The sequence below is a fragment of the Rathayibacter sp. YIM 133350 genome, from assembly GCF_037404875.1.
Classification (GTDB): Bacteria; Actinomycetota; Actinomycetes; order Actinomycetales; family Microbacteriaceae; genus Orlajensenia.
The window spans coordinates 112,917-170,587 of record NZ_JBBELO010000011.1 but is presented as its reverse complement, the minus strand read 5'-3'; the positions used below and the strand labels follow the sequence as shown (position 1 = coordinate 170,587).

Genomic DNA, 57,671 nt, shown 5'->3' with positions numbered 1-57,671 from the left:
CTCTTCCCCGCGCCGGAGGGGCCGACGAGTGCCGTGCGTCGGCCGCGTGGAACCTCGAACGAGACGCCGTTCAGCACAGCGGGGCGCTCGTGCGCGGCATCCGTCGTCGCCTCGGAGCGCGACTCGGCCTCGGAGAGGGCCTCGATCGACCAGTCGGTCTCGGTGAGCTCGTCGAGCTCGACGATCGGGTTCGCGCTCGCCGTTGGTGAATCGGACGGCTCCTCGACGACGGGCGCCGCGGGGTAGGAGAAGCGCACGTTGTCGAACGAGATCGCCGAAGCATCCGGCAACAGGCCGGAATTGGCCGGTCCGACCATGATGGCGTGGGGCGCGATGTCGCGATCGAAGGTGTCCTCATCGGGAAGGTCGAGCACCTCCTGAATGCGGCCGAGCGCGCCGAGTGCCTGGTTCACGGCCGTGAGCGCGCCGAAGGCCTGTCCGAGCGGCATGATCAGCATGAACAGGAACAGGATGAAGGCCACGAGGCTCGCAACGGTGATGGCGCCGCTCGCCACGCGGAACCCACCGACGCCGAGCACCACGAGGAACGAGACCTGCAGGGCGATGCCGGCCACCGGAACGATGAGCGCCGAGATCTTCGCGACCCGGATGCCCATCTGCCAGGCGCCCTCGGCCGCGCCGACCGTGCTCTCGATCTCGCGCTGGGTGGCGTTGGAGGCGCGGATGGCGCGCACGGAGCTGATGGCCCGCTCGACGGCGGATGCGAGCTCGCCCACCTTGTCCTGCGCAGCCCGGGACGCCTCCCGCACGCGGCGGGAGAGCAGGGTGACCGACACGATCGCGACGGCGATCACGAGCACCGTGAGGCCGAGCAGCACGGGGTCGATGACGAGCATCGCGATGAGCGCGCCGACGAAGGTCAACGCACCGCCGATCGCCTCGACGAGACCCTGCGTGAGCACGGCACGCAGCAGGGTCGTGTCACTGCCGACCCGCGAGACGAGGTCGCCGGTGCGACGGCGGTCGAACTCCGAGATCGGCAGGTTCAGGATGCGCGCGATCAGCCGCCGCCGGCTCGAGAGCACGACGCCCTCACCCGTGCGCTGCAGCAGGTAGTGCTGGTAGCCGCTGAGCAGGCCCGAGACCACCACGAGCGCCACGAGCGCCCAGACGAGGCCGCCGAGCGGGCTGCCCTTCTGTACGGCGGTGATCACCTGGCTGACGAGCAGCGGCTGGCCGAGGCTCGCGGCGGCGAGCAGCACGCTCAGCACGATGACGAAGGCGATGATGCCCTTCTGCTCGAACAGGTAGGGCAGCAGCTGCCCGAAGCTCGCACGCGGCCCCGATTCGGAGCTGCGGCGCAGGCCGCGCGTGGTGCGCGGCGAGTCGGTGGTGGTTGACATGCTTCTATCCTTCTCGACGGATGCCATGAGCTTGCTGAGTGCGCTGGGTGGCTCGGTTCGAGGTCAGCGTCGTCCGTGCTTCTTGTGCGCGGCCTGACGACTCACGCCGAGGGCGTCGGCGATCGCGTGCCACGAGTAACCGGCGACCCGCGCGCGCCGCACCGCGGCGGATTCGGCCCGCTCGAGGTCGCGGCGGGTCTGAGTGATGGTGCGCAGGGTCGCGATCGGCTCGGCGTCGCCGAACTCTCCACTCAGGGTGTGGGGCAACTGGGTGCTCATGGCGTCAACCGTAATTGACGCGCTTTCATCCGTCAATCTAGGTTGACGGATGTTCGCGCTGGGCTTAGGGGTCGCCGTTCTTCAGTTCGGCGAAGTTTCCGGGTCGCTTCCGGCGGAGTTCCGACGGGTGGGGGTCCCGCCCAAAGATGCCCACCGACCCCCGGACCCCCACCCGTCGGAACCCCGCCTCGGGTGCTGGTCGCCTTCGGCCCGTGCCGGCGAGTCGGCGCGCTCCCGCGCGTCAGCGGGTGGTGGCGCCCGGACTCGCGAGCACGGATGCCGCCACCGCATGGCCGCGCAGGCAGGCATCCGCCAGCGTGGTGCCGGCCAGGCGGGCCGCCAGGAAGCCGGCGGCGAAGGCGTCACCGGCGCCCGTCAGATCGCGGATGCTCTCCACCGGGTCGACCGCGACCTCGGCGAGCCGGGTTCCGTCGCGCCATACGGTCGTCGGCTGCGGCCCGTTCTTCACCACCAGCGTGGTGGCGGCCGGCACGCGCGATTGCACGAGAGCGGCCTCCGCGGCATTGGCGAGCAGCAGGTCGGGAGCGATGCGCTCGAGGAGGTGGGCGTACTCGTCGAGCCCGATGGTGTTCAGCAGGCCCGTCGAAGAGGCGTCGAGCGAGATCGAGCCACCCGCCGCGCGCACGGCCGCGAGCATCCGCAGGATCTCGGACCGCATCGGTTCCCGCTCCAGGCCGTAGCTCGGCGCGTGCAGGTGCGCCAGGTTCGCGAGCCAGCCCGGGTCGACGTGGTCCAGCAGCGCGGATGCGCCGCGGTCGGGGAACATCGTGCGTTCCCCCACCACGTCGATGAGCAGCACGACGGCTCCCGTGACGCCGTGGCGCTGCACCCGCACGTCGACGCCGTGGCCCGTGAGCTCCGTCTCGAGTGCGTCGCCTGCGGCATCCGTTCCCACGGAGCCGATGAATCGCGTCGGCACCAGGGAGCCCGCGAGCGCCGCGACGTTCGCGCCACTGCCTCCGCGCGAGCGGAAGACGCGCGAGGCGGTGTCGGTGGCGGGGCGGAGCGGTTCATCGAGCCAGACGACGATGTCTTCGACGCTGTCGCCGACGACGCCGAGCACCGCCTCCGTCACCGGCGCCTCACTCACCGCCTCAGTCACGGGCGGCGAGGGCGAGGGCGACTTGCGCGCCGAGTTCGACGTTGCCGCGGTAGACCTCGAGGTTCACGTCGAGGCTCTTGCCCTGGGTCTCGCGCTGCAGGTAGTCGAGCAGGAACGGCGTGATGTCGTGGCCGGTGATGCCCTGATCCGTCGTGGCGGCAAGTGCCGCGGCCAGCACCTTCTCGTGCAGGTCGGGATCCAACTGAAGATGGGCCGCGACCGGGTTCGCGATGAGGACGGCGGCCTGCAGGCCGAGCGCGTCTCGGGCGCGGATGACGTCGGCCGCCTCGGCGGCGCTCTCGATCCGATGCTCGATGCGGTGGCCGGAGTCGGCCACGTAGAAGCCGGGGTAGGCGTTCGTGCGGTAGCCGACGATGGGGATGTTGAGCGTCTCGATGCGCTCGAGCGTCGCCCCGATGTCGAGGATCGACTTGACGCCCGCGCTGACGAGCGCGATCGGCGTGCGGGCGAGGGTGCCGAGGTCGGCGGACTCGTCGAAGCTCTCGCTCGCCCCGCGGTGCACGCCACCTAGACCGCCCGTGGACATGGCGCGGATGCCGGCGGCATGCGCCAGGAAGGCGGTAGCGGCGACGGTGGTGCCCGCATCCAGGCCCCGCATCGCGAGGAACGGCAGGTCGCGCACGCTCGCCTTGACGCTGGGAACCGTGCACAGCCGCTCGAGCTCGTCGTCGCTGAGGCCCACCGTGGGTACGCCCGCTACGACGCCGATCGTGGCCGGCACCACTCCGGCCTGCCGGATGAGAGCCTCGGCCTGCCTGCCCACCTCGAGGTTGCGCGGCCGGGGGAGCCCGTGGGTGAGGATGGTGGTCTCGAGGGCGAGTACGGGCGCCCCGTCGGAGACGGCAGCCCGCACCTCCTCCGAGACGGCGACGGCACTGCGCTGCTGAACCATTCCGCCATGCTACGGCGGCGCGGATGCTGCGTCAGCCCCGCGCTCGGGCGACGCTTCTGAGCGCCGAGAACGCAAAAACCGAGGGTGCGGGTGCCTGACACCCTTCTCTCCTGCGGGTTCGGTGTGGCTGCACCCTCGGTTTCTGCGGGTTCGGGGTGCTGCGATCGCGAAGCGGCGTCGCCGGGGTCGGCTAGCGTGGGAGCGTGTCTGATGCCGTCGTCGTCGCCGAGAACCTCGTCAAGGTCTATAAGGACTTCACCGCCGTCGACGGAATCTCGTTCGAGGTCGCGCCAGGGGAGTCCTTCGGACTCCTCGGTCCCAATGGCGCGGGGAAGTCGACCACCATGAGAATGGTCGGCGCCGTCTCCACCCGAACGTCGGGCGAGTTGCGCATCCTCGGCCTCGACCCCGACCGCTTCGGGCCCGAGATCCGCTCGCTGCTCGGCGTCGTGCCGCAGGCCGACAACCTCGACACCGAGTTGCGGGTTCGCGAGAACCTGCTCGTCTACGGCCGCTACTTCGGCCTGCCGGCGCGGAAGGTCGCTGCCCGCGCCGACGAACTGCTCTCCTTCGCCCAGCTCGAAGACAAGGCCAAGGCGAAGGTCGACGACCTGTCGGGCGGCATGAAACGCCGACTGACCATCGCGCGCGCCCTCATCAACGACCCGCGCATCCTGCTGCTCGACGAGCCGACGACGGGCCTGGACCCGCAGGCCCGCCACATCCTCTGGGACCGCCTGTTCCGGCTGAAGGAGCAGGGCACGACGCTGCTGCTCACGACCCACTACATGGACGAGGCCGAGCAGCTCTGCGACCGGCTCGTGGTGGTCGACAAAGGCCGCATCATGGCCGAGGGCTCGCCCGCGCAGCTCATTCGCACGTACTCCACCCGCGAAGTTCTCGAGCTGCGCTTCGGCAGCGACCGCAACGCCGAGGTCGCGGCCCGGCTCGCCGACGTGGGCGAGAGGGTGGAAGTGCTTCCCGATCGCATCCTCATCTACAGCGACGACGGCGAGGCGGAACTCGTGCGGGTGACCGAGGCCGGGCTGCGCCCGCTGACGAGCCTCGTGCGCCGCTCGAGCCTCGAAGACGTCTTCCTCAGGCTCACCGGCCGGAGCCTCATCGAATGAGCATCGCGCAGCCTTCGACGACGGATGCGGCCCGCGCCATCGCGGCCGCCGCCCGCCCCCGCCGATTCGGCGCCTGGTACGTCGCCCTGCACCGGCTTCGCGTCATGCGCAGCTACGGCGGAACCATCCTCGCCAGCAGCATCGGCTCGCCCATCATCTACCTCTACGTTCTGGGAGTCGGACTGGCCGGCCTCATCGACGCCAACCTGGGCGACGAGTCGATCGACGGGGTGGGCTACCTCGTCTTCGTCGCGCCCGCGCTGCTGGCGAGCGCCGCCATCACCGCGGCGGCCGAGGAGTTCACCTACCCCGTCATGGTCGGCTACAAGTGGAACCCCACCTTCTCGGGCATCGCCTCCTCGCCCATCCGACCGCCCCAGATCGTCGGTGGCCTGGTCATCTCGGTGGCCCTGCGCATGGCGCTCACCTGCGTTCTCTACTTTCTGCTCATGCTCGCCTTCGGCGCGGTGCCGTCGCCCACCGGCGTGCTCATGCTGCCGGCGGTGGTGTTGACGGGGATGGCGTTCGGCGCGGTGCTGATGGCCTACAGCTCGACGATCGAGGAGGACACCGGCCAGCTCTCGATCGTCATGCGCGTCGTGGTGCTGCCGATGACGCTGTTCTCGGGCACCTTCTTCCCGCTCGCACAGCTTCCCCTCGCCGTGCAGTGGATCGGCTGGATCTCGCCGCTCTGGCATGGAGCGCAGCTGGCCCGCATCGCATCGTTCGGCTACTCGGAGCCGCTCTGGCTCACCCTCGTGCACGTTCTCTACCTGCTCGGGATGCTGGCCGCCGGCTGGATCATCTCCCGGCGCATCGCCGCACGGAGGCTGAACTCATGACGCAGGTGCGCGAGACGGCGCTCGTGCCGAGCAGCCTGGACCAGCGGCCGCTGCGCGCGTTGTACGGGCGCAATGCGCGGGCCGTGGTGTTCCGCGGCTGGCGTGCCACGCGCAGCACCAACTGGGTCGTGATGCTGAGCGGCGTCTTCGAGCCCATCTTCTACCTGCTCTCCCTCGGCGTGGGGCTCGGCGGGCTCGTAGGAAAGATCACGACCGACAGCGGCGCCTCCATTCCCTATCCTGCATATATCGCTCCGGCGCTGCTGGCGGTGGCGGCGATGAACGGCGCGATCTACGACTCGACGTGGAACGTGTTCTTCAAGATGCAGTACGCGAAGCTCTACGAGGGGATGCTGTCGACCTCCCTTGGGCCGCTGGATGTCGCGCTCGGCGAGATTGTGCTCGCGCTCTTGCGCGGCGCCCTCTACGCGGTCGGCTTCATGCTGGTGATGCAGGCCCTCGGCCTGAACCTGTCGTGGTGGGCGCTGCTCGCCCTGCCCGCCGTGCTCATGATCGCGTTCGGCTTCGCGAGTTTCGGCATGGGCGTCACGAGCTACATGAAGACGTTCCAGCAGATGGACATCATCAACTTCGTGATGCTGCCGATGTTCCTCATCTCCGGAACCTTCTATCCACTGAGCGTCTACCCGCCGGTTCTGCAGTGGATCGTTCAGGCGCTTCCCCTGTGGCACGGTGTGGCCTTGGTGCGCGGGCTGACCACCGGCGACGTGAGCTGGGGGCTGCTCTGGCATGTGCTCTACTACGCCGTGATGATCCTCGTCGGTCTTGTCTTCACGACGCGGCGGCTGCGGACGCTCTTCCTCGACTGAGATCGGAGTGGCTGCCGACCCACCTATGCGAAAGGGGCGGATACTGCGCGAAACGCGGCATCCGCCCCTTTTCATCACTCCGCTCAGCGGTCGATGTCGATGTCCTTGGTCTCGCGGCTGACGAGCAGTGCGATGAGCGTGAGCACGGCCATCACCGACAGGTAGACCCCGACCCAGAACGGGCTGCCATCGCCGGCGGCCCAGAGCGCCACGGCGATGAACGGCGCGACGGCGGCTCCCAGGATCGACGCGACGTTGTACGAGATGCCGGAGCCCGTGTAGCGCACGTTCGTGGGGAACAGCTCGGGCAGCAGGGCTCCCATCGGCCCGAACGTCATTCCCATGAGGCTGAACCCGATGATGAGCCAGAGCATGACGCCGACGAATCCGGCGCCGAGCAGCGGTACCCAGACTAGACCGAACACGATGATGCCCAGGGTGACCCAGATCAGGGTGCGGCGACGGCCCCAGCGATCGGCCCACGGCCCCGAGAGCAGCGTGAACAGGCCGAAGAAGACGACACCGGCGATGAGCATCAGCACGAACGTGTTGTACGAGTAGCCGAGGCCGGGCTGGGCGCCCTCGGCGGCTTCGATGGGCGCGCGGCCGTAGCTCAGCGAGAAGGTGGTCATGAGGTAGAACAACACGTAGGTGGCGAGCATGAAGAAGGTGCCGAGGATGAGCTCACGCCAGTTGTTGCGGAAGACGGCGGCGAGGGGCACCTTGCGGATGGCGCCCTTCTCGCGCACCGCCGTGAAGGCGGTGCTCTCCACCAGTCGCAGCCGCACCCAGAGGCCGACGGCGACCATGACCACCGAGAACAGGAACGGGATGCGCCAGCCCCAGTCCAGGAACGCGGCCGACGGCGTCGACGGGTCATCGCTCGGCAGAACCGCGGCGATGATGAGGAAGAGCCCGTTGGCGATGATGAAGCCGATGGGCGCACCGAGCTGCGGGAACGTGCCGTACCAGGCGCGCTTGCCCTTCGGCGCGTTCTCGGTTGCGACCAGCGCCGCGCCGCTCCATTCGCCGCCGAGGGCGAAGCCCTGTGCCAACCGCAGGATGACGAGCAGCAGGGGAGCGAACCAGCCCACCGCCGTGTAGGTGGGGAGCAGGCCGATGGCGAAGGTCGCGACGCCCATGGTCAGCAGCGCGCCGACGAGGGTGACCTTTCGGCCGCGCTTGTCGCCGAGGTGGCCGAAGAACACGGCCCCGAGGGGGCGCGCGACCATCGCGGCGCCGAACACGGCGAAGGATGCGAGCAGTGCGGTCGTCGCGTCGCCGGTGGGGAAGAAGAGATGCGGGAAGACCAGGACGGCCGCCGTCGCGTAGACGTAGAAGTCGTAGAACTCGATCGTGGTCCCGATGAGGCTCGCCAGCACCACGCGCGAGCGCGGGTTGGCGGGCAGGGCTGCGGACGCGAGCTCAGCTGCTGAGATCGACATGAGGTGCTGTACTCCAAGGGAAGGCGGGATGACGCATCCGCACCGGGTCGGGTTCACCGGTCTGGCGGTGCGTCACGTGAAGAGCCGTCGCTTGTGGCAACCCGACCACGTTACGCCCGCGTACCCCTGCATTGCCAATCGGGGGACACCACCGAGCCTCAGGCGCGCAGCGCTCGCAGCACCCGCGCCGTCGCGATGGCGGCCTCGGCGGCCTCGGCCCCCTTGTCCTCCTTCGAGCCCGGCAGGCCGGCGCGATCGATGCCCTGCTGTTCGTCGTCGAGGGTCAGCACCCCGAACCCGACGGGCTTGCCGGCATCGATGGCCACGCGGGTGAGCCCGTCGGTCGCGGCGGCCGAGACGTACTCGAAGTGCGGCGTGCCTCCCCGGATGATGACGCCGAGCGCCACCACCGCGTCGGCGCCGGCGTCGAGGGCCGCTTTGGCGGCGACGGGCAGCTCAAAGCTGCCCGGAACGCGCACGAGGCGGTAGGAGGCACCCGACGCCTCGAGCGCGCGGGTCGCGCCGGCGATGAGGCCGTCGCTGATCTGCGTGTGCCACAGGCCGGCGACGATCACCACGTTCAGGCCGGTGCCGTCCGTGTCGAGGGTGGGGGAGCCTGCTCCGCTCATGATGCGTGTCCTTCCAGAAGGGTTTCGTTACTCAGTTCGGCGGCCGCGTCCAGAAGCTGGTCGGCCGCGATGGTGTGGCCCATGCGCTCGCGCTTGGTCTCGAGGTAGCCCTCGTTGAAGGCGCCCACGCCGACCACGAGCGGAACGCGTTCGAGCACGCGCACGCCGCGCTCCTCGAGCTGGCGCACCTTCTCGGGGTTGTTGGTGAGCAGCCGAACGGAACGGATGCCCATGTCCTCGAGGATGGCCGTCGCCGCGCCGTAGTCACGGGCATCCGCGGGCAGGCCGAGCGCGAGGTTGGCGTCGAGCGTGTCGAGGCCGTCCTCCTGCAGCCGGTAGGCGCGCAGCTTGTTGATCAGGCCGATGCCGCGGCCCTCGTGGCCGCGCAGGTAGATGACGACGCCTCCGTCGCGCTGGATGGTGTCGAGCGCGGTGTCGAGCTGCGGGCCGCACTCGCACTTGAGCGATCCGAACGCCTCGCCGGTCAGGCACTCCGAGTGCACGCGGATGAGGGCGCCCTCCGGCGCAGGATCACCGGCGACGATGGCGACATGGTCTGCACCGGTCTGGCGGTCGCGGTACGCGCGCACCTTGAAGGGGCCGTGGGAGGTGGGAACCGTCGTCTCCACCTCGAAATCCACGCGCGAGGACTCGGGGATCGGCACGACGATCGGCACGTCGGTGTCGCAGTGCCACTGCTGCAGCCAGTCCACGATCGCGGCAACGGTCGTCACGGGAAGGTTCTCGCGCTCGCCGAGCTCGATGAGCCCGGGCAGGCGCATCATCTCGCCGTCATCGGCCACGATCTCGCCGATGACGCCGACCGGGGAGAGGCCCGCGAGCTTCATGAGGTCGACCGCGGCCTCGGTGTGCCCGCCGCGCTGGCGCACGCCGCCGTCGACCGCGCGCAGCGGGAGCACGTGCCCGGGGCGGATGAGGCTCTCCGGCGAGGATGCCGGATCGGCCAGCACACGCAGGGTGTGAGCGCGGTCGGCGGCGCTGATGCCCGTGGAGAGCCGGTCGGTCGCATCGACGGTGATCGTGTACGCGGTACCGTGGGAGTCCTGGTTCTGCTGCGTCATGAGGGGCAGCTCGAGCCGGTCGGCGAACTCGTTGGGCATCGGGGCGCACAGGAAGCCCGAGGTGTGGCGCACCATCCAGGCGATCCACTCCTGGCTGGCGAGCTCGGCCGCCATGATGGCGTCGCCCTCGTTCTCCCGTGCCTCATCGTCGGCCACGATGACGGGCTTGCCTGAGCGCAGTGCGTCGAGGACTTCTGGGATGGTCGCGAGACTCATCGTGTGCTCCCTTCGATGGCCGGCTCGGTCGAGAAGACCGAGGACGGCAGGGTGTGTTGGTCGCCCTCAGGGGCGCCGAGTGACAGCATCCGCTGCACGTGGCGGGCCAGGATGTCGGTCTCGATGTTGACGAGATCGCCCACCACGCGCTCGCCGAGCGTGGTCGCTGAGAGCGTCTCGGGGATGAGCGAGACCTCGAACCAGCCGTCGGAGAGCCCGCCGCCGACGGCGCTGACGGTGAGCGAGGTGCCGTCGACCGCGATCGAGCCCTTGTCGACGACGAGGGGCGCGTGCTGTTCGTCGAGGCTGAACCGAACGACGCGCCAGGCGCTGCCCTCGGTGATGGACAGCACGCGGGCGGTGCCGTCGATGTGGCCCTGCACGATGTGGCCGCCGAGCCTGTCGCCGACCGCTGCCGCGCGCTCGAGGTTGACCGCCGATCCCGGGTGGACCGCCCCGAGCGCCGAGACGGCCAGGGTCTGGGCCATGACGTCGGCCGTGAAGGTCTCCTCGGTGAAGTCCACCACCGTGAGGCACACCCCGCTGACGGAGATGGAGTCTCCGTGATGCACGTCGCTCAGCACCAGCGGGCCGCGCACGGTGACGCGGGCCGAGTCGCCGGAGCGCTCGACGGCCTCGATACGCCCGATCTGCTCGATGATTCCGGTGAACATGGTGGTCCTCTCAGTTCTTGGGTCGGGCGAGGAGCACGATGTCCTCGCCGAGTCGGTCGACGCCGGTCAACTCCAGGCGCATGGCGTCGCCGATCGTGTCGACGCCGATGTCACCGATGGCCGTCTTCGGCCCGCCGATGAGTGCGGGCGCGAGATAGACGAGCACCTGGTCCACGAGCCGCTCGGCGAGGAGGGAACTCACCAGCCGAGGGCCGCCCTCCACGAACAGCGACCGGATGCCGCGGGAGTGCAACTGCGCCAGGTCGGCCGCGAGGTCTGCGCCTGTGAGGAAGACCGGCTCGTTCGGTCCCTGCCGCAGTGCGGCATCCGCCGGCGTGGCGCTGCGGCCGAACACGACCGGGATGGGCTGCGAATCCATCAGGCTGCCATCGGGGTGGCGGGCCGACAGCGCGGGGTCATCGGCGATTACCGTGCCGGTTCCCACGGCGATCGCGTCGCTCTCGGCGCGGCGGCGGTGAACGTCGGCACGCGCCTCGGGCCCGGTGATCCACTGGCTGGTGCCGTCCGCGGCCGCAGCGCGACCGTCGAGGCTGGACGCCCACTTCACGGTGACGACCGGCCGCCGCAGCCGCGCCGCGGCGAGCCAGCTGCCGAGGAAGGACTCCACCTCGTCCGCCAGAACGCCGCCGAGCACGTCGACTCCCGCCTGGGCAAGACGCTGCGCCCCGCCGGCGGCGTGAGCGGTGGGATCGGCGACGGCGTAGACGACTCGGGCGACTCCGGCGGCGATCAGCGCCTCACTGCACGGCCCCGTACGCCCGGTGTGATTGCACGGTTCGAGAGTCACGACGGCGGTGGTGCCCCGAGCCCCACCCGGTCCGAGCTTGGAGAGGGCGTCGACCTCCGCGTGCGCGGTGCCCGCGCCGCGGTGCCAGCCCTCGGCGAGCACGGCACCGTCTTCGCCGAGGATGACGCATCCGACTTGCGGGTTCACGCCGCGCGCGGGCCCGCGGGCGGCGAGTTCGATGGCACGGCGCATCGCGGGCACGAAAGTCGTGCCGACGTCGTCGATGCTGGTGGTGCTCATCCCGGATCTCGTTCCTCTCGAGTTCCGGGGCCGGGCAACGCCCGTTCCGTCACCCGGCAACGCCGAGCGACGCGTGCATCCTCCCATCCGGACTTTAACCGTCGGTACCGGAATTCCACCGGATCAACCGCCTGAGGCGGCTCGCGGACTATCACCGCCGGTTCGGACTCTCACCGACCCCGGAGCACGTTACTTGCTTCGATGATAGGTCAACGCACGGGGCGCGCAGCTATTCCCTCGAAACGGGCCGTCACCCGCGAGCCTGCAGCGCCTCCACGAGCTCATCGAGGGTCGAGATCTCGACGACGCCGAGCGCGCGCGCCTCGTCGGCTTCAGCGGGTGGCGGCGTGAGCCCGCGGCGGTTGAGCCAGACACCCGTCAGCCCGGCGGATGCGGCACCGATCGCGTCGGTACGCAGGCGATCGCCGACATACGCGGCGTCGCCGACCGGTACGCCGAGCACGTCGCAGGCGTGCCGGAAGATGCGGGGATCGGGCTTGGCGAAACCGAGTGTGCCCGAGGCGAGAACGGCGTCCAGCCGCGTCGTGAGGTCGACGGCCCTCACCTTGCGTTGCTGGAACTCCTCGTCGCCGTTGGTGATCAGTCCGATGCGCAGGTCGGGCCGCAACTCGCGCAGCCGCGTGAGGCAGCGCAGGGCGTCGTCGTGCAGTGCCCACGCGGCTCGATAGTGCTCGACGTAGGCGCGGAACCAGGCGGCGGCATCCGCGTCACCGAGTTCGATGCCGTGCTGCGCCGCGAAGTCCCGGGCGCGATCGCGGCGCTGGGCCTCGTAGTCGACCTCTCCCAGCAGGTAGCGGTGGTAGTGGCGTTCCTCGAGATCGCGCCAGAGCGCGACCGCAGCGAGTTCGGCTGCTGTGTCCGACGGCGCGATGCCGACGGCGTGCATGTGGGCGCGGATGCCCCGGTCCACCGCCGCCCGGTGGGCGAACAGGGTGTCGTCGAGGTCGAACAGCACGGCGGCCGGCAGTGCGCTCATGCCCGCGTCTCCGGCGGCCAGCTCGCCCGGGCGAGCGCTGCATCCGTCTGCGGCGTGATCTCGCCCTGCCAGCACGTGCGGCGTTCGCCGTCCCGGCCGATCACCAGGCCCGTTCCCGTGCCCATGTAGGCGAACCCGGCGCGGCGGGCGGTTCCAGCCGAGGCGAGGTTGCCGACGTAGCATTCCCACAGCACTCGGGGCAGGGAACGCGCCTCGAACGCCCAGTGCACGATGGCTTCGAGCGCCTCGCTGGTGTAACCGGTGCCGCGATGCGGAGCTCCCATCCAGAAGCCCACGTCGGCATGCTCACTGCGCAGGCTCATCATGCCCAGCAGCGGGCCTCCGCCCTCCGCGCGTACCGCCCAGGTGAATTCCCGCTCCGCTCGCCAGCCTGCGGGAACGACCTGGGTCACGAAACCCTCCGCGTTGGAACGGTCGTATGGCCACGGCGTCGTCAGATAGCGCTCGAACAGGGGATCCTGGCAGAAGGCGGTGATCGCGTCGATGTCGCCCGCTGTCGGTTGGTCCAGCAGCAGCCGAGTCGTGTGCAGGTCGACGGGCGACATCAGCGGCGGCGGATGAAGCCGATGCGGTCGTACACCTCTGCCAGCGTGCGCTCGGCCACCTCGCTCGCCTTGTCGGCGCCGACGGCGAGAAGGCGGTCGAGTTCGGCCGGATCGGCGAGCAGCTCCACGGTGCGCGTGCGGATGGGATCGAGAGTCTCGACCACGAGGTCGGCGAGGTCCTTCTTGAGGTCGCCGTAGCCGCGCCCCGCGTACTGCTGTTCGAGCGACTCGATGGACTGCGACGAGAGCGCGGCGTAGATGGCGAGCAGGTTCGAGATGCCGGGCTTGGCGGCGGCGTCGAACCGGATCTCGCGCTCCGTGTCGGTGACGGCACTGCGGATCTTCTTCGCCGTGACCTTCGGATCCTCCATGATCTTGATGAGGCCGGCCTCGCTCGCCGCCGACTTGCTCATCTTCGATTCGGGGGCTTGCAGGTCGTAGATGCGGGCCGATTGCTTGGGGATGTAGGCCTCGGGAACCACGAACGTGTCGCCGTAGCGGGTGTTGAATCGCCCGGCGAGATCGCGCGTGAGCTCGAGGTGCTGGCGCTGGTCTTCCCCGACCGGCACCCGCTGCGTTCCGTAGAGCAGGATGTCGGCGGCCATGAGCACCGGATAGGTGAACAGCCCGACGGTGGTCGCATCCGTGCCGTAGCGGCTGGACTTGTCCTTGAACTGCGTCATGCGGCTGGCCTCGCCGAAGCCGGTGATGCTGCCCAATACCCAGGCCAACTCGGCGTGGGCGGGCACCTGGGACTGGATGAAGAGCGTGCAGGCGGCGGGATCGATGCCGGCGGCGATGTACTGGGCCGCCGTCTGCCGCGTATTGGCGTGCAGCTGGGCCGGGTCTTGGGCCACGGTGATGGAGTGCAGGTCGACGACGCAGTAATAGGCGTCGAACTCCGACTGCAGCGCGACCCAGTTCAGCAGGGCGCCGATGTAGTTGCCCAGGTGCAGGGAGTCGCTCGAGGGCTGCATGCCGGAGAAGAGAACGGAACGCTCGTTCATGAGTGCCTTTCAGGCGAAGAGGGTCTGCAGGTCTGCTGTCGTCAGAGGGAGTAGTCGATGACGACGGGGGAGTGGTCCGACCAGCGCTCGTCGTACGCCGCGGCGCGATCGACGCTGTAGTCCTTGGCCAGTGCCGCGAGAGCGGGAGTCGCCAGGTGGTAGTCCAAGCGCCAACCCGTGTCGGTGTCGAAGGCCTTGCCGCGTTGGGACCACCACGTGTACGGGCCGTCGACCTCGCCGGCGAAGCGACGACCGAGATCGACCCAGCCGAGCCCCGCGCCGGAGTTGTAGTCGGCATCGCCCTCGGCCCCGATGAACCGGTCGAAGTAGGCGCGCTCCTCGGGCAGGAATCCCGCGTGCTTGAGGTTGCCCTTCCAGTTGCGGATGTCGAGGGTGCGGTGGGCCACGTTGAGGTCGCCGAGCACGACGGCGAGTTCGCCATGCGTGGCCAGCTCGGGCAGGCGTGCCTCCATCGCATCGAGGAAGCGGTACTTCTCGACCTGCTTGGGAGTGTCGGTCTCGCCCGAGTGCACGTAGGCGCTGACGACCGTCACGACGTTGCCGTCCACCTCGTAATCGGCCTCGAGCCAGCGGCCCGCGCTGTCGAAGTCGGCCGCTCCCAGTTCGACGCGGTGGATGCTCGCGCGGTTGCGGCTCGCGAGAGCGACACCGGCGCGACCCTTGGCTGTCGCCGCGTCATGCAGAACGTCCCACTCTTCACCGAGCAGGCCGACGACATCCTCGGTCGAGGCTCGCACCTCTTGGATCGCGAGGATGTCGACGTCGCGCCCCTCGAGCCATTCGCCCATGCCCTTGCGGTACGCGGCGCGGATTCCGTTGGCGTTGATGGTGGCGATGCGCAAGCGGGGCATTCCTCGATCCTAATCGGCGCCTCCGACGCCACTGCCCTCACGATTCGTCGGGGAAGGGCAGGTCGGCGGCGTGCAGTGCATCGACGGCGCGCTCGGCGGCTCGGAGGCGTCGTCTCGCCGCGGGCTTCGCCCACCACGCGGCACCCGCCAGTTGGGCGCGCGCCGCGCGCACCTCGACGTTCGCGGCGATCCGCAGCGCCTGCTGCTCGGCTGCCAGCCGTTCCGCCTCCAACTGTGCGGGCGTGACGCGACGCAGTGATTCCTTGCGATCGCTCGCGGCGATGTAGATGAACGCGGCCGCGACGAGCGTGACGAGGGCACTCAACCGGAACCACAGCAGCAGTCCCACGAAGACCGCGAACGTCGCCAGCAGCGGGTTGCTCGTCGCACCGCCGACGAGGTAGCTCCCGCCCACCTGCAAGACGACGAGTGCGGCCGCGCCGAGCAGGGATCCGCCCCACAGCCGACGCCAGCGGATGCTCGCGCCGGAGAGGAAGCGGAACATCGTCACGAGCACGAAGGCGTCGATGAGGAAGACGATCGCGAAGCCCGTCGCGCCCACCGTGAGTGTCGTCCACCAGGAATGGGAGTCGATCCCGAACAGGCCGAAGACCCAGTTGAGCGCGTTGGTGCTGATGACCGAGAGCACGGCGCCGACCAGCAGAACGGCGCCGAAGACCACGGAGGCAAGGAAGTCCCGCGCCTTCAGCAGCACGTAAGCCCGGTCATCCTTCGGCAGGCCGAAGATGCTGCGCACGGCGGTGCGCGAGTACGTCATCCAGCCGATGGCGGTCCAGATGAAACCGGCGAGGGCCACAGCGCCGGTCCAGCCGAACAGGCTCGTCGACGAGTCGGCCGCGGCGATGAGGTCGGACTCGCTGACGATGCCGTTCGCACCGATGAGCCCGGGAACGTAGTAGTCGATCAATCGGATGAGCGCCTCGAGCGTGCCCTGGTCGCCAGCCAGCCAGAGACCGGCAACCGCGAAGAGCACGTACACGGCGGCGAAGATGGCGAACAGGGCCTGGTAGCTGATGCCGGCCGACAGCAGGAATCCGTTGGCGGCGAGGAAGCGGCGCCAGACGCGAACCGGGAACAGTGCCATGGTGCGGTGCGTGAGGTCGGTCACCGCCCGTACGGGCTCGTCGAAGCGCTCACTGAGGTCGTCGACGCGCTCGCGCATCTCCGCCCGCACGCGGCCGACGGTCGATGCGAGCCTCGGATCACCGGCGCCGGTCTGGCTCGGCGGCTCGTGCCCTTCGCGCGTGCTCACGCAGCCAGCGTAGCGGCGCCCCGTGGATGCCCGCCGTCGGTGCCCGGGGTGAGCGTTCACCGTGCCGTTACCAAATCGTGACCTGAGACATCCCCATGTTTTCGGTGAATATTCAGCTTGCCCCTCTTTGTAGGGCCACCACGTGCCTAGGTCGGGGGTAGCGGCCACTGTAAGGATGAGCAGATCCCCGACACCCGACGGGGAGAAGCCAGGCGCGAAGGAGCGCCCAACCCCGAAGGCTTGGAAACTATGCGCACCCGACGCCCCGCCCTACACCCGACGATCAGCGCGGAAGCGCGCGCCCACCGGCCCTGGCACCGCTCCCGGTGGGTGAGTGCCTCCGCCTCGCTCGCCGTGGCGGCCCTCGTGGTCATCGGCATCCCGACCACGGCCTTCGCCGACGACGCGGTGCCCCCGACGCCGACCTCCTCGACCGAACCGACGACGCCGCCGACGGACGCCCCGAGCACGAGCGACCCGACGCCCGCGCCCGACGCGGCAACATCGACGGAGGCTCCCGCGCCTGCTGAGGAGAGCACGGACACGACCACCGACCCGGCGGACTCGGATGACGCGGACGCGACGACCGACGGAAGCGATGCGAGCGCGACTGCGCCCGAGGCGGCGCGGCAGCAGCCCGAGGCGGCCGTTCTGGCCGACCCCCTCACGAGCATCCGTGTCACCAAGGGCGGTCTGCGGCAGGCGGACGGCTCCGTTTCGGGGCTCGCCGGTGTGCGCTTCGTCGCCATCGACCGGGACTACGGCGAATCGCCTGACGGGGTCGCCCCGACGGCGGAGTGCACAACCATCGCCGACGGCAGCTGTCTCATGCAGGTGCCGGAGCGCAACGCGGGGCCGAACGACGGTTACTGGATTCTCGAGGAGCCGAGCGCATCCGCTCCGCTCGGGGCAGGCTGGGACGCCCTGGATTCGGTGGCGACGGGCGGGTACACCGTTACGAAGACCGTCACGCCCTATCGCTACCACACCGGTCCTGTCGCGGGTGCGGCCACCATCACCGACGTGCCCGGAGGGGCTGGGGTGCGTGCGCCGAGCGGCGCCTCCACCGCTTCCCACGGCACGACGTGGGCGAACGAGCTGGACAACCCGCCGTTCCCGACGGTCTGCGGGCTGCAGATCGCCATCGTGATCGACCGCTCGAACTCCATCAGCGCGTCGGAGATGTCCAAGTTCCGCGCCGCCGTGCAGGCCTTCGTCGGCCCGACGGGCCTGGGGGACACGCCGTCGACCGCCGATGTCTACACGTTCAACACCACGGCGACGAAGGTCACGTCCGCTCCGCAGCCGATGGGCTCGCCCGAACTGACGGCGGCCGTGACGGCCGCCACCGCGGGCCAGGGCGAGGGCTTCACGAACTGGGATGCGGCTCTGCGACTCGTCGCCGCCAGCCCCGCCCACTACGACACGGTCCTCATGCTCACCGACGGCGACCCCACCACGTTCGGCTCCGGCGCTGAGACGAGCGGCACCGTCAACGTGCGCGACATCGAAGAGGCGGTCTTCTCCGCCAACGCCGTGAAGGCGGAGGCCGGGGCGCACGCCGACGGCACGAAGATCGTCGGGGTCGGCGTCGGACTGACGACGAACTCCGAACTGAGCCTGCAGGCCATTACCGGTCCTCAGGAGAACGAGGACTACTTCCTCACCGACGACTGGGACGGGCTCGGCGGGGAGCTGCGCACCATCGCAACACGTGCCTGCGGTGGAACGCTCACGGTCCAGAAGCAGCTGGTAGATGCGGCGGGAACCGTGACGGACCCGGATGCCGCCGGCTGGACCTTCACGGCGCAGGGCGCGCTGCAGGACGACGACGGCGACCCGGTCACGACGCTCAGTGAAACAACGCCCGACGACGGCATGGTGAACTACGCGGTCGACTTCAGCAGCACGGGCGACAAGACCATCACCGTGACGGAGACGACGCAGACGGGCTACACGCTGCATCCGCAGGGCGGCTCGAATGCGCTCTGCACGGTCGACGGCTCGGGCCGCCCGGTCGTCAACACCGCTGATGGGTTCTCAGTGACGGTGAAGCTGAACGAGATCGTCAGCTGCGTCGTGCAGAACGAGAACGTCGCCGCAACGGTTCAGGTCGACAAGCACTGGCTGATCAACGGCGTCGGCTATGACGGCGCCAACCCGCTCGGCGGCTTCTCCGCCGGGCTGACCCTGGCGCCGGCTCCGGCGAATGCGCCTGCCGTCTTCGGCACGGTGCACACCGGGTATGTGGGGGGAACCGACGGCAGCGTCGTGACGGTGGGGGAGAACGTCGCGACGCTGCCCGAGGGCTGCCTGCTGACCGACACCCTGTTCGCGGTCGCCTCCGGGTCGACCGGCGCGGGAATCAACGCCGCGACCGGCGTGACCGACGCGCTGAAGATCGGCGCCAACCACTACCTCGTCACCAACACGGTCACGTGCCCGGCTCCGTTGCTGGCACTGGTCAAGAAGGTGACATCGACGACGCAGAACGCCGACGGCACCTGGACGATCGTCTACGGCATCACCGTCACGAACCCGTCGACACTCTCGGCGACGTACAACCTCGGTGACCAGCCTGTCTTCGGCGCCGGCATCCAGGTGCTCAGCGCCACGGCCGTCGGTCCGAACGGCGCGGCGAACGCCTGGCCGGGTACCGGTCCGCTCGCCACCGCACGCTCGTTGGCTGGTGGCGCGAGCGACGTCTACGTCATCACGGTGAACGCGAGTGTAGGCGCCGGCGTGATCGGCACGGATGCCGGCGACTGCGTCATCCACATCACCGAACGGGGAACGGGCTTCCTCAACGCCGCAGTGCTCATCTCAGGCGGCCGCACCATCCTGGCGACGGCCTGTGACGTTCCCGCTGCTCCCACGCTGACCAAGGCGTTCCTGTCCAAGACGCAGAACCCGGACGGCACGTGGAACGTCGCCTACACGGTGAACGTGGCGAACGCGTCGACCAAGGCACTGGTGTACTCCCTCTCGGATGCGCCGCTGTTCCCGGTCGGTGTGAGCTACAACAGCTACACCGTCACGGCGGCACCGGGTACGCCGGCGCCTCTCTCGGCGAGCGGATCGGCGCCCATCGCGTTCCCGATTCCGATCGCGGCGGCGGCGTCCATTCCGTCGATCACGACGCACAGCTACATCGTGACGCTCAACGTGACCGTTGACCCGGGAACCTTGAATGTGGATGAGGCGCACTGCACCACGGATGAGACGCCGGGGGTCGGGTTCCTCAACCAGGCCGTCTTGACCTCCGGCAACGACATCCACCGCGCAGAGGACTGCAGCGACATCCCGCTCGTCGACGTCGGCATCGAGAAGGCCTACGTGCTTCCCGACGGCGGCACCGCGATCGAAGGTGGCAGCACGTTCGACTACACGCTGACCGTGACGAACAACGGGCCCGACAGTGCGAGCGGGGTCGTCGTGACCGACACGCTCGACCCGGAGCTCGAGTTCGTGGGAACCGCGGCCGACATCACGGTCAGCCCGAACGTGCTGACCGCATCCGTCTCGGGCCCGGGCAACCGCCAGATCACGCTGACAGGCGCAGGACCCTTCCCGGCAGGAGTCATCGCGACGATCACTGTTCCGGTGCGGATGATCGCCACTCCGCCCGTCGGGGCGCCGCCGGTCGTCGGGCCGAACGACCCGGTTCCGACGCTCCCCACGGCGAACACGAGCGATGTGCCGAACGAGGCCTGCGTGAGCATCGCCGAGAACGACACGGATTCCTCGAACGACTGCGACACCGTGACCGTTCCGACCAAGCGCATCAACACCAACGCCTATGTGCGCTGCGTGAACGACGTGCCCTGGCTCTACTACAACATCGCCCTGACGCCCTCCGTTCCCTCCGGCCCGGTGACGGTCACGTGGACCTCCGCAGACGGCACGCAGACCGAGACGCGCACCATCGATCCCGGTCAGCTGAGCGGGCGGATGCTGTGGCCGGGTGCCCTCGTCGACGCGAACGGCGTGGGCATCGGGTACCCGGGATGGCGGCCGTTCACCCCGGCCGATCTCGGCGGCCCCCTGCAGCGGTTCGAGGACCTCGTGCTCGACCCGAGCCTGCCGAGCTACGCCTGGCGTGACCAGGTGAACCCGGCGAGCATCACCTTCCAGATCAACCCGACGCAGACCGTTCTCGCGGTGTACCCGCAGGCCCTTCCCGCCTGTGCGGTCGAGCGCGACCACGGCGTCGCCATCGAGAAGACGGCGAGCGTGGACCGGGTCGACGTGGGCGATGACTTCGACTACACCCTGGCCGTCTCGAACGTCGGCGACGGCGTGGCCTGGCCGGTGCGCGTGAACGACACGATCCCGGCGGACCTGCGGGTCGACGGCATCGCCTACGGTGCGGCACCGGTCATCGACAACCCGCTGTTCGATCCGGACCAGCCGGCCGGCCCGGGCAACGAGCCGACCATCCCGTCACCCTCGACGTGGAACAACAGCTGCGCGGTGACCGGCGCCGATGGCGATGGCTACGGCGGCACGCTGAACTGCCAGCTCCAGGGAGTGCTCGGCCCGCGCATCCCGCAGGCGCCCGACATCATCCTGCATGTGCACGTGAAGCCGACGACCACGGCGACCTCCCTCGTGAACACGGCCGAGGTCTGCTGGGGAAGCACGCCTCCCACACTCGGTGAGGTACAGGAGGGCGCGAATCCTGCCGACGGCGTTCCGACGCCCGACTGCAGCAACTCCACCGTCACGGTGCTGGTGAAGCAGGTCGTGCTCGTGGGCCAGGCGGTCTGCGTACGGGACACGCCGCTCTTCAGCTACTCGGTGACGCCGGTGAACCTGACGACGGCTCCCCAGGTGCTGCTGATCTGGTGGACCCCCAGCGCGTTCGCCACGCATGACCCGTCGCTTCACGACCCCGCGGCCATCCTCGCCGACGGCGCGAGCCAGGTGAACGTGATCGCACCCGAAGGCGGTTACACGCCGGGTCAGACGTTGACCGGCCAGCAGCTGTGGCCGGGAGCGGCCGTGGATGCCGCGGGAAACCCGATCGCGTGGCCGGGCTGGAAGCACCTGCCCACGGGACAGTGGGTACTCGACCCGAGTGCTCCGTTCTACAACCTGCGGTCCTCGGCTGTCGTCGAGATCCGGGTGAACCCGACGGTCGACGCGATCACGGCCTACCCGCCGGCAACGCCCAACTGCAACGCGGCGCCCCCGCGCGGCTCGAGCCTGGCTTCGACGGGCTTCCAGAACGGCTGGGTCCTCTGGCCGGCGATCGGACTGATCGCCCTGGGCCTCGCGATCACCGTCGCCTTCTGGTTCCGCCGCCGCCGCGAGCAGGGCTGACCCCCCGAAAAACACAGCCGACTTGCCACTTTCTGCGGGTCCACGTGACGTGGAACCCACAGAAAGTGGCAAGTCGGCAGCTGTGTGTTACGGGCGGCCGCGCATGATCGCCTGCTTGACCTCGGCGATGGCCTGCGTGACCTGGATGCCGCGCGGGCAGGCATCCGTGCAGTTGAAGGTCGTGCGGCAGCGCCAGACGCCCTCTTTGTCGTTGAGGATGTCGAGGCGCACCGAGGCCGAGTCATCACGGGAGTCGAAGATGAAGCGGTGCGCGTTCACGATGGCGGCCGGGCCGAAGTACTGGCCGTCGGTCCAGAACACGGGGCAGCTCGACGTGCACGCGGCGCAGAGGATGCACTTGGTCGTGTCGTCGAAGCGGGCGCGGTCGGCGACCGACTGGATGCGCTCCTTGCCGGGCACGGGAGCGCTCGAAGCCTGAAGGAACGGCTGAACCTCGCGGTAGCTCGCGAAGAACGGCTCCATGTCGACCACGAGGTCCTTCTCGAGCGGCAGGCCCTTGATCGCCTCGACGTAGATGGGCTTGGTGATGTCGAGGTCTTTGATGAGGGTCTTGCACGCCAGCCGGTTGCGGCCGTTGATGCGCATAGCATCCGAACCGCAGATGCCGTGGGCGCACGAGCGCCGGAAGGTGAGCGAGCCGTCCTGCTCCCACTTGATCTTGTGCAGGGCGTCGAGCACGCGGTCGGTGGAGAACATCTCGACGTCGAAGTCCTGCCAGCGCGGCTCGGTGTCGGAGTCGGGGTCGAACCGGCGGATGATGAAGGTGACCGTGAACGGCCGCAGGGCCGGGTCATCCGACACGGGAGCCTGCGCGGGCGTGCTGGTGCTGGTCGCTTCGAGAGTTGCCGTCGACATGCCTAGTACTTCCTCTCCATCGGCTGGTAGCGCGTCATGACGACGGGCTTCCAGTCGAGTGTGATGTGGTCGGCCGCATCCGAGGAGTGCGGGTCGCCGGTCAGATAGGCCATGGTGTGCTTCATGTAGTTCTCGTCATCGCGCTTGGGGAAGTCGTCGCGCATGTGTCCGCCGCGACTCTCCTTGCGGTTGCGGGCGGAGAAGACGACGACCTCGGCGAGATCGAGCAGGAAGCCCAGCTCCACGGCCTCGAGCAGGTCGGTGTTGAAGCGCTTGCCCTTGTCCTGGATGGCGACGTTGCGGTAGCGCTCGCGCAGTCGGTGGATGGTTCCGGTCACGCGTTCCAGCGACTCGTCGGTGCGGAAGACCTGCGCGTTCTTGTCCATCTCGTCCTGCAGCTCCTTGCGGAGCACCGCGATGCGCTCCGTGCCGGTCGAGGTGCGGATGGAGTCGAGCATCGCCCGCACGCCGGCCGCCGGGTCCTCGGGAAGGGGAGTGAAGTCCACGGTCTTGGCATAGGCGACCGCGTTGTTGCCGGCGCGCTTGCCGAAGACGTTGATGTCGAGCAGCGAGTTGGTGCCGAGGCGGTTGGAGCCGTGCACCGACACGCAGGCGCACTCGCCCGCGGCGTAGAGGCCCGGAACGACAGTGGTGTTATCGCGCAGCACCTCGGCGGCGACGTTCGTCGGGATGCCGCCCATGGCGTAGTGGGCCGTCGGCATCACAGGAACGGGCTCGACGACCGGGTCAACACCCAGGTACGTGCGCGCGAATTCGGTGATGTCGGGCAGCTTGGTCTCGAGCACCTCGGCGCCGAGGTGGGTGCAGTCCAGCAGCACGTAGTCCTTGTGCGGGCCGGCGCCGCGGCCCTCGGCGACTTCTTGCACCATGCACCGCGACACGATGTCGCGCGGCGCGAGGTCTTTGATGGTCGGGGCGTAGCGCTCCATGAAGCGCTCGCCCGAGGCATTGCGCAGGATGGCGCCCTCACCGCGGGCACCCTCGGTGAGCAGGATGCCGAGGCCGGCCAGGCCGGTGGGGTGGAACTGGAAGAACTCCATGTCCTCGAGCGGCAGCTTCTTGCGCCAGATGATGCCGACGCCGTCACCGGTGAGGGTGTGCGCGTTCGAGGTGGTCTTGTAGACCTTGCCGAAGCCGCCGGTGGCGAAGATGATCGCCTTCGCCTGGAAGACGTGCAGCTCACCGGAGGCCAGGTCGATCGCCACGACGCCGCTCGGCTGGGGAACGCCGTCGACATCCGTCATCACGAGGTCGAGCACGTAGTACTCGTTGAAGAAGTTGATGCCGAGACGCACGCAGTTCTGGAACAGCGTCTGCAGGATCATGTGGCCCGTGCGGTCGGCGGCGTAGCAGGCCCGGCGAACGGGCGCCTTGCCGTGGTCGCGGGTGTGGCCGCCGAAGCGGCGCTGGTCGATCTTGCCCTCGGGCGTGCGGTTGAAGGGCAGGCCCATGTTCTCGAGGTCGATGACGGCGTCGATGGCCTCCTTCGCGAGGATCTCGGCAGCATCCTGGTCGACGAGGTAGTCGCCGCCCTTGATGGTGTCGAAGGTGTGCCACTCCCAGCTGTCTTCCTCGACGTTGGCCAGCGCTGCCGCCATGCCGCCCTGGGCCGCGCCGGTGTGCGAGCGCGTGGGGTAGAGCTTGGAGATGACCGCCGTCTTGGCGTGCGGTCCGGCCTCGATGGCCGCGCGCATTCCGGCGCCGCCGGCGCCCACGATCACGACGTCGAACTGGTGGTAGTGCACGCCGTCGGTGACGGTGGACTCGGACGGGTTGAGGGTGTCTGTGCTCATAGTCTTTCGGTTACTGTGCCGGGCAGAACGAGGGCAGCAGGTCGGCGGGCGAGCCGGCCGGGCACGGGTCGAATGTGAAGACGACGAGTGTGCCGAGCACGATCAGGATGGCCACGGCGCCGAAGATCGCGATCTTCAGCAGCCGTCGAGTGGTGCGGTGGTTGGCGTAGTCGTTCACCAGCGTTCGCATGCCGTTGCCGCCGTGGATGAGCGCCAGCCAGAGCATGAGCACGTCCCACCACTGCCAGAACGGGCTGGCCAGCTTGCCGCCGACGAAGCCGAAGTCGATCTGGTCGACGCCGTCGTTGGTGAGCAGGTTGACGAACAGGTGCCCGAAGATGAGCACGAGCAGCAGCACGCCCGAGACGCGCATGTAGATCCAGCCCCACTTCTCCCAGTTCACGCCCTTGCGTTGCGGGCGGGTGGGGGAGCGGGGAGGCTCGATGGCGGGGGCGTTGTCGAGTGCGGTCACGGCGATCCCTTATCTAGTGGCCGAAGACGTTCATCAGGTGACGGGGAGCGAACCCCAGCATCGTGATGACCCAGAGAACGATGACGGTCCAGAACATGACCTTCTGGTACTTCACGCCCTTCGACCAGAAGTCGATGAGGATGATGCGGATGCCGTTGAACGCGTGGTACACGATGGCCGCGACGAGCGCGGTCTCGCCCAGTCCCATGATGGGCGTCTGGTACGTGCCGATGACGGCGTTGTACGCCTCGGGGCTCACGCGGATCAGGGCGGTGTCGAGCACGTGCACGAGCAAGAAGAAGAAGATGGCCACACCGGTGATCCGATGCAGCACCCACGACCACATGCCTTCACGCCCTCTGTAGAGGGTTCCTCCCGGACGGGTGGAGCGCTTCGGTTGTGCTGTCAGGGTTCCTGCCGATTGCTGAGGCATGAACAACCCTCCCTGGCTGTGTTGATCGGCCTCGCCGCGAGGAGACCCGGGGCGCCCGATCGACGCCGCGCCAAGTCTATTCCTCCTCACGCCGCGGCTCCGATTAGGGCCGCCTAACTATCTCGACATCGAGACAGGTTGCGCCCGGCTCGGGCCAGCCCCCGATTCGGGTGACAAATCCTCAGAATGCAGCTATACAGGAATCACACAGGTGGCAGGTGGGAGGCGCCGGTGAGACTCTCGATGAGGCGAGCGGTGGCGGGGTTCGTCGTCTGCCTGTTCGCGGTGACGGCAGCGGTCGTGGGAATGGTGCCCGCCGCATCCGCGTCGACGATCAGTGCGCCTTCCGGTCCGCTCACGAGCGTGACCGTGTCACCCGACCTTAACTGCGATGTGACGCACGTGGGCGACGCAGCCCACGAGTGGTACGGCAACACGGCCTGCGGAACCTTCGCGGCGCTCAACGGCTCGCTCTTCACGCCCGGCTATGTCCCCGCGGGGAACGGGGCGACCTCCTTCGGCTCTCCGTGGATTCCCGTGAGCCAGACGGCGGTCAGCGGCGCCGGGGTCGCGGGCGATCCCTACACGATGACGACGGTGGTACGCAGCTCCACGGGTGTGCTGTTCACCCAGACGGACACCTACGTCGTCGGCAACGAGTTCTATGAGACCTCTCTTGTCATTCTGAACAGCACCGCGGTGCAACAACTGGGAACGCTCTACACCGCAGGTGACTGCTATCTCGGCAGCAACGACGCCGGCTACGGCAAGGTCTTCGGAACCTCGCCGGCCTGCTCCACGTCGACCGCCCCCGGGGCAAGAGTCGAGCAGCTCATCCCGCGCACCAGCGGCAACAACTACCAACAGGCCGGCTACTCGACCATCTGGGCGACGATCGGTTCGAAGCAGCCCTTTCCCAACACCTGCGCGTGCAACAACTACATCGACAACGGCATCGGCATCTCGTGGCCGCTGAACATCGCGCCCGGCAACTCCGCCGCCTACGCCTGGACGACGGCCTTCTCACCGACCGGCCAGGTGCCGCTGGTGATCTCGGCGACCCCGGACATCCCCGTCGTGCTCCCCGCCGCGGCGGATGGCTACACGATCCAGGTGAGCAACCCGAACTCGACGGCATCGACGGTCACCGAGGTCACCGTGACGTTACCGCCGGGAACCACGTACACGCCGGGCACCACCACCGGTGTCACAACCGCGGATCCGTCCATCAGCGGCAACACCCTCACGTTCAGCGGCTCATTCCCGGTGGTAGCGGGCGGTGTGATCTCCCTGCACTTCGGCGTGACCGTGCCGACGGTCCCGGGCACGTACACGATCTCCGCGGGGGCGACCGCGCCCGGGGCGGATGTCACGCCCATCACCGGGGCGGCGCCGATCAGGGTGCTCAGTGTCGCGGATATCGCCATCACGAAGGTCGTTTCGGGCAGCTCGGTCGCGCTGGCCGGTGGCCCGCCGATCGTCTTCACGCTCACCGCGAGGAACAACGGCCCCGGTACGGCCCAGAACGTGCGCGTCGCCGATATCGTGCCTGCCGGGATGACGTTCAACGCGCCAGCGAGTTCGCCCCAGTGCTTCTTCCGCAATCCTGACGTGCTGTGCGCTTCGCCTTCCGACCTGGCGCCGGGGGGAACCGCCGTCTTCACGATCGCCATGAACGCCGGGCCGACGGCGAGTGGCTCCCGATCGAACACGGGCGCCGTCGACGCCGACGTGAACGACACCGACCTGACGAACAACCAGGCCACGACCCCCTTCACGATCCAACGCAATGTCGACGTCTCGGTAACCAAGAGCGCATCGCCGACGAGCGTGGCGGCCGGCCAGTCCGCGACGTTCACCCTCCGGGTAGCGAACGCCGGCCCGGCGAGCGCCGACTACACCCTGGTCGACGTGCTTCCGGTCGGAATGACGGCGACCAGCATCGCGGGCGCCGGATGCAGCATCGCCTCCGGGGCCACCTGCACGTCGTCGCTTCCGCCTGGCGGCAGCGCCACCATCACACTCGTCGCGACCGTCGGAGCCGGAGCCGCAGCCGGCACGGTGCAGAACTCTGTCGCGGTGACGACTCCGCAGACGGACACCAATCCGGCGAACAACTCGGCCGCGGCCGCTGTCACGGTGTCAAGGTCGGCCGATCTCGGCGTATCGAAGAGCCCGGTGCTGGCGCCGGTCGCAGGATTGCCGGTGATCTACGACGTCGTCGTGAACAACCTGGGGCCCTCGGTCGCGCACGACGTGGTGATGACGGATGTCGTTCCCGCCGGGGCCGAATTCGATGCGCCTCTCTCCTCCGATGTCTGCGGGGTGGCCGGTGCGAACGTCGTGTGCACGATCCCGGCGCTGGGCCCTGCGGCGCAGGTCAGGTACCAGGTCGCCTTCCGGCTCCCGGCGTCGCTTGCCGATGGGGCGATCGTGACGAACACCGCCTCGGTGGCCTCGAGTGATCCCGATCCGGTTGCGACCAACAATTCCGTGACGCGGAACGACCCCGTCGGCCGATCGGTCGACCTGAGGATCAGGAAGAGCATCGACGTCGACCCTGCAGTGGCGGGCGCTCCGATCGGCTATCAGCTCACGATCACGAATGCCGGGCCGTCGGACGCCTCGAACGTCGTCGTCTCCGACCCTGCCATCCCGAATGTCACGGCGAGCTCCGCGGCGGTGTCGATGGGCACGGGCACCTGCGCGCTGCCCGATGGCTCGGTGTCGTGCACCCTGCCGACACTGGCTGCCGGAGCCACGGCGGTGGTCGATGTCGACGGCACGCTGGATGCCTCGACGCCCGAGGGAACGCCCATCGTGAACACGGCGACCGTCTCTTCCACCGAGCCGGAACTCGTCCCGGCCGACAACTCGGCGACGGCCAGCGTCAACACCGAGCGAGTAACCGGCCTCGATCTCAACAAGAGCGATGGGTCGGCAGAGCAGATCGCCGGCACCGCGGTCACCTACACCTTCACGGCGATCAATCGCGGGGCGTCGGACGCCACCGGTGTGACGCTGAATGATCCGGGTCTCGGCCGTATCGGGAACCCGGTCGTCTCGGCCCCCGTCGGTACGACGTGCACCATGACCGCGGGGGTGCTCGACTGCGACCTGGGTCCACTCCCGGCTGATCCCACCGGCGCCTCGCCGGTGGTCATCACGGTCACGGGCACCCTCGACCCGTCGATTCCCAACGGAACCGTCATCTCGAACACGGCGACGCTCGCGGATGATGAGGGAGGAAACGCGACCGCGGTCGAGAACTCGACCGTTCGCCGCCAGTCGACCCTGCAGATAGAGAAGACCCCGGCAGCGGCGACGGTCGCAGCCGGTGGCGACATGACGTGGACGGTCACCGTCACGAACTCAGGTCCGTCGACGGTCGACGCACCGGTCGTCATCGAGACGCCTCCGGCCAATTTCACGCTCACCTCGATCACGGGCGCAGGTGCGACCTGCGACCTGCCGACCAGATACTGCACCCTGGCCTCACTCCTGCCCGGAGCAACGAGCACACTGACCGTGACAGGCACCTTCTCGCCGTCCTATCAGGGCGGACCGGCGATCAACAAAGCGACAGTGCTGAACCCTCAGGGCCCGGTCGCCGTCGACACGGCCCAGGTGACCGTCGAGCGCGTCAGCGACCTCACCGTCGCGAAGACCTCGCCTCTCTCGACCGTCGTCGCGGGCGGAGCGATCAGCTACGTCCTCACGGTGACGAACAGCGGCCCATCTCTCGCCGAAGCCGCGACCGCGACTGACACGCTCCCCGCAGGGTTCTCCTTCAGCCCTGTCGGCAGTTCGGCCGGATGCGCGGCCGTCGGCCAGGTCGTGACGTGCCCGGTCGGTGCGATCCAGCCGGGAGCGCCGCCTCTGAGCGTCGTCGTGCGAGCGCTGGTGGCGAGCGACGTCGAATCAGGCACCTACACGGATCTCGCAACCGCCCAGAGCCTGTCGACCGATCCGACCCCGGCGAGCGACGAACTGGACACGGAGGTCGTGGACGAGGCGGATCTCTCGCTCACCAAGTCGGTTCCGGGTGGAACAGCGGGGGCGGTGATCACCTGGACCATCACGGTCTCGAACGCAGGTCCCTCCGACGGGACGGCACCGGTGGTGACCGACACGCTCGACCCTCGCCTCACCTTCGTCTCGGGGACGGCCGATGACGGCACGACCTGCACGAACGCGGGCCAGGTCGTGACGTGCGCGCTCGCCGACATTCCCGGTCCCGGTTCGACCGTGATCTCCCTCAACGTGTCGAGTCCGCCCGACCTGGTGCCACCGGCCGCTCCGTTCGTGACCGTACCCAATACGGCGACGGTCACGGCGACCTCGAGCGACCCGAACCTGCAGGACAACACGGGCTCGGCGTCGGTCGGGCTGGTCGCGGCCGCGAGCCTCACGACGTCGAAGACCGGACCTGCCGAGGCCCTTGCCGGCGCTGAGATCAGCTACCAGCTCGGCGTCTCGAACGCCGGTCCGTCGACCGCGACGACGGTGCAGGTGCGCGACGTCCTCGGTCCGCGCCTCAGCTTCGACCCGGCGGCATCCGACCCGCGCTGCGTCTTGGAGGATGCGGGAATCAACGCCGTCGTCTGCACGGTCGATCGGCTCGACCCCGGAGCGCCGACGGCATCGTTCACACTCGTTGCCCGCATCGACCCAACCGTCTCTGCCGGGTCCACCGTCGTGAACGTCGCTTCCGCTTCGGCGCCCCAACGCGAAACCGACCCCAAGCCCCCGGTGGCGTGGACGACCGACGTCGACACGCGAGCCGACCTGGCGGTGACGAAGAGCGTCCCGGCGGATGTGGTGGCCGGGTCCGCGACCGAATACACGATCGTCGTCACGAACAACGGGCCGTCGACGGCCTATGGAGTCGACGTCGTCGATACACCCCTTGCGGATGCGCCGGCCGGCCAATGGGTCACAGGCGGACTCACCAAGGGTCTCAAGGGCCTGCCGGACTGCCCGATCGACGGGGTGGCCTTCCAGTGCAGCATCGCCTCCCTGAACCCCGGAGACTCGCTCACACTGACGGTTCCGATCACCACCGACCCCGCCGCACCCGAGGGGACGATCGTGCGCAATACGGTGACCGTGGCCTCCGAGGTTCAGGACGACGGACCGGCGCCGAACGCGGCGACGGCGGCGATGACGCTGCATCGTCAGGGAGGGCTCCGTCTGGCCAAGACCGCCTCGGCTGCGAGCGTCGTGCCCGGCTCGGCCGTGGACTGGACTCTTGCGGTCGCCAACGACGGTCCGTCCTTGCTCACCGATGTCACCGTGCGCGACGCGCTGCCACCGACCGTCACGGCGGCCACCCTTCCCCCGGGGTGCACCATCGACGCCTCCAGCGTGGTCACCTGCGTCGTGCCGTCGGTCCCGCCGGCGGGCAGTGCGTCGGTCGTCATTCCCACGGTGACGAACGGCATCGTCGGCGACAGCATCGAGAACACGGCCACGGCCTCGGCGGTCGGCGCATCCCTCGTGTCCGCGACGGCATCCGTCGCCCTCGTCGAGTCGACGTCGGGCTCGGGCTCGGGATCGGGATCGGGATCCGACACGTCCGCAGGTCTTTCCTCGACGGGGTGGGATGCCCTCGCCTGGTTCGTACCGGCCGCCCTGCTCGTGGCCGTCGGGGGAGTGCTGATGCCGGTCTCGAGAAAACGTCCGCGCCGTCACCGCGCCACGCCGTGAGGATCGGGGCGGGGCGGCGGACGTTACTCTTGCAGCATGCAAGCGATCGACCGTTTCTATAGCGTCATTCCCGCCGGCGGCGTCGGCTCAAGGCTGTGGCCCCTCTCCCGGGCGGATGCGCCCAAGTTCCTGCACGACCTCACCGGGTCTGGACAGACGCTGCTGCGTGACACCTGGAACCGGCTCGCGCCGCTGTCCGGAAACGGCCGCATCATGGTGGTCACCGGGCGTGCTCACCGCGCCGCCGTCGAGGAGCAGCTGCCCGAGCTGGCCGACCACAACATCGTGCTCGAGAGCGAGCCCCGCGACTCCTCCGCCGCCATCGGCCTGGCCGCCGCCATCCTCGAGCGCCGCGAGCCCGGCGTCATCATCGGCTCCTTCGCCGCAGACCACGTGATCTCGGGCGACGAGCTGTTCCGTTCGACCGTGGCGGAGGCGATCACCGTCGCGGATGCCGGTTACATCGTCACCATCGGCATCACCCCCACCGAGCCGGCCGTCGGATTCGGCTACATCAACAGCGCCGATGCCCTCACGCTCGAGGGCGCCCCCAACGCCCGCTCCGTGCGCGCCTTCGTCGAGAAGCCCGACCTCGAGACGGCCCGGCGCTATGTCGAGAGCGGAGAGTACTTCTGGAACGCGGGCATGTTCATCGCCCGCGCCGACCGCCTGCTCGAGGAGCTCGCCCGCACGCAGCCTGAGCTGCACGCCGGGCTGCTCGAACTGGCCGAGGCCTGGGACGACCCCGCGACGCGCGGGCCCGCCGTCGACCGCATCTGGCCGACGCTGACGAAGATCGCGATCGACTACTCAGTGGCGGAGCCTGCCGCGGCCGCCGGCCGCCTGGCTGTCGTTCCCGGACGCTTCGCCTGGGACGACGTGGGCGACTTCGCCTCGCTCGCCAAGCTGAACTCAGCCGGGCGCGGAAGCGACCTGGCGATCCTGGGCAAGAACGCGCGCGTGCTCGCGGATGCCTCCAGCGGCATCGTCGTCAGCCGGTCCAACCGCGTGATCAGCCTCATCGGGGTCAAGGACATCGTTGTCGTCGACACCCCCGACGCTCTGCTCGTGACCACGAGCGAGCATGCGCAGCGCGTGAAATCCGTCGTCGACGCCCTGCGTCTCGGCGGCTCGAACGACGTGCTCTGAGCCGTAAAGACAGACCGACTCCACAGGAGGAATCGTGACGCTCCGCCGCAATGCACCCGCCGCGCTCGCCGTTCTCGTGCTGGGCGCCCTGGCCCTCTCCGGCTGCGCCGCCGCCCCGGATGCGGCCTCGACCTCCGCGGCCGGCTCGGACTACTGCGCCCGCATGGTGACGAACTCGGGAGGCCTCAATGACCGCTCGTTCAACGAGTCGAGCTGGGCGGGGCTGAAGGCCGCCGGCAAGAGCTCCGGCATCGACGTGCAGGCACTCGTGTCGACCGGCGAGACCGACCTCGGCCCCAACGTGACCCAGGCGGTCGGCTCGGGATGCGACTTCGTGCTCACGGTCGGCTACGAGCTCGCCGATGCGACCGCATCCGCTGCGAAGAAGAACCCCGATGTGCACTTCTCGATCGTCGACGAGGTGGTGGAGGCTCCCAACGTGAAGCCCATCATCTTCGACACGGCACAAGCGTCCTTCCTGGCAGGCTACCTGGCGGCCGGAGTGAGCAAGAGCGGCGTGGTCGCGACGTTCGGCGGGGGCAACCAGCCGCCCGTCACCCTGTTCATGGACGGCTTCGTCGACGGCGTCGCCAAGTACAACGAGGTGCACGGCACCGCTGTGCGCGCCCTCGGCTGGGATAAGGCCAAGCAGGACGGCACGTTCACCGGCGACTTCGAAGACGTCTCGAAAGGCAAGACGGTCACAGAGAGCTTCATCGACCAGGGCGCCGACGTCATTCTTCCCGTCGCGGGCCAGGTGGGGGAGGGAACCGCAGCGGCGGCGCTCGAGCACCCCGGCGTCTCGGTGGTCTGGGTCGACAACGACGGCTACGACTCGCTGCCGGCCAAGTTCCATCCCGTTCTGCTCACGAGCGTGCTGAAGAACACGACGGATGCCGTGGAGCAGATCGTGGGTGACGACGTGAAGGGAACCTTCTCGTCCGACGCCTTCGTCGGCACCCTCGCGAACAAGGGCGTCGACCTCGCGCCGTTCCACGACCTCGCCTCTCTGGTGCCCGACGCGCTGAGCAGCGAGATCGACGGACTGCGTGCCGACATCATCGCCGGCAGCCTCGTCGTCACCTCGCCGAGCACCCCGAAATAAGCCGGAAACACGCGGTTCGTCGCAGATTGATAACCATTCGGCCGTAGGGGCAGTTTGCTCTTAAGAGCAGCGAAATATTCGGTAACGTGTTTGCGTCCCCGGCCCATCCCATCCCTGTGGGCCTGCATCTTGGAGGTCACTTTGACGATCACTATCCGCAAGGCCGCCGTCGGCGGACTTGCCGCGCTCAGCGTCGCGGCACTGCTATCCGCGTGTGCCTCGGCCCCTGAGGAAGCCAGCACCTCGGGTGCAGCGAAGTCCGACTACATCCCCTGCATGGTCTCCGACGCCGGCGGGTTCAACGACAAGTCGTTCAACCAGCTCGGATACGAGGGCCTGCAGAAGGCGGCCAAGGAACTGGGCGTCAAGGCCAAGACCGTCGAGTCCAGCTCCGACTCCGACTACGCCCCCAACCTGAAGAACCTGGTCGACCAGGGCTGCAACACCATCGTCACCGTCGGCTTCAACCTGTCGGCCGCGACGGTCGAGTCAGCCAAGGCGAACCCCGACATCGACTACGTCATCATCGACGACGCGGCCGACAACGACTTCGACGGCAAGGTCGACGCCCCGAACATCAAGCCCATCCTCTCCGACACCGCCCAGGCCGCGTTCCTCGCCGGCTACGCGGCTGCCGACTTCTCCAAGACGGCCGTCGTGGGCACCTTCGGTGGACTGCCGATCCCGCCGGTCACCATCTTCATGGACGGCTTCAAGCAGGGCGTGGACTACCACAACACCGAGAAGGGCACCTCCGTGAAGGTGCTCGGCGCCGAGGGCGAGCAGGCAGCGCAGGGCGTCTTCACCGGCGGCTTCGAGGCCGGAAGCGACGCCCAGAAGGCGGCCCAGGGCCTCATCGACCAGAACGTCGACGTGCTCCTGCCCGTCGGTGGACCCATCTACCAGAGCGCCGCAGCGCAGATCCGTGCCGCCGGCCGCGACATCGCCCTCATCGGCGTGGACGCCGACGTGTTCGAGACCGACCCGAGCGTCGGCGACCTGCTGCTCACCTCGATCCGCAAGTCGATCGATGTGGGCGTCTACGACGCCATCACCGCCGCGGGCAAGGGTGACTTCGACCCGAGCACCTTCGTCGGAACCCTCGAGAACGATGGAGTCGGCCTTGCTCCGTTCCACGACTTCAAGGACAAGGTGAGCCCCGACCTGCAGGGCGAGCTCGACAAGATCAAGGCCGGCATCATCGACGGCTCGATCAAGGTCACGTCTTACCTCAACCAGTAGGACGAGCGTCGAAGGGGGAGGTCGGCAGATGCCGGCCTCCCCCTTCGCCTGAGATCATCCCCTTCGCCAGAGGGGCGCAATAACTAGGATCGGGAGAATGAGACTCGAACTCCGCGGAATCACGAAGAGATTCGGTTCGCTCGTCGCCAACGACCACATCGACCTGACCGTCGAGCCGGGTGAGATCCACTGCCTGCTCGGCGAGAACGGTGCCGGCAAGTCGACCCTCATGAACGTTCTGTACGGTCTCTACCAGGCCGACGAGGGCGAGATCCTGCTGAACGACGAGGTGCAGCGGTTCGAGGGCCCTGGCGACGCGATGGCGGCAGGCATCGGCATGGTGCACCAGCACTTCATGCTCATCCCCGTCTTCACCGTCGCCGAGAACGTGATGCTCGGTCACGAGTCCACGAAGATCGGCGGACTGCTCAACCTCGCCGAGGCGCGTGCCCAGGTCAAGACCATCAGCGATCGCTTCGGCTTCGACGTCGACCCGGATGCGGTGGTCGGCGACCTGCCCGTCGGCGTGCAGCAGCGCGTCGAGATCATCAAGGCCCTCTCCCGCGAGGCGCGCGTGCTCGTCTTCGACGAGCCGACGGCGGTGCTGACGCCCCAGGAGACCGACGAGCTCATGGAGATCATGCGGCAGCTCAAGGCCAACGGCCGGGCCATCGTCTTCATCACTCACAAGCTGCGCGAGGTGCGCGAGGTGGCCGACCGCATCACCGTCATGCGTCTCGGCAAGGTCGTCGGCGAGGCCGCGCCCACCGCCACGAACGCCGAACTCGCCTCGCTCATGGTCGGTCGCGCGGTCGAACTGACCGTGCACAAGGAGGCTCCCCGCCTGGGCGATGAGGCCCTCGTGGTGCGCAACCTGAGCGTCGTCGATCCCATCGGCCAGCTCGTGGTGAACGACGTCAGCTTCTCGGTGCGCCGGGGCGAGATCCTCGCGGTCGCGGGCGTGCAGGGGAACGGGCAGACAGAACTCACCGAGGCGATCCTCGGGCTGCAGCCGCGCGTGCGCGGATCGATCACCCTCGACGGCCAGGAGCTGAGCGGCGAGAGCGTGCGCACCATCCTCGAGTCGGGCGTGGGATTCGTGCCCGAGGACCGGCAGGAGGACGGCCTCGTGGCCGAGTTCACCATCGCCGAGAACCTCATGCTCGACCGCTCCAGCGGCGCCCCGTTCGTGAAGGGCGCGAACCTGCAGCTCGGGTACCTCTCCCGGTTCGCCCAGGAGAAGGTCGACGAGTTCGACGTGCGCACGCCGAGCATCGAGACCAAGGTCGGGCGGCTCTCGGGCGGAAACCAGCAGAAGGTCGTTCTCGCCCGCGAGCTCAGCCGCGACCTGCGACTGTTCGTGGCCGCCCAACCGACCCGCGGCGTCGACGTGGGATCGATCGAGTTCATCCACAAGCGCATCGTCGAGACCCGGGATGCCGGCGTGCCCGTCGTGGTCGTCTCGACCGAGCTCGATGAGGTCGCCGCGCTCGCGGATCGCATCATGGTGATGTACCGCGGCCGTGTCGTCGGAATCGTGCCCGGTGACACCTCGCGCGACGTGCTCGGACTCATGATGGCCGGCGAGGCCGTGAACGTCGAAGGAGCCGCCGCATGAGCGACGAGCAGCCCACCGCCCGCCCCGCGTCCGCAGGTGCGGCCGATGTCGCGCTCGAGGGCCCGGATGCGGTGAGCGGCGACCCTGCCCCCGCGGCGCCGACCGCGGGCGGCCCCGTCGTGCCGGCTGCCCCCGAGGAGCCCTCGCGCTGGCAGCGTGCCCTGCGCGAGATCGCGACCGGCAACGTCGTCATCTCCGTTCTCGCCGTTCTGCTGGCCCTCGTGGTGGGCGCCATCATGATCGCGGTCACCGACGAGAACGTGCAGAAGGCCTCCGGCTACTTCTTCGCTCGGCCCGTCGACACCCTCCGTGCGATCTGGGATTCCGTCGCCGGCGCCTACTCTGCACTGTTCCAGGGATCGATCTACAACTTCCGCCGCCCCGGCTTCAGCAACGGCATCCGTCCCTTCCTCGACACGCTGACCTTCGCAACCCCGCTGATCGCGGCCGGCCTTGGCGTCGGCCTGGCGTTCCGCGTGGGAATGTTCAACATCGGTGGTCGCGGCCAGATGCTCATCGCCGCATCCGCCGCAGGCTGGGTCGGCTTCGGCTGGGACCTGCCGTGGGGCATCCACATGCTCGTCGCGGTGGTCGCCGGCATGCTCGGCGGCGCCCTCTGGGCGGGCATCGCGGGAGTGCTGAAGGCGCGAACGGGAGCGCACGAGGTGATCGTGACGATCATGCTCAACTACGTCGCCTACTACCTCGTGTCGTTCATGCTGCGCACGCCCGGCCTGCTGCAGGCACCCGGTTCGAACAACCCCAAGACCCCCGCCATGAAGCCCACGGCCGTCTTCCCGTTGCTGTTCGGGCCTCAGTACAGCCTGCACTTCGGCTTCATCCTCGCCGTCCTGGCGACGCTCGTGGTCTGGTGGATCCTCAGCCGTTCGAACCTCGGATTCCGCTTCCGCGCCGTGGGTGAGAACCCCAACGCCGCCCGGGTGGCTGGCATCAACGTGCCACGCATGTACGTCTACGCCATGCTCATCTCCGGTGCGCTCGTCGGCCTGGCGGGCGTCGCCCAGGTGCTCGGTACGGTGACCACCGGGTTCAGTGCCGGCATCGATGCGGGCATCGGCTTCGACGCCATCACCGTCGCCCTGCTCGGGCGTTCCACGCCGTGGGGCATCTTCATCGCCGGCCTGCTGTTCGGCGCCTTCAAGGCCGGCGGATTCTCGATGCAGGCCGCCGAGGGCGTGCCGATCGACATCATCCTCGTCGTGCAGTCGCTCATCGTGCTGTTCATCGCCGCGCCGCCCCTCGTGCGGGCGATCTTCCGGCTTCCCGCTCCCGGCGCTCCGCGCAGGAAGGCCCGACCCATCGTCACCAAGGAGGTGGAGGCCAAGTGAGCACCGCCACGCACCCGCATTCGCTGGATGAGCCGGTCGTCCTCGAGAAGACCGTCGTCGTCAGCTGGAAGGCACCGATCGCCTACGCGATCTTCACGGTTCTGCTGCTCGTGCTCGTCGCCGCGGCCCCTCAGGACGGCAACACGACCTTCCGGCTCTCCACGGCCGCGGATGCCATCCAGATTCCCGAGATCGCCGTACCGGCGCTGCCGGCCACCTGGATCGCGGTCATCCTGCTCGCCCTCGCCACGGCCTTCGCGGCGAGCCGCGTCGCCACGAAGCGGCGCGTTCCGCTCTGGCTGACCGTCGTGTTCGCGGTGCTGTTCATGTTCGGCTTCCTCACCTGGGCCGCGGCCGGGTCGGCCATCCCCGTCGTCGGGCTGCTCTTCGGCGCGGTGAGCCTCGCGGTTCCGCTCGTCTACGGCGCCCTGGCCGGCGTGATCGGCGAACGCGTCGGCGTCGTCAACATCGCCATCGAGGGACAACTGCTCGCCGGTGCGTTCTCGGCCGCCGTCGTCGCATCCATCACCCGGCAGCTCTGGCTCGGCGTGCTCGCCGCGATGATCGCCGGCGTGCTCGTGGCCTTCGTGCTCGCGGCGTTCTCGATCACCTACTTCGTCGACCAGGTGATCGTCGGTGTCGTGCTGAACGTTCTCGTGGTCGGCCTCACGAGCTTCTTCTTCACGCAGGTGCTCGTCCCCAACGCCGCAGCGCTGAACAATCCACCGCGCTTCGACCGCTGGCCGATTCCGCTGCTCGGCGACATCCCGCTCATCGGCCCGGTGTTCTTCCGCCAGACGGTCATCGTCTACCTCGTCTACATCCTCGTCGCGGCGGTGTACGTGGGCCTCTTCCACACCAAGTGGGGCCTGCGGCTGCGCGCCGTCGGCGAGCATCCGCAGGCCGCGGACACCGTGGGCATCAAGGTGAACAGCACGCGATTCTGGAATGTCGCCCTCGCCGGCGCCATCGCGGGACTCGGCGGAACGGTGTTCACCATCGGCTCCGGCGTCGCCTTCAACAAGGAGATGACGGCGGGCGCCGGTTACATCGCCCTCGCCGCCGTCATCTTCGGTCAGTGGGATCCCATCAAGGCGACCCTCGCAGCGTTGCTGTTCGGCTTCGCGTCGAACCTCCAGAACACCCTCAGCGTGATCGGCTCGCCGGTTCCGAGCGAGTTCATGCTCATGCTGCCCTACGTCGTCACGATCCTGGCGGTCGCCGGCATCGTCGGAAAGGTGCGCGGGCCAGCCGCAGCCGGAAAGCCGTACGTGAAATCATGAGCCACATGAACGAGGGCGCACTGTCGTCGGGAGAGATCGACTGGGGCACGCTGCGGAAAGCGGCGTCCGAGGCGATGGCGAACGCGTACGCTCCCTACTCGCACTTCCCGGTCGGATGCGCGGCCCTGGTCACCGACGGCCGCGTGATCGCGGGCTGCAACGTCGAGAACGCCTCGTACGGCGTGACCCTCTGCGCGGAATGCGGACTCGTCTCCGCACTGCACATGTCGGGCGGTGGCCAGCTCGTCGCCTTCACCTGCGTCGACGGCCACGGCAACATCCTCATGCCGTGCGGGCGTTGCCGGCAGCTGCTGTTCGAACATGCCGTTCCCGGCATGCTGCTCGAGACCGTCTCGGGCATCCGGACCATCGACGAGGTGTTGCCCGACGCCTTCGGCCCGCGACAGCTGGCCGAGTACAGCGGCTGAGGCTCACCGTCGACTCCGGGAGAGGGCGCGCTGTGCGGGACGCGTCGCGGCATCCTGCCAAGCACCAACCTCGCGCACACCGGAAGGAAACCCCGTGCCCGTTGAAGCATTCGATGTCGTCGACCTGATCCGCACCAAGCGCGATTCCGGCACGCTGAGCACCGCCGAGATCGACTGGCTCATCGACGCCTATACCCGCGGCTATGTGGCCGACGAGCAGATGTCGGCCATGACCATGGCCATCTTCCTGAACGGCATGGACCGTCGTGAGATCCGCGACATGACGCTGGCCATGATCGCGAGCGGGGAGCGGATGAGCTTCGCAGGCCTCGGCAAGCCGACCGCCGACAAGCATTCCACCGGCGGGGTCGGCGACAAGATCACCCTGCCTCTCATGCCGCTCGTGGCATCCTTCGGCGTCGCCGTGCCCCAGCTCTCGGGCCGAGGTCTCGGGCACACCGGCGGAACGCTCGACAAGCTCGAGTCGATCCCCGGATGGCGCGCCTCGCTCAGCAACGAGGAGATGTTCGCCCAGCTGCGCGATGTCGGCGGCGTGATCTGCGCGGCCGGCAGCGGCCTGGCGCCGGCCGACGGAAAGCTCTACGCATTGCGTGACATCACCGGAACCGTCGAGGCGATCCCGTTGATCGCCTCCTCGATCATGTCGAAGAAGATCGCCGAGGGCACCGAGGCCCTCGTGCTCGATGTGAAGTTCGGGTCGGGCGCGTTCCTGAAAGACATCGAGCGCTCCCGCGAACTCGCGCGCACCATGGTCGAGCTCGGAACGGATGCCGGCGTCGCGACCTCCGCGCTGCTGACGAACATGAACGTTCCGCTCGGTCGCGCCATCGGCAACGCGAACGAGGTCGCCGAATCGGTCGAGGTGCTCGCCGGCGGCGGACCCGACGATGTCGTGGCCCTCACCGTGGCGCTCGCCCGCGAGATGCTCACGCTCGCCGGCCGGCCGGACGCCGACGTGGAGGCCGCGCTGAAGGACGGCCGCGCCATGGACGCCTGGCGAGCGACCATCCGGGCGCAGGGCGGCGATCCTGATGCGGCGCTCCCAGTGGCGCGCGAGCACCACGTGGTCGTGGCCGAACGCGACGGCGTTCTCGTCGACCAGCAGGCGCTGCCGTTCGGAATCGCTGCTTGGCGTCTGGGAGCAGGCCGAGCGCGCAAGCAGGATCCCGTGCAGCACGCCGCCGGAATCGAGCTGCACGCCAAGCCGGGCGACTCCGTGCGTGCGGGCCAGCCCCTGTTCACGCTGGCGGCGGACGAGCCCGAGCGGTTCGACCGCGCCCTGCAGGCGCTCGAGGGCGCCTATCGCATCGGCGACGCGGGCGACCCGGTGCTCGACGGCGGCCCCCTCATCGCGGAGCGCATCGCCTCCTGACCGAAAAGCGAGGACATTCCGAAAAGCGAGGCGATTTCGACCGACACGCCGTCTGGGCCCGCTGCGGAACGGCGTGGCGCCGAAGATCGCCTCGCTTTTCGGCCAGGGCTGGGCCGGGATCGCCTCGCTTTTCGGTCGGGAGGACGGGTGCGCGCGCGGCCTGCGCCGATACGCTGGAACAGTGAACACGATTCCGACGGAGTACCTGCTTCCCGGCGGTGGCGCCAGCATCAACGCGCTGCCCAAGGTCTCGCTGCACGATCACCTCGATGGCGGCCTGCGCCCGCAGACCATCATCGAGCTGGCCGACGCGATCGACCTCGACGTGCCCGAGACGGATGCCACGGCTCTGGCCTCGTGGTTCGCCGACCAGTCGGACTCCGGCTCGCTCGTGGAGTACCTGAAGACCTTCGACATCACGACGGCGGTCATGCAGACCACCGAGGGGCTCGAGCGGGTCGCGCGTGAGTTCGTGCAGGACCTGGCCGCCGACGGCGTGATCTACGGCGAGATCCGGTGGGCACCCGAACAGCACCTCAGTCGAGGCCTCACCCTCGACCAGACCGTCGAGGCGGTTCAGGCGGGTATCGAGGCTGGGATCGACGACGTGGCATCCGCTGGCGGGTCGATCCGCATCGGGCAGCTCGTCACGGCCATGCGGCACGCCGGCCATGGCCTCGAGATCGCCGAGCTCGCCGTGCGCCACCGCGAGCGCGGGGTCGTCGGCTTCGACATCGCCGGTGCTGAGCTCGGCTTCCCGGCTCGCAATCACCTCAACGCCTTCGACTACCTCGCCAAGGAGTACCTGCCCGTCACCGTGCACGCCGGCGAGGCCGACGGCATCGACAGCATCCGCGGGGCCCTGTTCGATGGACGCGCCCTGCGACTCGGCCACGGCGTGCGCCTCGCCGAAGACATCACCATCGAGCGCGAAGACGACTCGAACACCTACGTCACGCTCGGTCCGGTGGCCCAGTGGGTGCGCGATCGGGAGATCGCCCTGGAACTCGCACCGTCGTCCAACCTGCAGACCGGCGCCATCGCACAGTGGGGGAGCGAACTGGTCGACCACCCGTTCGACCTGCTGTACCAGCTGGACTTCCGGGTGACCGTCAACACCGACAACCGTCTCATGAGCCGCACGACGATCAGCCGCGAACTCGCGCTGCTCGCGGATGCGTTCGCCTACGACGTGGATGACTTCGAGGTCTTTCAGCTCAACGCGGCCTCAGCGGCGTTCCTCTCGCTCGAGGAGCGCGATGAGCTCATCGACGCGATCAACCGTGGCTTCGACCAGGCCTGAGTCCGTCGTTCCCACCCCACTGGAGAGGTACCGCCTTCGTGCTCCCTGCCCTGCCCGATCGGGCCATCCGTGTCGCCGCGCCCGCCGTGGACTGGCGTGCGGCCGTGGCCGCCGCGGGTGACGCTCTCGCGGATTCCGGCGCGACCACGGAGCACTACACCGAACGCATGATCGGGGTCATCGAGGAGTTCGGCGCCTATGTCGTCATCGCTCCAGGGCTCGCGCTCGCCCATGCTCGGCCGGGATCCGACGTTCGCCGTGACGGCCTCAGCGTCATCACGCTCGCGGAACCGGTGCGATTCGGGCATCCGCACAACGATCCCGTCAGTGTCGTGATCGGCCTCGCGGTCACGAGTTCCGACGATCATGTCGGCGTCGTCGCCGAGCTCGCGAACGTCTTCAACGATCACTCCGTCATCCCGGCCCTCGCCGCCGCGAGTGACGCCGATGCTGTTCGAGCACTGTTGGGAGTATCGGAATGAAGATCATCGTTCTGTGCGGGGTCGGCGTCGGCACCTCGGCCATCCTCAAGCTCAATGCCGAACGCGCGCTCGAACGGCTCGACGTGGAGGCCGACGTCTCGGCGACGGATGCCGCGGGCGTCGCCGTCGCCGCGGCCGACGCCCAGGTCATCCTCACCTCGCCCGAACTGGTCGCCCACATCGGCCAGACCAATGCCGACGTGGTCGTGATCGAGAACTACTTCGACCTCGACGAGGTCACGGCCAAGCTCGAGCGCGCCGTCGGCTGAGTGCCCACGGGTAGCCGTTCCCTGAGCCTTTCGAAGGGAACTCGGGCTCGTTCCCTGAGCCTGTCGAAGGGAACTCGGGTCGTTCCCTGAGCCTGTCGAAGGGAACCCGCCATCCTGCGGTGGTCGCGCCCCTTCGACAGGCTCAGGGAGCGCTGCTTCTCGAAGGACGGCGCCTTCGCGCGGTGGGTCGCGCCTCTTGGCTGGTAGCCGTTCCCTGAGCCTGTCGAAGGGAACCCGGCCATCCGCGGTGGTCGCGCCCCTTCGACAGGCTCAGGGAGCGCTGCTTTTCGAACGACGGCGGCTTTACGCGGTGGTCGCGCCTCTTCGCTGGTCGCCGTTCCCTGAGCCTGTCGAAGGGAACTATGGTCGTTCCCTGAGCCTGTCGAAGGGAACGCCCCCGCGCGACTCCTACGCGAGCAGCTCCCGCATGCCCGCCTCGAGCGCGGCGACCGCGGCGGTGGCCGCCGCCGTGCGCTCGTCCACGGTGCCCTCCTCGCTCGACGCGTCGATGTAGACCTTGAGCTTGGGCTCGGTGCCACTCGGTCGCACCATGACCCTCGAGCCGTCGTCGAGCCAGATGCGCAGCACGTCGCTCGGCGGCAGGCCGCCGAAACCCGTCGCGAGGTCATCGATGCGATCCACCCGCACGTCGCCGATGTGACTGGGCGGCTCCTCGCGCAGCCGTGTCATCAGTCGCGCGATGTCGCCGAGGTCGCTGACCCGGATGGAGACCTGCGACGACGCGAAGGCGCCGAAGGTCTCGGTGAACCGGCGGAGGTGATCCGCAACGCTCAGCCCATCGGCCTTCAGGTCGGCCGCGAGCGACAGGAAGGCCAGTGCGGCCGAGACGCCGTCTTTGTCGCGCACGACATGCGGATCAACGAGGTAGCCGAGCGCCTCTTCGTAGCCGAAGAGAAGGCCCGGCGCGCGGGAGATCCACTTGAAGCCGGTGAGGGTGTTCGAGGTGTCCAGGCCGTAGTACCGGGCGATCGCCGCGAGGCCGGGGGAGGAGACGATCGAGCAGGCGAGCGTGCCCTCTCCGGCGTTCAGCCCATGCGCGGCACTCTCTGCAGCGCGCCAACCGAGCAGTAGCCCGACCTCGTTGCCGCTAAGGCGCCGATAACCGGTGTCGGATGCGGCGTCGGGGATGGCGACCGCGAGCCGATCCGCGTCGGGGTCGTTCGCGATGACGAGTTCGGCATCCGCTTCACGGGCCGCCTCGAAGGCGAGGTCCATCGCCCCGGGCTCCTCCGGGTTCGGGAACGACACGGTGGGGAACGCAGCATCGGGCTCGATCTGCGCCGAGACGACCTTGGGCTCCTCGAAGCCGGCCGTGGTGATCACGCGCCGGAAGGTCTCCCAACCGACGCCGTGCATGGCGGTGTACAGGGTCGCCACCCTCGCCGACGGCGGCGAGACGATCGCGGCGGTGGCCTCGACGTAGGCGTCGACGACCGATTCGCCGGCGTCCTCGTAGCCCCCACGGGGAAGGTCGAGCACGCTGCCGCCGGATGCGACCAGCAGGATCTCCTCGGCGATCTCCACGTCGGCGGGAGAGACGATCTGGGAGCCCTGGTCGCGGCCGCCGAGGTAGACCTTGTAGCCGTTGTCGTCGGGCGGGTTGTGCGACGCCGTGACCATGACCCCGGCGCTGGCGTCGAGGTGGCGTACGGCGAAGGCCAGCACGGGCGTGGGCAGCAGCCGCGGAAGCAGCATGGCGCGTACTCCGGCGCCGGCCATGATCGCGGCGGTGTCCTCGGCGAAGACCTGGGAGTTCTTGCGTCCGTCGTAGCCGATCACGACGCTCGGCACGGCGCCGATGGGCGCGTGGTTCTTCAGGTACGCCGCCAGACCGGCGGCCGCCTGACTCACGAGCACGCGGTTCATGCGGTTGGGACCGGCGGCGATGCGGCCGCGCAGCCCGGCGGTCCCGAACACGAGGCGCTGATCGAAACGGTCGTGAAGCTCTTCGACTGCGGGCGAAGAACCGGCCTCGGCCGCGTCGATCAGTGCGCGCAACTCCGCCTGGGTCTCGGTGTCGGGATCTTGCGCCAGCCAGGCGCGGGCCTGCTCGAGTACGCGGTCGGGGGCATCCGTGTCTGTCATCGATGGCTCCTAGATGCTCGTGACGATACGGGCGAGCAGGGCGCTGATGACGGATTCGGCGGCTCGGCCGGCCTCGATCACCTCTTCGTGGCTCAGCGGCGTCTTCTGGATGCCGGCGGCGAGGTTGGTGATGAGCGACATTCCGAGGATCTCCATGCCGGCTTCGCGGGCGGCGATCGCCTCGAGGGCCGTCGACATGCCGACGATGTGTCCTCCGATGGTCTTGGCCATCTGCACCTCGGCCGGGGTCTCGTAGTGCGGTCCGCGGAACTGGCAGTAGACGCCCTCATCGAGGCCGGGCTCGATCTCGCGGGCGATGTCCCGCAGTCGGGCGGAGTAGAGGTCGGTGAGGTCGACGAAGGTCGCGCCCTCGAGGGGTGAGTCGGCCGTCAGGTTGATGTGATCGCTGATCAGCACGGGGGTGCCGGGCGTCCAGTGCTCCTTGATGCCGCCCGCGCCGTTCGTGAGGATCATCGTGCGGGCACCCGTTGCCGCCGCGGTGCGCACGCTGTGCACCACACGTCGCACGCCGTGGCCCTCGTAGTAGTGGGTGCGGGCGCCGATGACGAGCGCGTGCTTGCCGTTCGGAAGCGCGATCGAGCGCAGCGTGCCGACGTGGCCGGCGAGGGCGGGGGCGGAAAACCCCGTGATCTCGGCCGCGGGGATGGTGGCCACATTCTCGCCGAGCAGGTCGGCCGCCTTGCCCCAGCCGCTGCCGAGGGTGAGGGCGATGTCGTGGCGGGCGATCCCGGTGCGGTCGGCGATCTCGGATGCCGCGGTGCGGGCGACCTCGAACGGGTCGGCGCTCGGGTGCTCCAGCGGGTTCGTCGTCGAAGAGTGCATCCCTTCACTCTAGGGCGCGCTCGCGGCCCCCATGGCTGCGGCATCCTGCGGCGCGGCGTCGGCGCGGCGTCGACTCGGCGACGACGCGGCGAAGGCCGGTTTGGAGCGGCATCCGCGGGTACGAGACAATAGGGCAATGGCCTACGAGTTCGAGCGCAAACAACGGATCGCTGTACTCGGAGGAGGCCCCGGCGGATATGAGGCGGCGCTCTCGGCGGCCCAGCTCGGCGCCGAGGTCACGCTGATCGAGCGTGTCGGCGTCGGCGGGTCCGCCGTGCTGACCGACGTTGTCCCGTCGAAGTCGCTCATCGCCACGGCCGAGGCATCCAACTCCATCAAGGAGGCGGCAGAGCTCGGCGTGCAGTTCTACGTGCGCGGCGAGAGCGGCACGCCGCAGCGGCCCGAGGTCGCGATCAACCTCGCTGCCGTGAACAAGCGGCTTCTGCGCCTGGCACGCCAGCAGTCCGAAGACATGACCGCGAACCTCGAGGCGGCCGGCGTGCGCATCATCCAGGGGGAGGGGCGCCTCGACGGCACCAGCGCCGTCATCGTCTCGACCGCACTCGGTGCCGACGGCACGGACTTCGACCGCATCGAGGCCGAGACGATCGTCATCTCCGTGGGTGCGAGTCCGCGCATCCTGCCCAGCGCAGTGCCCGATGGTGAGCGCATCCTCACCTGGACGCAGCTGTATTCGCTCAAGTCGGTTCCCGAGCACCTCATCGTCGTCGGCTCGGGGGTGACGGGGGCGGAGTTCGCGTCGGCCTACCGCGCGCTGGGCTCCGAGGTCTCGCTGGTCTCGAGCCGCGATCAGGTGCTGCCGGGCGAGGATGCCGATGCCGCCCACGTGCTCGAAGACGCCTTCCGCCGCAACGGCATGAACGTGCTCTCGAAGTCGCGCGCCCAGTCGGTGGTGCGCGTCGGCGACGGCGTGCAGGTGACGCTCGCCGATGGTCGCGTCATCGAGGGCTCGCACTGCCTCATGGCGATCGGCGCGGTTCCCAACACGGCGGGCATCGGTCTCGAGGATGCCGGTGTGCAGCTGACCTCGAGCGGCCACATCCGTGTGAACCGCGTTGCGCGCACGAGCATCCCGAACATCTACGCGGCCGGCGACTGCACGACGTTCCCGCCGCTGGCCTCCGTCGCCTCCATGCAGGGGCGCACCGCGATGTTCCACGCCCTCGGTGACATCGTGAACCCGCCAGAAGAGCGTGACATCACCTCGAACATCTTCACCCAGCCCGAGATCGCGACGGTCGGGTGGACGCAGAAGCAGATCGAGGACGGCATCGCACAGGGCCAGGTCTACAAGCTGCCGCTCGCCTCGAACCCGCGGGCCAAGATGATGAACATCCGCGAGGGCTTCGTCAAGCTGTTCGCGCGCACGGGCTCGGGCACGGTCATCGGCGGCGTCATCGTGGCGCCCAAGGCGAGCGAGCTCATCCTTCCGCTCGCGATGGCGGTCGAGAACCGGCTGACGGTCGACCAGATCGCCGAGGCGTTCCCGGTGTACCCGTCGCTCTCGGGCGCGATCACGGATGCCGCGCGCGCCATGCACATCGTCAACCTCTGACGCGCGCCCGCCGCCACACCGACGCCCCGCCGCCCAGACCGAAAAGCGAGGAGATTCCGAAAAGCGAGGCGTTCGTGCGTCCGACCCGGGCGCGTCGCGCTCCGGACCGGCGTGTCGCTCGGGATCTCCTCGCTTTTCGGGATCTCCTCGCTTTTCGGAAAGAGCGAAAGCGACGCGCGCCCGGGACTCAGTCCGCGATCGTGAGCAGAAGGTGCCCCGACGAGACCGTCGAGCCGACCGGCGCGTTCATGTTCGCGATGCGACCGTCCTTGTGTGCGGTCAGCGGCTGCTCCATCTTCATGGCCTCGAGCACGAGGATGAGGTCGCCCTTGACGACCTGGTCGCCCTCGTCGACGGCCACCTTCACCACGGTCGCCTGCATGGGCGCGGTCACCGCATCCCCGGTCGCCGTGTTCACGGCGTGGTGCTCGGCGCGGCGTCGAGGAGCGGCACCGGCGGTCTTCTCGGTCGACGCTCCCGGCAGCAGCCGCATCGGCAGGCTGACCTCGATGCGCCGCCCGTCGACCTCGACGACGACGGTGTTGCGCTTCTCGGATGCCGCAGGCTCGCCGCCCTCGCCGGTCCACGCCTGGATGGTGTTCTGGAACTCGGTCTCGATCCAGCGCGTGTAGACCGAGAACGGCTCGCCGTCCTCGGGTGCGAAGGCGGGGTCGCGCACGACGTCACGGTGGAAGGGCAGCACGGTCGGAAGGCCGGCCACCTCGAACTCGTCGAGTGCGCGGCGGGCGCGCTCGAGCGCTTCCTGCCGGTTGGCGCCGGTGACGACGAGCTTGGCGAGCAAGGAATCGAACGCGCCCGAGATCACGTCGCCGGCCTGCACGCCGCTGTCCACGCGCACGCCGGGTCCGCCGGCGGGCTTGAAGACGTGCACGGGGCCCGGAGCCGGCATGAAGTTGCGACCCGGATCTTCACCGTTGATGCGGAACTCGAAGGAGTGCCCGCGGGGGGCCGGGTCGTCGTAGTCGAGCTCGCCGCCCTCGGCGAGGCGGAACTGCTCCCGCACCAGGTCGATGCCGGTGACCTCTTCGGAGACGGGATGCTCGACCTGCAGCCGGGTGTTCACCTCGAGGAACGAGACGGTGCCGTCCTTGCCGATGAGGAACTCGCACGTGCCGGCACCGAGGTAGCCGACCTCTTTGAGGATGGCCTTCGACGCCCGGTACAGCTCGGCGTTCTGCTCTGCGGTGAGGAACGGCGCGGGCGCCTCCTCGACGAGCTTCTGGTGGCGGCGCTGCAGCGAGCAGTCGCGTGTGGAGACGACGACGACGTTGCCGTACGCATCCGCCAGGCACTGGGTCTCGACGTGGCGCGGCGCGTCGAGGTACTTCTCGACGAAGCACTCGCCGCGGCCGAACGCGGCGACGGCCTCGCGGGTGGCGGAGTCGAACAGCTCGGGCACCTCTTCACGGGTGCGGGCGACCTTGAGTCCGCGACCGCCGCCGCCGTAGGCGGCCTTGATGGCGACCGGCAGGCCGTACTCGTCGACGAATTCGAGCACCTCCGAGGCGTCGGCGACGGGGTTCAGGGTGCCGGGCGCGAGCGGGGCGCCGACCTTCTCGGCCACGTGCCGTGCCGACACCTTGTCGCCGAGGCGCTCGATGGCATCGGGGCTCGGGCCGATCCAGATCAGTCCGGCACCGATCACGGCGCGGGCGAAGTCCGCGTTCTCCGCGAGGAATCCGTAGCCGGGATGCACCGCATCCGCACCCGAGCGGCGGGCGACCGAGAGCAGCTTCTCGATGACGAGGTACGTCTCGGCGCTCGTGGTGCCGTCCAGCCCGTAGGCCTCGTCGGCGAGGCGGGCGTGAACCGCGTCACGGTCCTGGTCGGCGTAGACGGCGACCGAGAGGATTCCGCTGTCGCGCGCGGCGCGAATGACGCGGACGGCGATTTCGCCCCGGTTGGCGATGAGAACCTTGGTGATGCGCGGCATGATTCACCAGCCTACGGACGCGCGGCTACCCGGCTTTAGGCGGCCGTCCACAAAAGAAGTCCCCAAGTGCTTCGACTACCTACAACCTCACCGGTTCCAGAGGGTGGTCCACTCGACGCCGACGCCTCGCACGAGGTCGCGCAGTGTCGAGAGCGAGAGGCCGATCACGGTCGAGGGGTCGCCCTCCACCGATCGGATGAACGGACCGCCCAGGCTGTCGATCGTGAAGGCGCCGGCGACCTTCAGCGGTTCCCCGCTGGCGATGTAGGCGTCGATCTCGAACTCGTCGAGCTCCGCGAAACTCACCCGGGCCGATGCGACGGCGCCGGATGCCGCTCCCGGCTGCCCGCCGCGGTGGTCGATCAGCCAGTGCCCCGAGTAGAGCTCCCCGCTGCGACCACTCTGGCGCAGCCAGCGTTCGCGGGCCACCTCGGGCAGATGCGGCTTGCCGTAGATCTCTCCGTCGAAGAGGAACGCGGAGTCGCCGCCCAGGATGAGCCCTTCGATCGGCTCGTCGTCAACCCGACGGCCGAGAATGGCCTCGGCCTTCGCCCGGGCGAGCAGTTCCACCATCTCGGCCGCCCCCAGCCGGCGTGCCTCACGTTCCTCCACAGCGGCCACCAGCCCCTCTTCGTCGACGTGCGGGGAGATCGGGACGGGCTCGATGCCCGCGGCCCGCAGGGTGGCGAGCCGGGCGGGGGAGGTCGAGGCGAGGTAGAGACGCATGCGTTGGCGCTCCCATGTGGAATGCTCGAAGGATGGCCGCGAACTCGAACGCCAGCACTGCTCCAGCGGAGAACGCCCGCGACATCGAGCTCGACGTCACCAACGTAGCCCACGGCGGCGTCTTCATCGCCCGCCACGAGGGACGGGTCGTCTTCGTCGCCGACACCCTTCCCGGAGAGCGCGTCCTGGCGCGCGTCACCGAGAACCGGCACGAGAGCTTCTGGCGTGCGGAGACCCTCGAGGTACTCCAGGCAGCGCCGCAGCGGCGCGCCCACCTCTGGCGCGAGGCATCCATCGAGCGGCCGCCCCACGAGCGCGCGGGCGGTGCGGAGTTCGGCCACATCGAGCTGGAGCACCAGCGGGAACTGAAGCGCCAGGTGCTCACGGATGCGCTGCAGCGCATGGCCCGCTTCAGCAGCGACCTGCAGGTGGAGGCCGTCCAGCCTCCGGAGGGCGTCGGTGAGGATGCCGCGCGCAACGGGGCCGGCTGGCGCACCCGAGTGCGGCTGCAGGTCGGGGAGCGCGGGGAGGTCGGGCCGTTCGCGGCGCGCTCGCACCACGTCGTCGGCGTCGAGTCGTTGCCGCTCGCACATCCCGCCATCGCCGGCATCGCACCGCTGCGACAGGCCTTTCCGGGGGTCGCCCACGTGGAGCTCATCGCCCCGAGCGATGGCTCCCCGACGGTGATCCCGGTCGGACGTGATCGCCGTGGCAAGCCCAAGCGCATCCCGCCGCAGACGACGTACGAACGCGTCGGCGAGCGTCGCTTCGCGCTCGAGCTCGGTGGATTCTGGCAGGTGCACGCGCGCGCCGCGCAGACGTTGACGGATGCGGTGCAACAGGCCATCGACGTCGAGGACTTCGAACCGGGAGCCGCCAATCTCGACCTCTACGGCGGGGTCGGCCTGCTGGCCGCGGCCGTGGGCGACCGATTCGGGCCAGGGACGCGCATCACGAGCGTCGAGAGCGACGCGCGAGCGACCGATCACGCCGGGGAGAACCTCGCCGACTGGATCGGGGCGGGCGCCGTCACCGCCCGCGTCGATCACTACCTGGCGCGCCTGCTGCAGACGGCCGGCGCCTCCGAGCGCGGGAGGCTGCGCGATGGCACCGTCGTGCTCGACCCACCCCGATCGGGCGCGGGCCGCCAGGTCGTCGATGCCCTGGCCGAACTCGCTCCGCGGCAGCTCGTCTACGTCGCCTGCGATCCTGTCGCCCTCGCCCGGGACACCGGGCTGCTGCGCGAGCGCGGCTACGAGTTGCGTCGCATCCGTGCTTTCGACCTGTTCCCGAACACCCACCACCTCGAGGCCGTCGCGAGCTTCGCCCGCGCGTGAGCGCACCCGCAATAGTGTGGGATCACCAGCGAGCGAGGAAACCCCTGTGACAGCCAGCGATCCCATCCACGTCGCGATCGTCGACGACCACGAGTCGGTGGTGCTCGGGCTGAAGGCGGCCTGCGAGGCCGCCGGTCACGAGGTCATCTTCACGACGGCGCACGCGAGCGAGCTGCTCGACCACGTGCTTGGAACTCCCTGCGACGTCGTCGTGCTCGACCTGTCGCTCGGCGACGGCTCCCGGGTCACCGACAACGTCAAGGCGGCCCAGGCCACGGGCGCGGCGGTGCTCGTGCACTCCATCGCCGACCGGGCCGCCAGTGTGCGTGAGGCGCTCGCCGCCGGCGCGGCGGGCGTGATCCCCAAGTCCGCGCCGATGTCGGCCGTCATCGCCGCCATCGCCACCGTGGCGCGGGGCGACGTGCTCAACAACCTCGAGTGGGCGAGCGCGATCGACGCTGACGCCGACTTCGCCAAGGCCGCGCTGGGTCGACGCGAGCGCGACGTGCTGCACCTCTACGCATCGGGCCTGCCGCTGAAGGTCGTCGCGACGCAACTCGGAATCGCCCACTCGACCGCGCGGGAATACCTCGACCGGGTGCGGGTGAAGTACGTCGAGGTGGGTCGGCCGGCGCCGACAAAGGTGGACCTGCTTCGGCGCGCCGTCGAAGACGGCATCCTGCCCGGACTCGATCACGATCCCGCGGATGAGCGCTGAGGCGAGCGCGGCCCGTCCTCCCGCAGCCCTGACGCTGCCCGAGAGGCGGATGCCGCTCTCCACGCGCAGCATCCGGCTCGCGCTCTCGCGGGCGATCGCCGCATCCGGCCTGCTCTTCGGCCTGCAGACCTTGCCGGTGATGATCGGCCAGCTTCCGGCTTTCATCGATCCATGGGGCCTCATCCTCGCCGGAGCGGTCTTCGGCGGCATCGTGGTCGTCGCCGTCTCGAGCGTCGTCGACCGCGGAATCCGTACCGTCTTCGCCGGGTTCGCCATCGTCTTCCTGCTCGTGGAGCTCGCGTGGCCCCTCGTCGTGTCCGATCCTTCGGCGCTCGAGGGCGAGCGGCCATGGGTGTGGTTCCTGCTGACGGTCGCCTCCGCCAATGCGGCGATGGGCTTCCGACTCCCGATCGCCTCGGCCTATGTCGTCGTCGCGCCGGTGCTGTACGCCGTGGTGCGGGCACTTCCCGCGGGCGGCCAAGCCGATCTCGGCCGACTCAGCCTCGATACGGTGTACGCCGTCATCCTCGGGGCCGCGGTGCTCATCATCGTGGTCTCCCTGCAACAGGCCGCGGCGGCCGTCGACGCGGCGCAGGGCGCAGCCCTCGCCCAGTACGAGGCGGCCGTGCGCCAGAACGCCATCGACATCGAGCGCGTGCGCGTGGATGCGCTCGTGCACGACAGCGTGCTGACGACCCTGCTGGCCGCGGCCAACGCGGAGACGCCGGAGCAGCGCCGACTCGCGACCGCGATGGCGGCCTCCGCCCTCGCCCGTCTGGACCCGGAACCCGAGGCAGCGGTGACCGACGTGCTGCCGGTGAGCGAGCTCGCCCGGCGTTTGCGGGCCACCGGGGCATCCATCGCCGAACAGGTCACGCTGCGGGTGCACGACATCGACGACCGGGTGCTGCCCGCGGAAGTGCTCGAGGTGCTCTTCTCCGCCGCGGTGCAGGCCGTCGTCAACAGCCTGCAGCACGCAGGATCGCAGGGACGGCGGGTGAACCGGTCGGTGACGCTCAGCGGCACGGATCGCGGCTGCCGCATCGTCGTGCGCGACGACGGCGTCGGTTTCGACCCCGGTTCCGTTCCCGCGGGCCGCCTGGGCCTGCGCGTCTCGGTGCGGGAACGGATGGCGAGCGTCGGCGGCCGTGCACGGGTTGCGTCCGCACCGGGCGAGGGAACGACGGTGGAGCTCGAGTGGCCGGCGGAGGCGCAATCGTGATCACCATTCCGCGCGTCGCCATCCTCGCCCTCGCGGTGGTCTTCTCGGCCTATCACGTGGTTCTCGGGCTGTCCTCGCTCGACACCCCGTCGACGCCGTGGCCCACCATCGTCTCGATCGGGCTCTACATCGCCGCCACCGTGCTCAGCCTGTGGAACCCCCGCCAGGGGCGGATGCCCACGTGGATTGCCGCGTTCGTGCTGGCGGTGAGCGTCATCCTGCCCCTCGTCGTCACGGCGGCGCTCGACCCCGCCGCGAGCAACGGCTACGCGACCTGGTACGTGGCGGCCGTGGGCACGCTCATGACCATCACGGCCGTGCGAGGCCGGCTGGTGTTCGCCTGGACCGGAGTGCTCTTCCTCTGCCTGCAGACCCTCGTGTGGGCCGGACCAGAGGCCCTCGGCCGCCTCGGGGTCGTCGGCAGTGTGGTCTGGGTCGCGATCGCCCATGTCGGCGTGAGCACCGTGGCGCGCGCCGGCCGCGAGGCGCAGAGCTTCGCGGTCGCTCAACGGGAGGCGGCGCAGTGGCAGGCCGCTCAGGATGCCCGCGTCAACGAGCGCACGCGACGGCTCGAGCAGACGCGACGGCTGGCTGCGCCGATGCTGCAGCGGGTGGTCGAGACGGGCGGCGAGCTCGACGAGGCGCAACGGGCCACCTGCCGCAGGCTGGAGGCGGCGATCCGCGATGAGATCCGCGGGCGGATGCTCCTCGACGACGGGGTGCGCGCTGCGGTGCGTACGGCCAGGGAGCGCGGTGCCTCAGTGCTGCTGCTCGACGAAGGCGGCCTGGACGACCTCCCCGAGGGCGAGCGGGTGCGCATCCGTTCCCGGTTGAGCGCGGCGATCGCCGGAACGGACGCCGAGAACATCATCGTGCGCAGCGTCGCGGGGGACTCGCCCGCGGCCGTGACGGTCGTCGGCCGACGCGTGGATGCGACGGCGGCGGCACTCGGCGCCGACGACGCAGACGACGAGCTGGCCCTCTGGCTGGAGATCCCGCGCGTCGACGAGCCCGCTGCGGGATGACGATCCCCGGAGCAGGATGGGACGCTTCCGAATAGACACCAAGCTCGAAGGGGATGACGAAGGGGAGCCGATCCGAGACCAGCTCCCCTTCGGAATCCGAGTCAAAGCGATAACCCGAATATCACCTTGACTCGCCCCCAACACGTCCGCCGTGCTTACCCTGGTCGGCGGACCGCGGGCGGTGTTCAAAGGAACACCTGCACGACTTATAGTGCCGGAGCCTCATGGCGGACGAAAGTCATCACTTCGGGGGACAGGACAGGCGGATGCCGGCGAAGGGGAACGGCCGATCGCGCGCCAAATGCGACTCGGATGTCCGCATGCCGGCGTTCCCGGGGTACAACCGGATCAGGCGGTGCGAGGAAGTCCGCAGACCGCCGCGTCAGGCGTCGAAGCCCCGCCACCGGCCGGGGCCCGGTGTGAGTGGCGCTCGCAGGGAGCGCTGGCTGCGCTGCCAGGCCGAAACGCCGGCCTCGTTCACCTGGCGGGCGTGCTCCGACTCCTCGCGAAGCAGCGAGTCGAGAACCGCCGTGATGGCGGCCGTCTCCTCGGCGGACACCCGAGCCGTGCGAAAACGCAGGGCAGCCGGGTCGAAGCTCTCGGGTGAGGACTCTATGCTCACAGCGGGATGTTCCCGTGCTTCTTGGCGGGCAGGCTCGCCCGCTTCGTGCGCAGGGCACGCAGCGCCTTCGTGATCGCGACCCGTGTGCCGGCGGGCTCGATGATGCCGTCGAGCTCGCCGCGTTCTGCCGCGAGGAAGGGCGAGGCGACGTTGTAGGTGTACTCGTTCGCGAGCTTGGTGCGCACGGCGGCGACGTCTTCTCCCGCCTCCTCGGCGCGCTTGATCTCGCCCCGGTAGAGGATGTTGACGGCGCCCTGGCCGCCCATCACCGCGATCTCCGCGGTCGGCCAGGCCAGGTTGATGTCGGCGCCGAGCTGCTTGGAGCCCATGACGATGTAGGCGCCGCCGTACGCCTTGCGCAGGATGACGGTGACGAGGGGAACCGTGGCCTCCGCGTAGGCGTAGAGCAGCTTCGCGCCACGCCGGATGACGCCCGTCCATTCCTGGTCGGTGCCCGGCAGGTAGCCGGGTACGTCGACGAGCGTGACGATGGGAATGGAGAAGGCGTCGCAGAAGCGCACGAAGCGAGCCGCCTTCTCGCCCGCGTCGATGTTGAGGGTTCCCGCCATCGCGTTGGGCTGGTTGGCGATGATGCCGACCGAGCGACCCTCGACGCGGCCGAAGCCGATCACGATGTTCGGCGCGAACAGAGGCTGCACCTCGAGGAAGTCGCCCCCGTCGACGATGCTCTCGATGGCCGTGCGGATGTCGTAGGGCTGGTTGGGGGAGTCGGGGATGAGGGTGTTGAGCTTGCGGTCGGCATCCGTCACCTCGAGCTCGGCCTCGCTCTCGTAGGCCGGCGGGTCGGAGAGGTTGTTGTCGGGCAGGAAGCCGAGCAGGGTGCGCACGTAGTCCAGTGCGTCGGACTCGTCGCTCGCGAGGTAGTGCGCCACTCCCGAGATCTTGTTGTGGGTGAGCGCGCCGCCCAGCTCCTCCATGCCGACGTCTTCACCGGTCACCGTCTTGATGACGTCGGGACCGGTCACGAACATCTGGCTGGTCTTGTCGACCATGACGACGAAGTCGGTGAGGGCCGGGGAGTACACCGCTCCACCTGCCGCGGGACCGCAGACGATCGAGATCTGCGGGATGACGCCGGAGGCCTTGGTGTTGAGCCGGAAGATCTCGCCGTACTTGCCGAGGGCCACCACGCCCTCCTGGATGCGCGCGCCGCCGGAGTCGAGGATGCCGATGAGCGGAACGCCGGTCTTCAGGGCGAGTTCCATGACCTTGATGATCTTCTCGCCGGCCACCTCGCCGAGCGAGCCGCCGAAGATGGTGAAGTCCTGGGCGAACACGGCGACCTGGCGACCGTGCACCGTGCCGACCCCGGTGACTACGGAGTCGCCGTAGGGCCGCTTGGCCTCCATGCCGAAGGCGTGCGTGCGGTGGCGCACGTACTCGTCGAGCTCGACGAACGAGCCGGCGTCGAGCAGCTGGTCGATGCGCTCACGGGCGGTCATCTTGCCCTTGGCATGCTGCTTCTCGATGGCCGCCTCGCCGCTCGCCGTGACGGCCTCGTGGTAGCGGTTCTTGAGGTCGGCGAGCTTGCCGGCTGTCGTCGACATGTCGGGCTCCGTGGCGGGGGTGTTCACAGTCACGCGATTCAGCCTAGCCCGGGCACTCGCGGCCGCCCCGTTGACGGATGCCTACAAACATTCGCCCGATCCCTCGTGATCACCTCCGATCGCCGGTGCCGGCGACATCTGCGGACGGAGCGCCGCGATGCCCGCTAACCTGAACCGGACAGGAGGTCTCCCATGGATTTCTCGCGCAGTCGCGACCGGGTCTCGCGGTTCGAGTTCCTCGATGAGGCGGCGTCGACCAACGACGAGCTCGTCGAGCGGGCGATCGGGGTCGACGCATCCGCGTGGGGCGACTTCTCCGTGCTGGTCACCGACAACCAGACCATGGGGCGCGGGCGGCTCGGTCGCACCTGGATGGCGCCGGAAGGCAAGTCGCTGGCAACCTCGGTGCTGCTGCGCCCCGCCGGGCTCTCCGTCGAGCGTTTCGGCTGGCTGCCGCTCATCGCCGGCGCCGCCCTCACCGGCGCGATCCACGACGTCGTGGCGCCGTTCGAGCACGCACGCACGGATGTGGAGGACGGCACGACGGCGGAGCTGCCCGTGGAGCTGAAGTGGCCGAACGACGTGCTCATCGCGGGCTACAAGGTCTGCGGCATCCTCGCCGAACTGCTTCCCGGCGGCCAGGGTGTCGTGATGGGCGCCGGACTCAACCTCGCGCTCGACGAGCACGACCTGCCCACCCTGACCTCGACGTCGATCCTGCTGGCGACGGGAGAGGCGCCCGATCCCGACGTCGTGCTCGCGGGTTACCTGGGTCGGTTCCGCGAGCTGTACGAGCGTTTCGTCGCCGCCGACGGCGACCCGTTCGCGAGCGGCATCCATGCCGCGGTGACCCGGGTGTGCGGCACCCTCGCAGCCGAGGTGCGGGTGGAGTTGCCGGGCGGTTCGGAGCTCTACGGAACCGCGGTGGAGATCGATTCGGACGGCCGGCTGGTCGTCGTCAACCGTGAGAACGGCCAGACGCTGGCCGTGGCTGCCGGCGACGTGACACATCTGAGGTATTAATGACTCATGAGCACCATGGGCGACCCTCAGCCCGGCGCGACCGGACCTGCCGCCCCGGGTGAACGCGTCATCGCGCGCATCCGTCGCCACGCCCGGGTGCTGTTCTGGCCCACGGTGCTGCTCGTGGCATCCTGCGCGGCCGTCGGCTACTTCGCCTGGAGCCTGCCTGAGGCGTGGATGGGGTGGGCGCTCTGGGGAGGCCTCGCCGCGATCGCGTTCTTCGGCTGGCTCGTGCCGTTCATCTGGTGGCTCGGCCAGCGCTGCACCATCACGACGCGACGCGTCATCATCCGCAGCGGATTCTTCGTGCGGACGCGGCAAGAGGTGGCGTTCACGCGCATCTACGACGTGAGCGTGCGCCGCAGCTGGTTGCAGAGCGCGTTCCGCAGCGGAGACGTGCTGTTGAACAGC

Annotated in this window: 47 protein-coding genes and 1 riboswitch (2 of these 48 cut by a window edge); of the genes, 23 read left to right on the top strand and 24 right to left on the bottom strand. The window is 69.0% G+C overall.

Annotated elements, in window-relative coordinates; all coding sequences use genetic code 11:
- The 4 genes from WDJ51_RS02480 to WDJ51_RS02465 form a co-directional block, all read right to left on the bottom strand.
- On the bottom strand, nucleotides 1-1,364 hold the 5' portion of the coding sequence (locus WDJ51_RS02480) for an ABC transporter ATP-binding protein (RefSeq protein ID WP_337850837.1). It extends 598 nt beyond the left edge of the window; the window shows 1,364 of its 1,962 coding nt (coding positions 1-1,364); its start codon is at nucleotides 1,362-1,364; the stop codon falls past the left edge of the window.
- Nucleotides 1,365-1,427: 63 nt separating this feature from the next.
- The gene (locus WDJ51_RS02475) at nucleotides 1,428-1,643 is read right to left on the bottom strand and encodes an AsnC family protein (RefSeq protein ID WP_337850836.1); all 216 of its coding nucleotides are present in this window, start codon (nucleotides 1,641-1,643) and stop codon (nucleotides 1,428-1,430) included.
- A 241-nt stretch (nucleotides 1,644-1,884) separates the two neighbouring features.
- Complete coding sequence (locus WDJ51_RS02470) at nucleotides 1,885-2,754, bottom strand: carbohydrate kinase family protein (protein WP_337850835.1); 870 nt, start codon at nucleotides 2,752-2,754, stop codon at nucleotides 1,885-1,887.
- Between the two features lie 4 nt (nucleotides 2,755-2,758).
- Nucleotides 2,759-3,679 (bottom strand): pseudouridine-5'-phosphate glycosidase, encoded by a 921-nt coding sequence (locus tag WDJ51_RS02465; RefSeq protein WP_337850834.1) that lies wholly within the window; start codon nucleotides 3,677-3,679, stop codon nucleotides 2,759-2,761.
- A 203-nt stretch (nucleotides 3,680-3,882) separates the two neighbouring features.
- Between WDJ51_RS02465 and WDJ51_RS02460 the strand changes: the two genes are divergently transcribed.
- The 3 genes from WDJ51_RS02460 to WDJ51_RS02450 are packed head-to-tail and all read left to right on the top strand — an operon-like array spanning nucleotide 3,883 to nucleotide 6,481.
- Nucleotides 3,883-4,809 carry an ABC transporter ATP-binding protein gene (locus tag WDJ51_RS02460; RefSeq protein WP_337850833.1) on the top strand — a complete coding sequence of 309 codons (927 nt, stop codon included), beginning with the start codon at nucleotides 3,883-3,885 and terminating at the stop codon, nucleotides 4,807-4,809.
- A complete protein-coding gene (locus WDJ51_RS02455; RefSeq protein WP_337850832.1) occupies nucleotides 4,806-5,651 on the top strand; it encodes an ABC transporter permease in 846 nt (281 codons plus the stop codon). Before WDJ51_RS02460 ends, WDJ51_RS02455 begins: the two co-directional genes overlap by 4 nt.
- Nucleotides 5,648-6,481: an ABC transporter permease gene (locus WDJ51_RS02450; protein WP_337850831.1), complete on the top strand. Its 834-nt coding sequence runs from the start codon at nucleotides 5,648-5,650 to the stop codon at nucleotides 6,479-6,481. Before WDJ51_RS02455 ends, WDJ51_RS02450 begins: the two co-directional genes overlap by 4 nt.
- 83 nt (nucleotides 6,482-6,564) lie before the next feature.
- Here the strand turns inward: WDJ51_RS02450 and WDJ51_RS02445 are convergent, their stop codons facing one another.
- The 10 genes from WDJ51_RS02445 to WDJ51_RS02400 all read right to left on the bottom strand — a co-directional run bounded on the left by WDJ51_RS02445 (nucleotide 6,565) and on the right by WDJ51_RS02400 (nucleotide 16,290).
- The gene (locus WDJ51_RS02445) at nucleotides 6,565-7,926 is read right to left on the bottom strand and encodes an MFS transporter (RefSeq protein ID WP_337850830.1); all 1,362 of its coding nucleotides are present in this window, start codon (nucleotides 7,924-7,926) and stop codon (nucleotides 6,565-6,567) included.
- 158 nt (nucleotides 7,927-8,084) lie between these two features.
- The gene (gene ribH / locus WDJ51_RS02440) at nucleotides 8,085-8,555 is read right to left on the bottom strand and encodes a 6,7-dimethyl-8-ribityllumazine synthase (protein WP_337850829.1); all 471 of its coding nucleotides are present in this window, start codon (nucleotides 8,553-8,555) and stop codon (nucleotides 8,085-8,087) included.
- Nucleotides 8,552-9,853: a GTP cyclohydrolase II gene (gene ribA, locus WDJ51_RS02435; RefSeq protein WP_337850828.1), complete on the bottom strand. Its 1,302-nt coding sequence runs from the start codon at nucleotides 9,851-9,853 to the stop codon at nucleotides 8,552-8,554. The genes ribH and ribA overlap by 4 nt, the downstream gene beginning before the upstream one ends.
- Entirely contained in the window at nucleotides 9,850-10,527 is a 678-nt protein-coding gene (locus tag WDJ51_RS02430; RefSeq protein WP_337850827.1) for a riboflavin synthase, read from the bottom strand. Before WDJ51_RS02430 ends, ribA begins: the two co-directional genes overlap by 4 nt.
- Before the next feature lie 10 nt (nucleotides 10,528-10,537).
- A complete protein-coding gene (ribD, locus tag WDJ51_RS02425) occupies nucleotides 10,538-11,575 on the bottom strand; it encodes a bifunctional diaminohydroxyphosphoribosylaminopyrimidine deaminase/5-amino-6-(5-phosphoribosylamino)uracil reductase RibD (protein WP_337850826.1) in 1,038 nt (345 codons plus the stop codon).
- A gap of 70 nt (nucleotides 11,576-11,645) precedes the next feature.
- A riboswitch (FMN riboswitch) is annotated at nucleotides 11,646-11,766 on the bottom strand.
- 59 nt (nucleotides 11,767-11,825) lie between these two features.
- A complete protein-coding gene (locus tag WDJ51_RS02420) occupies nucleotides 11,826-12,572 on the bottom strand; it encodes an HAD family hydrolase (protein ID WP_337850825.1) in 747 nt (248 codons plus the stop codon).
- Nucleotides 12,569-13,138, bottom strand: coding sequence for a GNAT family N-acetyltransferase (locus WDJ51_RS02415; protein WP_337850824.1), 570 nt, complete (start codon nucleotides 13,136-13,138; stop codon nucleotides 12,569-12,571). The genes WDJ51_RS02420 and WDJ51_RS02415 overlap by 4 nt, the downstream gene beginning before the upstream one ends.
- Complete coding sequence (gene trpS, locus WDJ51_RS02410) at nucleotides 13,138-14,145, bottom strand: tryptophan--tRNA ligase (RefSeq protein ID WP_337850823.1); 1,008 nt, start codon at nucleotides 14,143-14,145, stop codon at nucleotides 13,138-13,140. The genes WDJ51_RS02415 and trpS overlap by 1 nt, the downstream gene beginning before the upstream one ends.
- 41 nt (nucleotides 14,146-14,186) lie before the next feature.
- Nucleotides 14,187-15,017 (bottom strand): exodeoxyribonuclease III, encoded by an 831-nt coding sequence (locus WDJ51_RS02405; protein WP_337850822.1) that lies wholly within the window; start codon nucleotides 15,015-15,017, stop codon nucleotides 14,187-14,189.
- Nucleotides 15,018-15,054: 37 nt separating this feature from the next.
- Nucleotides 15,055-16,290 carry a YihY/virulence factor BrkB family protein gene (locus WDJ51_RS02400; protein WP_337850821.1) on the bottom strand — a complete coding sequence of 412 codons (1,236 nt, stop codon included), beginning with the start codon at nucleotides 16,288-16,290 and terminating at the stop codon, nucleotides 15,055-15,057.
- Nucleotides 16,291-16,539: 249 nt separating this feature from the next.
- On the opposite strand from WDJ51_RS02400, the gene WDJ51_RS02395 reads away from it, so the two are divergent.
- On the top strand, nucleotides 16,540-21,615 hold the full coding sequence (locus tag WDJ51_RS02395; protein ID WP_337850820.1) for a VWA domain-containing protein: 5,076 nt from the start codon (nucleotides 16,540-16,542) through the stop codon (nucleotides 21,613-21,615).
- Nucleotides 21,616-21,702: 87 nt separating this feature from the next.
- Here WDJ51_RS02395 and WDJ51_RS02390 read toward each other — a convergent pair whose 3' ends face one another.
- The 4 genes from WDJ51_RS02390 to sdhC are packed head-to-tail and all read right to left on the bottom strand — an operon-like array spanning nucleotide 21,703 to nucleotide 25,210.
- Entirely contained in the window at nucleotides 21,703-22,491 is a 789-nt protein-coding gene (locus WDJ51_RS02390) for a succinate dehydrogenase iron-sulfur subunit (protein ID WP_337850819.1), read from the bottom strand.
- Nucleotides 22,492-22,493: 2 nt separating this feature from the next.
- Complete coding sequence (gene sdhA / locus WDJ51_RS02385; protein WP_337850818.1) at nucleotides 22,494-24,305, bottom strand: succinate dehydrogenase flavoprotein subunit; 1,812 nt, start codon at nucleotides 24,303-24,305, stop codon at nucleotides 22,494-22,496.
- 10 nt (nucleotides 24,306-24,315) lie between these two features.
- Nucleotides 24,316-24,777, bottom strand: a complete 462-nt coding sequence (locus tag WDJ51_RS02380) for a succinate dehydrogenase hydrophobic membrane anchor subunit (RefSeq protein ID WP_337850817.1) — start codon at nucleotides 24,775-24,777, stop codon at nucleotides 24,316-24,318.
- A 13-nt stretch (nucleotides 24,778-24,790) separates the two neighbouring features.
- Nucleotides 24,791-25,210 (bottom strand): succinate dehydrogenase, cytochrome b556 subunit, encoded by a 420-nt coding sequence (gene sdhC / locus WDJ51_RS02375; RefSeq protein ID WP_337850816.1) that lies wholly within the window; start codon nucleotides 25,208-25,210, stop codon nucleotides 24,791-24,793.
- A gap of 231 nt (nucleotides 25,211-25,441) precedes the next feature.
- On the opposite strand from sdhC, the gene WDJ51_RS02370 reads away from it, so the two are divergent.
- The 12 genes from WDJ51_RS02370 (at nucleotide 25,442) to WDJ51_RS02315 (ending at nucleotide 42,540) form a co-directional block, all read left to right on the top strand.
- Nucleotides 25,442-30,919, top strand: a complete 5,478-nt coding sequence (locus tag WDJ51_RS02370; protein ID WP_337850815.1) for a hypothetical protein — start codon at nucleotides 25,442-25,444, stop codon at nucleotides 30,917-30,919.
- Between the two features lie 36 nt (nucleotides 30,920-30,955).
- On the top strand, nucleotides 30,956-32,068 hold the full coding sequence (locus WDJ51_RS02365; RefSeq protein ID WP_337850814.1) for a mannose-1-phosphate guanylyltransferase: 1,113 nt from the start codon (nucleotides 30,956-30,958) through the stop codon (nucleotides 32,066-32,068).
- Nucleotides 32,069-32,102: 34 nt separating this feature from the next.
- Nucleotides 32,103-33,173, top strand: coding sequence for a BMP family lipoprotein (locus WDJ51_RS02360; RefSeq protein WP_337850813.1), 1,071 nt, complete (start codon nucleotides 32,103-32,105; stop codon nucleotides 33,171-33,173).
- Nucleotides 33,174-33,314: 141 nt separating this feature from the next.
- Complete coding sequence (locus WDJ51_RS02355) at nucleotides 33,315-34,415, top strand: BMP family lipoprotein (RefSeq protein WP_337850812.1); 1,101 nt, start codon at nucleotides 33,315-33,317, stop codon at nucleotides 34,413-34,415.
- Between the two features lie 97 nt (nucleotides 34,416-34,512).
- On the top strand, nucleotides 34,513-36,033 hold the full coding sequence (locus WDJ51_RS02350) for an ABC transporter ATP-binding protein (protein WP_337850811.1): 1,521 nt from the start codon (nucleotides 34,513-34,515) through the stop codon (nucleotides 36,031-36,033).
- The gene (locus WDJ51_RS02345) at nucleotides 36,030-37,382 is read left to right on the top strand and encodes an ABC transporter permease (protein ID WP_337850810.1); all 1,353 of its coding nucleotides are present in this window, start codon (nucleotides 36,030-36,032) and stop codon (nucleotides 37,380-37,382) included. The genes WDJ51_RS02350 and WDJ51_RS02345 overlap by 4 nt, the downstream gene beginning before the upstream one ends.
- Nucleotides 37,379-38,665 (top strand): ABC transporter permease, encoded by a 1,287-nt coding sequence (locus tag WDJ51_RS02340; RefSeq protein ID WP_337850809.1) that lies wholly within the window; start codon nucleotides 37,379-37,381, stop codon nucleotides 38,663-38,665. The genes WDJ51_RS02345 and WDJ51_RS02340 overlap by 4 nt, the downstream gene beginning before the upstream one ends.
- Complete coding sequence (locus WDJ51_RS02335) at nucleotides 38,662-39,093, top strand: cytidine deaminase (RefSeq protein ID WP_337850808.1); 432 nt, start codon at nucleotides 38,662-38,664, stop codon at nucleotides 39,091-39,093. Before WDJ51_RS02340 ends, WDJ51_RS02335 begins: the two co-directional genes overlap by 4 nt.
- Nucleotides 39,094-39,187: 94 nt before the next feature.
- Complete coding sequence (locus WDJ51_RS02330; RefSeq protein WP_337850807.1) at nucleotides 39,188-40,486, top strand: thymidine phosphorylase; 1,299 nt, start codon at nucleotides 39,188-39,190, stop codon at nucleotides 40,484-40,486.
- 181 nt (nucleotides 40,487-40,667) lie between these two features.
- Nucleotides 40,668-41,789 (top strand): adenosine deaminase, encoded by a 1,122-nt coding sequence (locus tag WDJ51_RS02325; protein WP_443218451.1) that lies wholly within the window; start codon nucleotides 40,668-40,670, stop codon nucleotides 41,787-41,789.
- A 38-nt stretch (nucleotides 41,790-41,827) separates the two neighbouring features.
- Entirely contained in the window at nucleotides 41,828-42,271 is a 444-nt protein-coding gene (locus WDJ51_RS02320) for a PTS sugar transporter subunit IIA (protein WP_337850806.1), read from the top strand.
- A complete protein-coding gene (locus WDJ51_RS02315; protein ID WP_337850805.1) occupies nucleotides 42,268-42,540 on the top strand; it encodes a PTS sugar transporter subunit IIB in 273 nt (90 codons plus the stop codon). Before WDJ51_RS02320 ends, WDJ51_RS02315 begins: the two co-directional genes overlap by 4 nt.
- A 408-nt stretch (nucleotides 42,541-42,948) precedes the next feature.
- On the opposite strand, the gene WDJ51_RS02310 is transcribed toward WDJ51_RS02315, so the two are convergent.
- Nucleotides 42,949-44,646 carry a phospho-sugar mutase gene (locus WDJ51_RS02310; protein ID WP_337850804.1) on the bottom strand — a complete coding sequence of 566 codons (1,698 nt, stop codon included), beginning with the start codon at nucleotides 44,644-44,646 and terminating at the stop codon, nucleotides 42,949-42,951.
- Nucleotides 44,647-44,655: 9 nt separating this feature from the next.
- Nucleotides 44,656-45,489: a purine-nucleoside phosphorylase gene (locus WDJ51_RS02305; RefSeq protein WP_337850803.1), complete on the bottom strand. Its 834-nt coding sequence runs from the start codon at nucleotides 45,487-45,489 to the stop codon at nucleotides 44,656-44,658.
- 136 nt (nucleotides 45,490-45,625) lie between these two features.
- Here WDJ51_RS02305 and WDJ51_RS02300 point away from each other — a divergent pair, with 136 nt between their 5' ends.
- Complete coding sequence (locus tag WDJ51_RS02300; RefSeq protein WP_337850802.1) at nucleotides 45,626-47,065, top strand: NAD(P)H-quinone dehydrogenase; 1,440 nt, start codon at nucleotides 45,626-45,628, stop codon at nucleotides 47,063-47,065.
- A 187-nt stretch (nucleotides 47,066-47,252) separates the two neighbouring features.
- Here WDJ51_RS02300 and WDJ51_RS02295 read toward each other — a convergent pair whose 3' ends face one another.
- Both WDJ51_RS02295 and WDJ51_RS02290 read right to left on the bottom strand, forming a co-directional pair.
- A complete protein-coding gene (locus tag WDJ51_RS02295; RefSeq protein WP_337850801.1) occupies nucleotides 47,253-49,019 on the bottom strand; it encodes an acetyl/propionyl/methylcrotonyl-CoA carboxylase subunit alpha in 1,767 nt (588 codons plus the stop codon).
- 87 nt (nucleotides 49,020-49,106) lie between these two features.
- Entirely contained in the window at nucleotides 49,107-49,745 is a 639-nt protein-coding gene (locus WDJ51_RS02290; RefSeq protein WP_337850800.1) for a Maf family protein, read from the bottom strand.
- A 32-nt stretch (nucleotides 49,746-49,777) separates the two neighbouring features.
- On the opposite strand from WDJ51_RS02290, the gene WDJ51_RS02285 reads away from it, so the two are divergent.
- From WDJ51_RS02285 to WDJ51_RS02270, 4 genes are read left to right on the top strand one after another with little or no spacing between them, the layout of a single operon-like run.
- Entirely contained in the window at nucleotides 49,778-51,082 is a 1,305-nt protein-coding gene (locus WDJ51_RS02285) for a class I SAM-dependent RNA methyltransferase (protein ID WP_337850799.1), read from the top strand.
- Between the two features lie 46 nt (nucleotides 51,083-51,128).
- The gene (locus WDJ51_RS02280) at nucleotides 51,129-51,800 is read left to right on the top strand and encodes a response regulator transcription factor (protein WP_337850798.1); all 672 of its coding nucleotides are present in this window, start codon (nucleotides 51,129-51,131) and stop codon (nucleotides 51,798-51,800) included.
- Nucleotides 51,790-53,022 carry a sensor histidine kinase gene (locus WDJ51_RS02275; RefSeq protein ID WP_337850797.1) on the top strand — a complete coding sequence of 411 codons (1,233 nt, stop codon included), beginning with the start codon at nucleotides 51,790-51,792 and terminating at the stop codon, nucleotides 53,020-53,022. The genes WDJ51_RS02280 and WDJ51_RS02275 overlap by 11 nt, the downstream gene beginning before the upstream one ends.
- Nucleotides 53,019-54,047 carry a hypothetical protein gene (locus tag WDJ51_RS02270; RefSeq protein ID WP_337850796.1) on the top strand — a complete coding sequence of 343 codons (1,029 nt, stop codon included), beginning with the start codon at nucleotides 53,019-53,021 and terminating at the stop codon, nucleotides 54,045-54,047. The genes WDJ51_RS02275 and WDJ51_RS02270 overlap by 4 nt, the downstream gene beginning before the upstream one ends.
- A 382-nt stretch (nucleotides 54,048-54,429) precedes the next feature.
- Here WDJ51_RS02270 and WDJ51_RS02265 read toward each other — a convergent pair whose 3' ends face one another.
- Nucleotides 54,430-54,669 (bottom strand): acyl-CoA carboxylase subunit epsilon, encoded by a 240-nt coding sequence (locus WDJ51_RS02265; RefSeq protein WP_337850795.1) that lies wholly within the window; start codon nucleotides 54,667-54,669, stop codon nucleotides 54,430-54,432.
- Nucleotides 54,666-56,237, bottom strand: coding sequence for an acyl-CoA carboxylase subunit beta (locus tag WDJ51_RS02260; protein ID WP_337850878.1), 1,572 nt, complete (start codon nucleotides 56,235-56,237; stop codon nucleotides 54,666-54,668). Before WDJ51_RS02260 ends, WDJ51_RS02265 begins: the two co-directional genes overlap by 4 nt.
- Before the next feature lie 192 nt (nucleotides 56,238-56,429).
- On the opposite strand from WDJ51_RS02260, the gene WDJ51_RS02255 reads away from it, so the two are divergent.
- On the top strand, nucleotides 56,430-57,260 hold the full coding sequence (locus WDJ51_RS02255) for a biotin--[acetyl-CoA-carboxylase] ligase (RefSeq protein WP_337850794.1): 831 nt from the start codon (nucleotides 56,430-56,432) through the stop codon (nucleotides 57,258-57,260).
- A gap of 6 nt (nucleotides 57,261-57,266) precedes the next feature.
- Nucleotides 57,267-57,671, top strand: partial view of a PH domain-containing protein gene (locus WDJ51_RS02250; protein ID WP_337850793.1) — the 5' portion only. The gene runs 165 nt beyond the window's last position; only the first 405 of its 570 coding nucleotides appear in the window; it begins with the start codon at nucleotides 57,267-57,269; the stop codon falls past the right edge of the window.

Excerpts from the sequence above, each read along its gene's own strand:
- WDJ51_RS02475 (WP_337850836.1), bottom strand. The coding sequence starts at position 1,643 with ATGAGCACCCAGTTGCCCCACACCCTGAGTGGAGAGTTCGGCGACGCC.
- WDJ51_RS02465 (WP_337850834.1), bottom strand. The coding sequence starts at position 3,679 with ATGGTTCAGCAGCGCAGTGCCGTCGCCGTCTCGGAGGAGGTGCGGGCT.
- WDJ51_RS02455 (WP_337850832.1), top strand. The coding sequence starts at position 4,806 with ATGAGCATCGCGCAGCCTTCGACGACGGATGCGGCCCGCGCCATCGCG.
- WDJ51_RS02450 (WP_337850831.1), top strand. The coding sequence starts at position 5,648 with ATGACGCAGGTGCGCGAGACGGCGCTCGTGCCGAGCAGCCTGGACCAG.
- WDJ51_RS02445 (WP_337850830.1), bottom strand. The coding sequence starts at position 7,926 with ATGTCGATCTCAGCAGCTGAGCTCGCGTCCGCAGCCCTGCCCGCCAAC.
- ribH (WP_337850829.1), bottom strand. The coding sequence starts at position 8,555 with ATGAGCGGAGCAGGCTCCCCCACCCTCGACACGGACGGCACCGGCCTG.
- ribA (WP_337850828.1), bottom strand. The coding sequence starts at position 9,853 with ATGAGTCTCGCGACCATCCCAGAAGTCCTCGACGCACTGCGCTCAGGC.
- WDJ51_RS02430 (WP_337850827.1), bottom strand. The coding sequence starts at position 10,527 with ATGTTCACCGGAATCATCGAGCAGATCGGGCGTATCGAGGCCGTCGAG.
- ribD (WP_337850826.1), bottom strand. The coding sequence starts at position 11,575 with ATGAGCACCACCAGCATCGACGACGTCGGCACGACTTTCGTGCCCGCG.
- WDJ51_RS02420 (WP_337850825.1), bottom strand. The coding sequence starts at position 12,572 with ATGAGCGCACTGCCGGCCGCCGTGCTGTTCGACCTCGACGACACCCTG.
- WDJ51_RS02415 (WP_337850824.1), bottom strand. The coding sequence starts at position 13,138 with ATGTCGCCCGTCGACCTGCACACGACTCGGCTGCTGCTGGACCAACCG.
- trpS (WP_337850823.1), bottom strand. The coding sequence starts at position 14,145 with ATGAACGAGCGTTCCGTTCTCTTCTCCGGCATGCAGCCCTCGAGCGAC.
- WDJ51_RS02405 (WP_337850822.1), bottom strand. The coding sequence starts at position 15,017 with ATGCCCCGCTTGCGCATCGCCACCATCAACGCCAACGGAATCCGCGCC.
- WDJ51_RS02395 (WP_337850820.1), top strand. The coding sequence starts at position 16,540 with ATGCGCACCCGACGCCCCGCCCTACACCCGACGATCAGCGCGGAAGCG.
- WDJ51_RS02390 (WP_337850819.1), bottom strand. The coding sequence starts at position 22,491 with ATGTCGACGGCAACTCTCGAAGCGACCAGCACCAGCACGCCCGCGCAG.
- sdhA (WP_337850818.1), bottom strand. The coding sequence starts at position 24,305 with ATGAGCACAGACACCCTCAACCCGTCCGAGTCCACCGTCACCGACGGC.
- sdhC (WP_337850816.1), bottom strand. The coding sequence starts at position 25,210 with ATGCCTCAGCAATCGGCAGGAACCCTGACAGCACAACCGAAGCGCTCC.
- WDJ51_RS02365 (WP_337850814.1), top strand. The coding sequence starts at position 30,956 with ATGCAAGCGATCGACCGTTTCTATAGCGTCATTCCCGCCGGCGGCGTC.
- WDJ51_RS02350 (WP_337850811.1), top strand. The coding sequence starts at position 34,513 with ATGAGACTCGAACTCCGCGGAATCACGAAGAGATTCGGTTCGCTCGTC.
- WDJ51_RS02345 (WP_337850810.1), top strand. The coding sequence starts at position 36,030 with ATGAGCGACGAGCAGCCCACCGCCCGCCCCGCGTCCGCAGGTGCGGCC.
- WDJ51_RS02335 (WP_337850808.1), top strand. The coding sequence starts at position 38,662 with ATGAGCCACATGAACGAGGGCGCACTGTCGTCGGGAGAGATCGACTGG.
- WDJ51_RS02315 (WP_337850805.1), top strand. The coding sequence starts at position 42,268 with ATGAAGATCATCGTTCTGTGCGGGGTCGGCGTCGGCACCTCGGCCATC.
- WDJ51_RS02310 (WP_337850804.1), bottom strand. The coding sequence starts at position 44,646 with ATGACAGACACGGATGCCCCCGACCGCGTACTCGAGCAGGCCCGCGCC.
- WDJ51_RS02305 (WP_337850803.1), bottom strand. The coding sequence starts at position 45,489 with ATGCACTCTTCGACGACGAACCCGCTGGAGCACCCGAGCGCCGACCCG.
- WDJ51_RS02300 (WP_337850802.1), top strand. The coding sequence starts at position 45,626 with ATGGCCTACGAGTTCGAGCGCAAACAACGGATCGCTGTACTCGGAGGA.
- WDJ51_RS02295 (WP_337850801.1), bottom strand. The coding sequence starts at position 49,019 with ATGCCGCGCATCACCAAGGTTCTCATCGCCAACCGGGGCGAAATCGCC.
- WDJ51_RS02290 (WP_337850800.1), bottom strand. The coding sequence starts at position 49,745 with ATGCGTCTCTACCTCGCCTCGACCTCCCCCGCCCGGCTCGCCACCCTG.
- WDJ51_RS02285 (WP_337850799.1), top strand. The coding sequence starts at position 49,778 with ATGGCCGCGAACTCGAACGCCAGCACTGCTCCAGCGGAGAACGCCCGC.
- WDJ51_RS02275 (WP_337850797.1), top strand. The coding sequence starts at position 51,790 with ATGAGCGCTGAGGCGAGCGCGGCCCGTCCTCCCGCAGCCCTGACGCTG.
- WDJ51_RS02260 (WP_337850878.1), bottom strand. The coding sequence starts at position 56,237 with ATGTCGACGACAGCCGGCAAGCTCGCCGACCTCAAGAACCGCTACCAC.
- WDJ51_RS02255 (WP_337850794.1), top strand. The coding sequence starts at position 56,430 with ATGGATTTCTCGCGCAGTCGCGACCGGGTCTCGCGGTTCGAGTTCCTC.